This is a genomic window from Geodermatophilus sp. SYSU D01106 (assembly GCF_054049995.1).
Window position 1 is genome coordinate 115,344 of sequence record NZ_JBJGYM010000012.1, and the last position, 43,573, is coordinate 158,916.

At 75.9% G+C, this 43,573-nt stretch carries 46 protein-coding genes (1 of these 46 running past the window's edge); 36 read left to right on the top strand and 10 right to left on the bottom strand.

Annotated elements, in window-relative coordinates; genetic code table 11:
* Window positions 1-312, top strand: partial view of a glycoside hydrolase family 15 protein gene (locus tag ACI78R_RS14385; RefSeq protein WP_457041201.1) — the final stretch only. Its footprint begins 1,908 nt before the window's first position; 312 of the gene's 2,220 nt are visible here — the last part of the coding sequence; its start codon lies beyond the left edge, outside the window; the stop codon is at window positions 310-312.
* A gap of 58 nt (window positions 313-370) precedes the next feature.
* Here ACI78R_RS14385 and ACI78R_RS14390 read toward each other — a convergent pair whose 3' ends face one another.
* Window positions 371-835: an SRPBCC family protein gene (locus ACI78R_RS14390; protein WP_457041202.1), complete on the bottom strand. Its 465-nt coding sequence runs from the start codon at window positions 833-835 to the stop codon at window positions 371-373.
* Window positions 836-870: 35 nt separating this feature from the next.
* Here ACI78R_RS14390 and ACI78R_RS14395 point away from each other — a divergent pair, with 35 nt between their 5' ends.
* A complete protein-coding gene (locus ACI78R_RS14395) occupies window positions 871-2,091 on the top strand; it encodes a cysteine desulfurase-like protein (protein WP_457041203.1) in 1,221 nt (406 codons plus the stop codon).
* A gap of 67 nt (window positions 2,092-2,158) precedes the next feature.
* Here ACI78R_RS14395 and mftR read toward each other — a convergent pair whose 3' ends face one another.
* A complete protein-coding gene (gene mftR / locus ACI78R_RS14400) occupies window positions 2,159-2,749 on the bottom strand; it encodes a mycofactocin system transcriptional regulator (protein WP_457041204.1) in 591 nt (196 codons plus the stop codon).
* A gap of 131 nt (window positions 2,750-2,880) precedes the next feature.
* On the opposite strand from mftR, the gene mftA reads away from it, so the two are divergent.
* The 5 genes from mftA (at window position 2,881) to ACI78R_RS14425 (ending at window position 6,636) form a co-directional block, all read left to right on the top strand.
* The gene (gene mftA, locus ACI78R_RS14405; protein WP_073420869.1) at window positions 2,881-3,018 is read left to right on the top strand and encodes a mycofactocin precursor MftA; all 138 of its coding nucleotides are present in this window, start codon (window positions 2,881-2,883) and stop codon (window positions 3,016-3,018) included.
* A gap of 7 nt (window positions 3,019-3,025) precedes the next feature.
* Entirely contained in the window at window positions 3,026-3,337 is a 312-nt protein-coding gene (mftB, locus tag ACI78R_RS14410) for a mycofactocin biosynthesis chaperone MftB (RefSeq protein ID WP_073420870.1), read from the top strand.
* Window positions 3,334-4,590 (top strand): mycofactocin radical SAM maturase, encoded by a 1,257-nt coding sequence (gene mftC, locus ACI78R_RS14415; protein WP_457041205.1) that lies wholly within the window; start codon window positions 3,334-3,336, stop codon window positions 4,588-4,590. Before mftB ends, mftC begins: the two co-directional genes overlap by 4 nt.
* Window positions 4,591-4,966: 376 nt before the next feature.
* Entirely contained in the window at window positions 4,967-5,803 is an 837-nt protein-coding gene (locus ACI78R_RS14420) for a mycofactocin-coupled SDR family oxidoreductase (protein WP_457041206.1), read from the top strand.
* Window positions 5,803-6,636: a mycofactocin-coupled SDR family oxidoreductase gene (locus ACI78R_RS14425; RefSeq protein ID WP_457041207.1), complete on the top strand. Its 834-nt coding sequence runs from the start codon at window positions 5,803-5,805 to the stop codon at window positions 6,634-6,636. Before ACI78R_RS14420 ends, ACI78R_RS14425 begins: the two co-directional genes overlap by 1 nt.
* Window positions 6,637-6,678: 42 nt before the next feature.
* Here the strand turns inward: ACI78R_RS14425 and ACI78R_RS14430 are convergent, their stop codons facing one another.
* The gene (locus ACI78R_RS14430) at window positions 6,679-7,170 is read right to left on the bottom strand and encodes a pyridoxamine 5'-phosphate oxidase family protein (protein WP_457041208.1); all 492 of its coding nucleotides are present in this window, start codon (window positions 7,168-7,170) and stop codon (window positions 6,679-6,681) included.
* Between the two features lie 122 nt (window positions 7,171-7,292).
* Between ACI78R_RS14430 and ACI78R_RS14435 the strand changes: the two genes are divergently transcribed.
* From ACI78R_RS14435 to ACI78R_RS14445, 3 genes are all read left to right on the top strand, one after another.
* Complete coding sequence (locus tag ACI78R_RS14435) at window positions 7,293-8,558, top strand: multidrug effflux MFS transporter (protein WP_457041209.1); 1,266 nt, start codon at window positions 7,293-7,295, stop codon at window positions 8,556-8,558.
* A complete protein-coding gene (gene mftE, locus ACI78R_RS14440; RefSeq protein WP_457041210.1) occupies window positions 8,558-9,241 on the top strand; it encodes a mycofactocin biosynthesis peptidyl-dipeptidase MftE in 684 nt (227 codons plus the stop codon). Before ACI78R_RS14435 ends, mftE begins: the two co-directional genes overlap by 1 nt.
* 63 nt (window positions 9,242-9,304) lie before the next feature.
* Window positions 9,305-10,801, top strand: a complete 1,497-nt coding sequence (locus tag ACI78R_RS14445) for a purine-cytosine permease family protein (protein WP_457041211.1) — start codon at window positions 9,305-9,307, stop codon at window positions 10,799-10,801.
* A gap of 21 nt (window positions 10,802-10,822) precedes the next feature.
* Here ACI78R_RS14445 and ACI78R_RS14450 read toward each other — a convergent pair whose 3' ends face one another.
* Complete coding sequence (locus ACI78R_RS14450) at window positions 10,823-11,836, bottom strand: iron-siderophore ABC transporter substrate-binding protein (protein ID WP_457041212.1); 1,014 nt, start codon at window positions 11,834-11,836, stop codon at window positions 10,823-10,825.
* 90 nt (window positions 11,837-11,926) lie between these two features.
* Here ACI78R_RS14450 and ACI78R_RS14455 point away from each other — a divergent pair, with 90 nt between their 5' ends.
* The 8 genes from ACI78R_RS14455 (at window position 11,927) to ACI78R_RS14490 (ending at window position 21,833) form a co-directional block, all read left to right on the top strand.
* The gene (locus tag ACI78R_RS14455; protein WP_457041213.1) at window positions 11,927-12,466 is read left to right on the top strand and encodes a cysteine hydrolase family protein; all 540 of its coding nucleotides are present in this window, start codon (window positions 11,927-11,929) and stop codon (window positions 12,464-12,466) included.
* Window positions 12,463-13,911 carry a mycofactocin biosynthesis glycosyltransferase MftF gene (mftF, locus tag ACI78R_RS14460; protein ID WP_457041214.1) on the top strand — a complete coding sequence of 483 codons (1,449 nt, stop codon included), beginning with the start codon at window positions 12,463-12,465 and terminating at the stop codon, window positions 13,909-13,911. The genes ACI78R_RS14455 and mftF overlap by 4 nt, the downstream gene beginning before the upstream one ends.
* A 94-nt stretch (window positions 13,912-14,005) precedes the next feature.
* Window positions 14,006-15,319 (top strand): GAF domain-containing protein, encoded by a 1,314-nt coding sequence (locus ACI78R_RS14465; protein ID WP_457041215.1) that lies wholly within the window; start codon window positions 14,006-14,008, stop codon window positions 15,317-15,319.
* A gap of 55 nt (window positions 15,320-15,374) precedes the next feature.
* The gene (locus ACI78R_RS14470; RefSeq protein ID WP_457041216.1) at window positions 15,375-16,604 is read left to right on the top strand and encodes an MFS transporter; all 1,230 of its coding nucleotides are present in this window, start codon (window positions 15,375-15,377) and stop codon (window positions 16,602-16,604) included.
* Window positions 16,605-16,821: 217 nt separating this feature from the next.
* Window positions 16,822-17,331 carry a (2Fe-2S)-binding protein gene (locus ACI78R_RS14475; protein WP_457041217.1) on the top strand — a complete coding sequence of 170 codons (510 nt, stop codon included), beginning with the start codon at window positions 16,822-16,824 and terminating at the stop codon, window positions 17,329-17,331.
* On the top strand, window positions 17,328-19,820 hold the full coding sequence (locus ACI78R_RS14480; RefSeq protein ID WP_457041218.1) for a xanthine dehydrogenase family protein molybdopterin-binding subunit: 2,493 nt from the start codon (window positions 17,328-17,330) through the stop codon (window positions 19,818-19,820). Before ACI78R_RS14475 ends, ACI78R_RS14480 begins: the two co-directional genes overlap by 4 nt.
* Window positions 19,817-20,674, top strand: coding sequence for an FAD binding domain-containing protein (locus ACI78R_RS14485; protein ID WP_457041219.1), 858 nt, complete (start codon window positions 19,817-19,819; stop codon window positions 20,672-20,674). Before ACI78R_RS14480 ends, ACI78R_RS14485 begins: the two co-directional genes overlap by 4 nt.
* 94 nt (window positions 20,675-20,768) lie before the next feature.
* Complete coding sequence (locus ACI78R_RS14490; RefSeq protein WP_073420885.1) at window positions 20,769-21,833, top strand: SRPBCC domain-containing protein; 1,065 nt, start codon at window positions 20,769-20,771, stop codon at window positions 21,831-21,833.
* 175 nt (window positions 21,834-22,008) lie between these two features.
* Here ACI78R_RS14490 and ACI78R_RS14495 read toward each other — a convergent pair whose 3' ends face one another.
* The 3 genes from ACI78R_RS14495 to ACI78R_RS14505 are packed head-to-tail and all read right to left on the bottom strand — an operon-like array spanning window position 22,009 to window position 23,995.
* Window positions 22,009-22,641, bottom strand: a complete 633-nt coding sequence (locus ACI78R_RS14495) for an alpha/beta hydrolase family protein (protein WP_457041220.1) — start codon at window positions 22,639-22,641, stop codon at window positions 22,009-22,011.
* A complete protein-coding gene (locus tag ACI78R_RS14500; RefSeq protein ID WP_073420887.1) occupies window positions 22,638-23,297 on the bottom strand; it encodes an HAD family hydrolase in 660 nt (219 codons plus the stop codon). The genes ACI78R_RS14495 and ACI78R_RS14500 overlap by 4 nt, the downstream gene beginning before the upstream one ends.
* Window positions 23,294-23,995 carry a DedA family protein gene (locus tag ACI78R_RS14505; RefSeq protein WP_073420888.1) on the bottom strand — a complete coding sequence of 234 codons (702 nt, stop codon included), beginning with the start codon at window positions 23,993-23,995 and terminating at the stop codon, window positions 23,294-23,296. The genes ACI78R_RS14500 and ACI78R_RS14505 overlap by 4 nt, the downstream gene beginning before the upstream one ends.
* Window positions 23,996-24,074: 79 nt before the next feature.
* Between ACI78R_RS14505 and ACI78R_RS14510 the strand changes: the two genes are divergently transcribed.
* Entirely contained in the window at window positions 24,075-25,370 is a 1,296-nt protein-coding gene (locus ACI78R_RS14510; protein ID WP_457041221.1) for an amidohydrolase family protein, read from the top strand.
* 137 nt (window positions 25,371-25,507) lie between these two features.
* Here the strand turns inward: ACI78R_RS14510 and ACI78R_RS14515 are convergent, their stop codons facing one another.
* Window positions 25,508-25,969: a hypothetical protein gene (locus ACI78R_RS14515; RefSeq protein ID WP_457041222.1), complete on the bottom strand. Its 462-nt coding sequence runs from the start codon at window positions 25,967-25,969 to the stop codon at window positions 25,508-25,510.
* A gap of 189 nt (window positions 25,970-26,158) precedes the next feature.
* Between ACI78R_RS14515 and ACI78R_RS14520 the strand changes: the two genes are divergently transcribed.
* From ACI78R_RS14520 to ACI78R_RS14530, 3 genes are read left to right on the top strand one after another with little or no spacing between them, the layout of a single operon-like run.
* Window positions 26,159-27,007: an endonuclease/exonuclease/phosphatase family protein gene (locus tag ACI78R_RS14520; RefSeq protein WP_457041223.1), complete on the top strand. Its 849-nt coding sequence runs from the start codon at window positions 26,159-26,161 to the stop codon at window positions 27,005-27,007.
* 54 nt (window positions 27,008-27,061) lie between these two features.
* Entirely contained in the window at window positions 27,062-27,412 is a 351-nt protein-coding gene (locus ACI78R_RS14525) for an ArsR/SmtB family transcription factor (protein ID WP_073420892.1), read from the top strand.
* Complete coding sequence (locus ACI78R_RS14530; RefSeq protein ID WP_073420893.1) at window positions 27,409-27,888, top strand: SRPBCC family protein; 480 nt, start codon at window positions 27,409-27,411, stop codon at window positions 27,886-27,888. The genes ACI78R_RS14525 and ACI78R_RS14530 overlap by 4 nt, the downstream gene beginning before the upstream one ends.
* 24 nt (window positions 27,889-27,912) lie before the next feature.
* Here ACI78R_RS14530 and ACI78R_RS14535 read toward each other — a convergent pair whose 3' ends face one another.
* Together ACI78R_RS14535 and ACI78R_RS14540 are read right to left on the bottom strand one after the other, a co-directional pair.
* The gene (locus ACI78R_RS14535; RefSeq protein ID WP_457041224.1) at window positions 27,913-28,716 is read right to left on the bottom strand and encodes an MBL fold metallo-hydrolase; all 804 of its coding nucleotides are present in this window, start codon (window positions 28,714-28,716) and stop codon (window positions 27,913-27,915) included.
* A 16-nt stretch (window positions 28,717-28,732) separates the two neighbouring features.
* Window positions 28,733-29,236, bottom strand: coding sequence for a MarR family winged helix-turn-helix transcriptional regulator (locus ACI78R_RS14540; RefSeq protein WP_457041225.1), 504 nt, complete (start codon window positions 29,234-29,236; stop codon window positions 28,733-28,735).
* Between the two features lie 103 nt (window positions 29,237-29,339).
* Here ACI78R_RS14540 and ACI78R_RS14545 point away from each other — a divergent pair, with 103 nt between their 5' ends.
* The 14 genes from ACI78R_RS14545 to ACI78R_RS14610 all read left to right on the top strand — a co-directional run bounded on the left by ACI78R_RS14545 (window position 29,340) and on the right by ACI78R_RS14610 (window position 43,369).
* Window positions 29,340-30,305: an alpha/beta hydrolase gene (locus tag ACI78R_RS14545; RefSeq protein WP_457041226.1), complete on the top strand. Its 966-nt coding sequence runs from the start codon at window positions 29,340-29,342 to the stop codon at window positions 30,303-30,305.
* Window positions 30,305-30,658 carry a nuclear transport factor 2 family protein gene (locus tag ACI78R_RS14550; protein ID WP_457041227.1) on the top strand — a complete coding sequence of 118 codons (354 nt, stop codon included), beginning with the start codon at window positions 30,305-30,307 and terminating at the stop codon, window positions 30,656-30,658. Before ACI78R_RS14545 ends, ACI78R_RS14550 begins: the two co-directional genes overlap by 1 nt.
* 103 nt (window positions 30,659-30,761) lie before the next feature.
* Window positions 30,762-31,511 carry an SDR family NAD(P)-dependent oxidoreductase gene (locus ACI78R_RS14555; RefSeq protein WP_457041228.1) on the top strand — a complete coding sequence of 250 codons (750 nt, stop codon included), beginning with the start codon at window positions 30,762-30,764 and terminating at the stop codon, window positions 31,509-31,511.
* 24 nt (window positions 31,512-31,535) lie between these two features.
* Window positions 31,536-31,874, top strand: a complete 339-nt coding sequence (locus tag ACI78R_RS14560) for a UBP-type zinc finger domain-containing protein (protein ID WP_073420899.1) — start codon at window positions 31,536-31,538, stop codon at window positions 31,872-31,874.
* A gap of 38 nt (window positions 31,875-31,912) precedes the next feature.
* Window positions 31,913-33,424, top strand: coding sequence for a TldD/PmbA family protein (locus tag ACI78R_RS14565; RefSeq protein WP_457041229.1), 1,512 nt, complete (start codon window positions 31,913-31,915; stop codon window positions 33,422-33,424).
* Window positions 33,421-34,809, top strand: a complete 1,389-nt coding sequence (locus ACI78R_RS14570; protein WP_457041230.1) for a metallopeptidase TldD-related protein — start codon at window positions 33,421-33,423, stop codon at window positions 34,807-34,809. Before ACI78R_RS14565 ends, ACI78R_RS14570 begins: the two co-directional genes overlap by 4 nt.
* 451 nt (window positions 34,810-35,260) lie before the next feature.
* The gene (locus ACI78R_RS14575; protein WP_457041231.1) at window positions 35,261-36,103 is read left to right on the top strand and encodes an amidohydrolase family protein; all 843 of its coding nucleotides are present in this window, start codon (window positions 35,261-35,263) and stop codon (window positions 36,101-36,103) included.
* A 24-nt stretch (window positions 36,104-36,127) separates the two neighbouring features.
* On the top strand, window positions 36,128-36,685 hold the full coding sequence (locus ACI78R_RS14580) for an MSMEG_0572/Sll0783 family nitrogen starvation response protein (protein ID WP_217651267.1): 558 nt from the start codon (window positions 36,128-36,130) through the stop codon (window positions 36,683-36,685).
* A gap of 47 nt (window positions 36,686-36,732) precedes the next feature.
* Window positions 36,733-37,785 (top strand): MSMEG_0568 family radical SAM protein, encoded by a 1,053-nt coding sequence (locus tag ACI78R_RS14585; RefSeq protein WP_457041232.1) that lies wholly within the window; start codon window positions 36,733-36,735, stop codon window positions 37,783-37,785.
* A gap of 10 nt (window positions 37,786-37,795) precedes the next feature.
* Complete coding sequence (locus ACI78R_RS14590; protein ID WP_457041233.1) at window positions 37,796-39,229, top strand: MSMEG_0567/sll0787 family protein; 1,434 nt, start codon at window positions 37,796-37,798, stop codon at window positions 39,227-39,229.
* Window positions 39,226-40,059 carry a carbon-nitrogen hydrolase family protein gene (locus tag ACI78R_RS14595; RefSeq protein WP_457041234.1) on the top strand — a complete coding sequence of 278 codons (834 nt, stop codon included), beginning with the start codon at window positions 39,226-39,228 and terminating at the stop codon, window positions 40,057-40,059. The genes ACI78R_RS14590 and ACI78R_RS14595 overlap by 4 nt, the downstream gene beginning before the upstream one ends.
* Complete coding sequence (locus tag ACI78R_RS14600; protein WP_457041235.1) at window positions 40,052-41,386, top strand: MSMEG_0569 family flavin-dependent oxidoreductase; 1,335 nt, start codon at window positions 40,052-40,054, stop codon at window positions 41,384-41,386. Before ACI78R_RS14595 ends, ACI78R_RS14600 begins: the two co-directional genes overlap by 8 nt.
* A gap of 82 nt (window positions 41,387-41,468) precedes the next feature.
* On the top strand, window positions 41,469-42,284 hold the full coding sequence (locus tag ACI78R_RS14605; RefSeq protein ID WP_457041236.1) for a carbon-nitrogen hydrolase family protein: 816 nt from the start codon (window positions 41,469-41,471) through the stop codon (window positions 42,282-42,284).
* Window positions 42,281-43,369, top strand: a complete 1,089-nt coding sequence (locus ACI78R_RS14610; RefSeq protein ID WP_457041237.1) for an MSMEG_0565 family glycosyltransferase — start codon at window positions 42,281-42,283, stop codon at window positions 43,367-43,369. The genes ACI78R_RS14605 and ACI78R_RS14610 overlap by 4 nt, the downstream gene beginning before the upstream one ends.
* Window positions 43,370-43,573: the final 204 nt, after the last annotated feature.

Consider the following 43,573-nt stretch of genomic DNA (forward strand, 5'->3'; position numbering starts at 1 on the left):
ACCGGCGAGCGCGGCGAGTTCGAGCTGGCCCTCGGCGGCGACGCCGCGGCGACCGCCCAGGAACGGCTGGACACGATGGCCCGTGCGGCCGACGACGAGTCGTTCTTCATGGCCGAGCAGGTCTGGGACGACCAGCCGCCGTCCGCGGAGGGGACGGAGTACGTGCCCGGCGAGCCGACGTTCTCCGCCACGCCCCTGTCGTGGACGCACGGCGGGTTCGTCCGGCTGGCGCACGCCGTCGACGCCGGCCGCCCGGTGGACACCCCCGCCGTCGTGGCCTGCCACTTCGGCACGTCCCTCTGCCCGGACTGACCCGGGCCGTGCACGTCCGCGGAGACGCCCGGGGCGTCTCCGCGGACGTGCACGCTCCTCAGCCCTCGGCGACGCGCTTGATCGCCGCGAGCGTGGCCGGGATGCCCTCCCGCGCGGCGCGGATGCGGGCCTGCACCTGGGCCGGGGCGTCGTCGGCGCCGTAGCGCTCGGTCATGAAGGCGACGCCGTCGGGCAGGAACGCCCACGTCTCGGTGAGCCGGGTGCCGCCCCCGACGGGCTCGAGCACGTAGCCCCAGCGCGCCCGCGAGCCGCCGACCAGCCAGGCGAACTCCCGGCCGCGGTCGGCGACCGCCACCTGGCTGCGCGTCTCCCACGTGCGATCGGGCGTGACGTTGCGACCGGTGAACCAGTCGCCGGCCCGCCCGGTGGCGCCCTCGTCCCACCAGCAGGCCACGCAGACCGGGCTCCACTCGCCGGTGCGGGTCACGTCGCTGACCAGGTCGTAGAGCTCCTCCGGGCCGACGGCGACGACGACGGAGTCGGAGTGCGTCAGGTCGGACATGCCGCGGAGTCTGCCGTCCCCCATGCTCGGCGGCGATGAGCACCGTGAGCACCGCGTACAACGTCGCCGCCGTCCGTGCCGACTTCCCCGCACTGCGGGCCGGCGCCGCCCACTTCGACGGGCCGGGCGGCTCGCAGGTGCCCCGCCAGGTCGCGCACGCCGTGGCGGCCACCCTCGGCTCGCCGATCGCCAACCGCGGGCAGGTCACCGAGGCCGAGCGCAACGCCGACGCGGTGGTGGTCGCCGCCCGCGCCGCCGTCGCCGACCTCGTGGCCGGCGACCCCGGCGGCGTGGTCTTCGGCCGGTCGATGACCCAGCTGACCTACGACCTGTCCCGCACGCTGGCCGCCGGCTGGGGCCCGGTCGACGAGGTCGTGGTCACCCGGCTCGACCACGACGCCAACGTGCGGCCGTGGGTGCAGGCGGCGCAGGCGCGGGGCGCCACGGTGCGGTGGGCCGACCTCGACCCGGACACCGGCGAGCTGACGCCGGACGCGCTGGCCGCCGTCCTCTCCGACCGCACCCGCCTGGTGGCGCTGACCGGCGCCTCCAACCTCATCGGCACCCGCCCCGACGTCGCCGCCCTCACCGCGCTGGCGCACGAGGCCGGGGCGCTCACCCACGTCGACGGCGTGCACCTGACCGCGCACGCGCCGGTCGACGTCGCGGCGCTCGGCGCGGACCTCTACGCCTGCTCGCCGTACAAGTTCCTCGGCCCGCACCTGGGCTGCCTGGTCGCCGCGCCGTCGCTGCTGGAGACGCTGCACCCGGACAAGCTGCTGCCCTCCACCGACGCCGTCCCCGAGCGCTTCGAGCTGGGCACGCTGCCCTACGAGCTGCTCGCCGGGACGACGGCCGCGGTCGACTACCTGGCCGGCCTCGGCGGGGACGACGGCGACCGGCGGGCGCGGCTGGTCGCGGGGCTGACCGCCGTCGAGGAGCACGAGGACCGGCTGCGGCTGCGCATCGAGGACGCCCTCGCGGAGCTGCCCGGCGTCACGCTGTGGTCGCGGGCGGCGCGCCGCACGCCCACGCTGCTGCTCACCTTCGCCGACCGGGCCGCCGCCGACGTCACCCGCGAGCTCGCCGCCCGCGGGGTCAACGCGCCGTCGGGCAGCTTCTACGCCATCGAGGTGTCCCGGCGGCTCGGCCTCGGCGACACCGGCGGCCTGCGGGTGGGGCTCGCGCCCTACACCGACGACGCCGACGTCGACCGGCTGCTCGACGGCCTGCGCGCCGCGGTGGGCCGGGCATAGGAAGCTCTACGCACGTATCGCGGCCCAGGACGTGCGGATCGGATCCAATGCCTCGTGAAGCGCCTCGTCAGCGCAGGCCGGGGAAGCCCTCCGCGAGCTGGCCGAACGCCGTCCGCAGCGCGTCGGCGAGCGACGGCGCGTCGCCGGACAGCCAGGCCTCGAACGCCGTCGTCGCCGCCGCCCGGGTGGCCGTGGCGACCAGCCGCGGCACCAGCGCCGTCGGCTGCTCCCCGCAGCGCCGGGCCACGTAGCCGGCCACCACCCGGTCGACGTCGGCGTAGCGCAGCTGCGAGTGGGCCTGCAGCGCCGGCTCGGTGAGGATCAGCCGCATCCGCTGGCGCAGCACCGGCAGGTCCTCGGGCGCGTAGTCGTTCACCTCGACGTAGGCGCCGAGCACGGCGGTCAGCACCGGGACGTCGTCGCCGGAGTGCTCGAGCAGGGTGGCCAGGCGGTCGACGTGGCCGTCGAAGTCGCCCCAGACGGCGTCGGCCTTGCTGCCCACGGTGCGGAAGAACGTGCGCCGGCTGGTGCCCGCGGCGGCCGCGATCTCCTCGATCGTCACCTGCTCGAACCCGGCCGCGGTGAACAGCTCGAGGGCCGCCTGCTCGATCCGCGCCCGGGTGTCCTCGCGGAGGTCGGCGCGCAGCACGTCGGTCACCGGCACATCTTGGCCCGTTCCGGCCGGCCGGGAGCCGCCGGTGTGGCCCCGCTCACCCACACGGTTGCCCGTGGCACTCGGTGCCTCTAGCGTCCTCCGCATCCCCCGACCCACCTGATCCGGAGGTCCGCATGCCCGAGACGACCCAGACCGAGACCCAGGACGGAACCGCGCAGGCCACCGCCGTCGAGACGGGAGCCGAGGAGGCGCTGGTCGAGGAGTCCCTCGTCGAGGAGGTCTCCATCGACGGCATGTGCGGCGTCTACTGAGCCGATCGTGACGACCCCGACCGCTCCGGCCGCGGACCTCTTCGACCCCGATCTGCCCTGGCGTCGCGCCCGGTCGGTGGCGCTGCGGCCGGAGCCGTTCGGGGCGCTGGTCTACCACTTCGGCAACCGCAAGCTGTCGTTCCTGAAGTCGAGGACGCTGGTCACCGTCGTGGAGACGCTGGCCGACCACCCCAGCGCCACCGCGACCCTGGTCGCGTGCGGCGTCCCCGAGGCCCAGCGGCCCGCCTACGTGAAGGCGCTGGCCGACCTCGCCCGCTCCCAGATGATCGAACGCCGTCCCGAAGAGGTGCGCGCATGACCGCCGTCCTGCCGAGCCGACCCGCCGCCCCGGAGCGCCCCACCGGCGGCCGCCTGGTCGACCAGTTCGAGTACGGCCTCGACGCCCCCATCTGTCTCACCTGGGAGCTCACCTACGCCTGCAACCTCGCGTGCGTGCACTGCCTGTCCTCCTCGGGCCGGCGCGACCCCCGCGAGCTGACGACCGCCGAGGCCGAGGGCGTCATCGACGAGCTGCAGCGGATGCAGGTCTTCTACGTCAACGTCGGCGGCGGCGAGCCCACCGTGCGGCCGGACTTCTGGCACCTGCTCGACTACGCCATCGGCCACGACGTCGGCGTCAAGTTCTCCACCAACGGCGTGAAGCTGGACCGGGCGCGCGCCGAGCAGCTGGCCGCCACCGACTACGTCGACGTGCAGATCTCCCTCGACGGCGCCACCGCCGAGGTCAACGACCGCGTCCGCGGCACCGGCTCGTTCGCCACTGCCACGAAGGCCCTGGAGAACCTGGCCGAGGCCGGGATGAAGGACTTCAAGGTCTCCGTCGTCGTCACCCGGGAGAACGTCTCCCAGCTCGACGACTTCCGGGCCCTGACCGACCGCTACGGCGCCCAGCTGCGGATCACCCGCTTCCGCCCGTCGGGCCGCGGCGCCGACGTGTGGGACCAGCTGCACCCGACCCAGGCCCAGCAGCGCGAGCTCTACGCCTGGCTGCTGGCCAACGGCGACCGGGTGCTCACCGGCGACTCGTTCTTCCACCTGTCGGCCTACGGGCAGGCGCTGCCGGGCCTGAACCTGTGCGGCGCCGGGCGGGTGGTCTGCCTGATCGACCCGGTCGGCGACGTCTACGCCTGCCCCTTCGCCATCCACGAGCAGTTCCTCGCCGGCAACGTCCGCAGCGAGGGCGGCTTCCAGCGGGTCTGGCAGCAGAGCGAGCTGTTCGCCGAGCTGCGCAGCCCGCAGACCGGCGGCGCCTGCACGAGGTGCGCGCACTTCGACGCCTGCCGGGGCGGCTGCATGGCGGCCAAGTTCTTCACCGGCCTGCCGCTGGACGGCCCCGACCCGGAGTGCGTGCAGGGCTACGGCGAGACCGCGCTGGCCGCCCGCGACCTCGACCTGGTCAAGCCCAAGAGCCACCTCGACCACTCGCACACCGGCCCGGTCCGCGGCCAGCCGACGCTGCTCGGCATGCCGGCCGTCCCCGCTGCGTCCACACCCGCACCGCCCGCCCGGATCTGCGACGAGTCGCCCCTGGCGGGCCTGCAGCTCGGCTGAGGGCTCAGCGAGTCGGCGCCACCCCCGCGGGCCCCGGGCCGTCGGGCAGCAGCCCGGGGGCCAGGTCCGCGAGGGTCATGGTCAGCAGCAGGGCGACGAGCACGGCGACGGTGAGCACGGGTCCTCCTCGGGGTCCGGTGCTCCTCCGGAGCGCCCGCGACGGGGGACACGGGCGCTCCGGAGGAGGCACGACCGAGGATCGACGCGGCCGCTGACCGCCGGCCGTGCGCTGCCTGGGAGTCGGCTGGACGACCCCGGCCGAGCCCGTGCGCCGTCCGTGAGGCTGACGTCGGTGTCATTGCCCGGCCCGGCGGCCTCCGCCTAGGTTGACACCTGCGTCACGGGGGCTCAGCGCACCGCCGAGCAGGGAGTCCACATGGGAAGACTCGACGGCAAGGTCGCACTCATCACCGGTGCGGCCCGCGGCCAGGGCCGCAGCCACGCACTCCGGCTGGCACAGGAGGGCGCCGACGTCATCGCCGTCGACCGGTGCGCCGACATGCCGACCGTCGGCTATCCACTGGCCACCGAGGAGGACCTCGCCGAGACCGTCCGGCAGGTCGAGGCGCTCGACCGGCGGATCGTCGCGCGGGTCGCCGACGTCCGGGACACCGCCGCGCTGAGGGCGGCCGTCGACGAGGGCGTCGCCGAGCTCGGCCGCCTCGACATCGTACTCGCCAACGCGGGCATCGCCAGCTTCGCGCCGGTGGAGGACCTCACCGACGAGATGTGGGACGAGATGATCGACGTCAACCTCACCGGCGTGTTCAAGACGGTGCGCGCCGCCGTCCCGCACCTGCGGGCGCACGGTCAGGGCGGCGCGATCGTGCTCACCAGCTCCACCGCCGGCATCAAGGGCCTGGGCAACCTCGCCCACTACGTCGCCGCCAAGCACGGCGTCGTCGGACTGGTGAAGACGCTGGCCAACGAGCTCGCGCCGGACATGATCCGGGTCAACTCGGTGCACCCGACGTCGGTGAGCACCGACATGATCCACAACCGCAAGACCTACGGGAACTTCGTCCCCGACAAGCCCGAGGACGAGGTGACCCGGGACGACGTCGCCCCGATGTTCCAGGGACTCAACGCGCTGCCGGTGCCGTGGGTCGAGTCGGCCGACATCAGCAACGCGATCCTCTGGCTGGTCAGCGACGACGCCCGGTACGTCACCGGCGTCCAGCTCCCGGTGGACGCCGGGTCGGTGGTCAAGTAGTGGCCGGCCGCGTCGAGGGCAAGGTCGCCTTCATCACCGGAGCCGCCCGCAGCCAGGGCCGCAGCCACGCGCTGCGGCTCGCGCAGGAGGGCGCCGACGTCATCGCCGTCGACCTCTGCGGTCCGGTGGACTCGATCGGGATGTACCCGCCGGCCACCGAGGAGGACCTCGCCGAGACCGTCCGCCAGGTCGAGGCGCTCGACCGGCGGATCGTGGCGGCGAAGGCTGACGTCCGCGACCCGGCGGCGCTGCGCGCGGCGGTCGACGACGGCGTCGCCCAGCTCGGCCGGCTCGACATCGTGCTGGCCAACGCCGGCGTCTTCGAGATCAAGCCCGCGCTCGAGCTCACCGACGGCGACTGGCAGGAGATGATCGACATCAACCTGACCGGCGTCTGGAACACCTGCCGGGTCGCCCTGCCGCACCTGATTGAGGGCGGCGGCGGGTCGATCGTCATCACCAGCTCGACCGCCGGCATCAAGGGGACGCCGAACACGATCCACTACACGGCGGCCAAGCACGGCGTCGTCGGGATCATGCGGACGCTGGCCAACGAGTTCGGCAAGCAGTCCATCCGGGTCAACACGGTGCACCCCACCGGCGTGGACACCGTGATGATCCAGAACGAGAAGACGTGGGGCCTGTTCACGCCCGACGACCCGGAGCCGACGCGGGAGAAGTTCGCCGAGCTGTTCGAGACGCTGCACCCGCTGCCGGTGCCCTACGTCGACCCGGTCGACATCTCCAACGCCGTGCTGTTCCTCGTCTCCGAGGAGGCGCGTTACGTCACCGGGGCGATGCTGCCGGTCGATGCCGGCTACTCCATCCGCTGACCGCGGGTGCGGCGGCCGCCCGGCCGCCGCACCCGTCCTGCCTCAGGGCAGGTCGACGACGTCCTTCTCGCCGGTGTCGGGCTGGCTGCCCGTGGCCTTGGCCTTGACGAAGCTCAGCGCCGTCGCCAGCCGGTTGCCGGGGGAGTCCCAGTACTCGGCGGTGTCGCCGTGCACCTTCACCAGCACGACCGACGGGTCCTCGGGGCCCTGCGGCAGCCAGGCCTCGACGCCCTTGTTCCACAGCTCCTTCTTCTTCGCGACGTCCGCGGTGACCTGCGCGGTGCCGGTCAGCGAGATCCAGCTGCCGCCGGAGCCGGCGCCCACGTTGACCTGCGGCGAGGAGGCGATGTGGGTGAGCCAGGGGGCGTCCTGCTCGGCGAAGAACCAGAGGTCGCCGTCGAACTCGACCTCCTGCAGGGCCATCGGGCGGCTGGTCAGCCGGCCGTCGGGCATGGTCGTGGTGAGGAAGCCGAGTCGCTGGTCCTTGAGGATCTCGGCGACCTTGCGGATGGCGTCCGGGGAGTCGGTGGTCATGTCCCTGCCCTTCCCCGGATCCGGGCGCTGACACCGGCCCCCGGGCATGTCGGGAGGGGAACCGTTCCGTGAACACCCCGGCTCGGTGGAATGCACCGGCGCCGGGGCGCCTTCGCCTCTCCGTGACCACGACCCAGGACCGGCCCGCCGCCACCGCGGCTCCCGGCACGACGAACCGGCCCGGGACGGCACGCACCGCCCTCACGCTCGGGGCCTTCGTGGCCCTCGGCCCGCTCACGGTGGACATGTACCTGCCGGCGCTGCCGGCCGTCGCCGACGACCTGCGCACCTCCGCGGCCACCGTGCAGCTGACCCTCACCGGCACGCTCGTCGGGCTCGCGCTCGGCCAGCTCGTGCTGGGGCCGCTGTCGGACGCGCTGGGCCGCAAGCGGCCGCTGATCGCGGGCACGGCGCTGCACGTCGTCGCCTCGCTGCTGGTGCTCGTCGCGCCGTCGATCGAGGTGCTCGGCCTGCTGCGGTTCCTGCAGGGCATGGGCACGGCGGCCGGCGCGGTGATCGCCCTCGCCGTCGTGCGCGACCTGTTCCAGGGCCGGGCCGCCGCGACCATGCTCTCCCGGCTGTTCCTCGTGCTCGGGGCGGCGCCGGTGCTCGCGCCCACGGTGGGCGGGGAGGTGCTGCGCTTCACGTCCTGGCGCGGGGTCTTCCTGGTCCTCGGGCTCTACGGCGTCGGCCTGCTCGTGCTCGGCAGGTACGCCGTCCGGGAGACGCTGCCGCCGGAGCGGCGGCGCAGCAGCGGGTTCGCGGGCACCCTGCGCAGCTACCGCGGCCTGCTCCGCGACCGCGCCTACGTCGGCCTCGTGCTGGTGGCCGGCCTGACCATGGCCGGGCTGTTCAGCTACGTCTCCGGCTCCTCCTTCGTCTTCCAGGACGAGTTCGGCCTCGACGAGCAGCAGTTCGGCCTGCTCTTCGGCGCCGGCGCCTTCTGGCTGATCGCCGCCACCCAGCTCAACCCGGTGGTGCTGCGCTGGTTCTCGCCGGCGCAGGTCCTGGTCACCGGCGTTGCCGGCGGCGCCCTGGCGGGCGTCGTCCTGGTCGCGCTGGCCGCCACCGGCACCGGCGGCCTGTGGGCCATCGTGCTGCCGCTGTGGGCGGTCCTGGCCGCGTGCGGCCTCGCGCTGCCCAACGCACCCGCCCTGGCGCTCAGCCGGCACGGGGAGGCCGCCGGCACCGCCGCGGCGCTGCTCGGCGCGGTGCAGTTCGGCGTCGGCGCCGTCGTGGCCCCGCTGGTGGGCGTGCTCGGCAACGACGCCGTCGCGATGGGCGTCGTCGTGGTGGCCGCGCTGGTGCTCGCCATGGCCGTGCTGCTCGCCGTCGTCCGCCCCTGGCAGCTGCCCGTGGAGGCCGACGCCCCCGCCCAGGCCGGCTAGTGCCCGACCTGGCGGGCGCCGTGTGGCCGGAGCTCCCCGGGCGGCCGCTGCTCGTCGTCCCGCTCGGGTCGGTGGAGCAGCACGGGCACCACCTGCCGCTGGCCACCGACACCGTCGTCGCGGAGGCCGTGGCGCGGGCGGCGGGCCTCGACGGCGTGCTGGCCCCGGCCGTCCCGTACGGCGCCAGCGGCGAGCACGAGGGCTTCCCGGGCACCGTCTCGATCGGCACGGAGGCGCTGGCCGCGCTGCTCGTCGAGTACGGCCGCTCCGCCTGCCGCTGGGCCGGGCGGCTGCTCGTGGTCAACGGCCACGGCGGCAACCTCGACGCCCTGCGCCGCGCCGTCCCGCTGCTGCGCGCCGAGGGCCGCGACGCCGCCTGGTTCCCCTGCGCCGTCCCCGCCGGCGACGCGCACGCCGGGCGGACCGAGACCTCGCTGCTGTTGCACGTGGAACCGGCGGCGGTGCGGACCGACCGGTCCGTCCCGGGCGTGACGACGCCGGTCGCCGAGCTGCTGCCCCGCCTGCGGGCCGAGGGCGTGCGCGGCGTCAGCCCCACCGGCGTGCTCGGCGACCCCGCCGGCGCCACGGCGGACGAGGGGGCGCGGCTGCTCGCGGGGATGGCCGCGCGGCTGGCGGCGGCCGCCGCCCGCTGGGACGTGGGGGACGACGGCCGGCTGGGCTGAGCGGGCCGCCCCGCGCCCGGGACGTCAGGATGACCGGCGACACCGACCGGGGAGGAGAGCCGAGTGGCCCAGCGGCAGGACACGGGGACCGACACGGCGGCGCCGCGGGTCGCCGTCGAGACCAACGGCATCAACGTCATCGCCGAGGAGGAGCGCCACGGCGCCCCGCGGTCGCTGTTCTGGCCGTGGTTCGGCGCGAACGTCAGCGTCCTGGGCCTGGCCTACGGCTCGTTCCTGCTCGGCTTCGGCATCTCCGCGGCCCAGGCGCTGGTGGCCGGCGTCGTCGGCATCGTCGTGTCGTTCCTGCTCTGCGGGCTCGTGGCGATCGCCGGCAAGCGCGGCTCGGCGCCCACCCTGGTGCTCAGCCGGGCGCCGTTCGGCGTGCACGGCAACCGGGTGCCCGCGGTCCTGTCGTGGGTGCTGACCGTCGGCTGGGAGACCGTGCTGGTCTCGCTGGCGACGCTCGCCACCGCGACCGTCTTCACCGAGCTCGGCTGGAGCGGCGGGACGGCGACGCAGGCGGTGGCGCTGGTCGTCGTCGCGCTGCTCGTCGTGGCCGGCGGCGTGCTCGGCTTCGACGCGATCATGCGCATGCAGCGGGTGATCACCGTGGTCAGCGGCGTGCTCACCGTCGTCTACGTGGCCCTGGTCGCCGGCGAGGTCGACTGGTCGGCGGTGGGCGCGGCGCCCGCGGGCTCGATGGCGGCCGTCGTCGGCGCGCTGGTGCTGGCGATGACCGGCTACGGCTTCGGCTGGGTGAACGCCGCGGCCGACTACTCCCGCTACCTGCCGCGCGCGGCGTCCACCCGCGGCGTCGTCGGCTGGACGACGGTCGGCGGGGCGCTCGCGCCGGTGCTGCTGCTGGCCACCGGCCTGCTGCTCGCCGCGTCGGACCCGGAGCTCTCGGCGGCCGTCGGCGGCGACCCGATCGGCGCGCTGGCCTCGCTCCTGCCGACCTGGTTCCTCGTGCCGTTCGTCGTCGTCGCCGTCCTCGGCCTGGTCGGCGGTGCGCTGCTCGACATCTACTCGTCCGGCCTGTCGCTGCTGGCCGCCGGCGTGCGGGTGCCCCGGCCGGTCGCCGCGGGCATCGACGGCACGCTCATGGTGCTCGGCGCGATCTGGGTGGTGTTCCTCGCCGACGCGAGCTTCTCCGTCCAGTTCCAGGGCTTCCTCATCACCCTGGGCGTGCCGGTCGCGGCCTGGTGCGGCGTCTTCCTGGGCGACCTGGCGCTGCGCCGCGGCGACTACTCCGACGCCGACCTCTACGACGCCCGCGGCCGCTACGGCGCGGCGCCGGCGGTCCCGCTGCTGCTCCTGGCGGCGGGCACCGTGCTCGGCTGGGGCCTGGTGACGAACGGCGCGGCGGGGTGGCTGACCTGGCAGGGCTACCTGCTCGGCCCGCTGGGGCTCGGCGGGCGCGAGGGCGCCTGGGCCTTCGCCAACCTCGGCGTCCTGGCCGCGTTCGCCGTCGGCCTGCTCGGCGCGCTCGCGCTGCGCCGCGGGGCCGTGCGACGGCAGGAGGCCGCCCCGGCGGTGCCGGGACGGCCTCCTGCGTACTGAGCGGCTCAGCCCTGGAGGGCCTCAGTCCTGCAGCGGCTCGGCGAACAGCGGGACGGCGTTCTCGAGCGCGTACTGCTGGCCCAGGGCCGAGCCGCTGGAGAAGGCGTTGACCAGCGTCTCGTCCTCCAGGACGACGGCGTTGCCCTGCTGCACCGAACCCAGCGTCTGCCACAGCGGGTTCGACGTGATCTGCGCCGGGTCGACGAAGATCGGGAAGGCGACGGTCAGCGGCGCGTCGAGCAGCGAGACCTGCTCCTCGGACACCGGGACGAAGAAGCTCTCGGTGGCGAGGTCCTGGATGGCCTGCTTGTTGGTGAAGCCGAGCGCCTCCATGAAGTCGACGCGGGTGTCGCCGCGGACGTAGGCGCCGAAGCCCTCGGAGGTGTAGGCGCCGACGGCGACCTCGGTGCCGTCGAACTCCGGGTGCTCGGCGGCGGCGTCGGCGAACGCCTGCTCGACCTCGCCCCGCAGCTGCTCGGCCTCCTCGGTGCGGCCCAGCGCCTGGCCGACCAGCTCCAGCTGCTGCTGCCAGGTGGTCTGGTAGGCGTCGACGCCCTCGGGCGCGCCGACGGTCGGGGCGATCGCGGACAGCGAGTCGTAGCGCTCCTGCGTGCCGTCGGAGCGGGTGTCGAGGATGAGGTCGGGGTCGAGCGCCGCGATGGCCTCCAGGCTCGGCTCCAGCGTCTCGATGATCTCCGGCGCCTCGTCGTAGAGCCCCTCGGCCCACGGGCCCACGCCCTCGCCGCCGAAGCCCAGCCAGTCGCTCGCGCCGACCGGCTGCACGCCCAGGGACAGCGCGGTCTCGGCGTCGGACCAGCCCAGGGCGACGACGCGCTGCGGCTCCTCGGCGATCTCCACGTCGCCGAAGGCGGTGCTCACGGTGACGGGGAAGGCACCGGCCTCGCCCCCGCCCGACGCGGGGGCCGACGACCCCGCCGACGAGCCGCCGTCGTCGGAGCCGCACGCGGCCAGCGACGCGGCGGTGGTCAGGGCGGCCGCCAGCAGGGCGGCCCGCCGGGACAGGGCGTGGGGCATCGCGGTACTCCTCGGTAGAAAGGAAGGGCAGCCTAACCTGACCCGTCCCCGCCGGACCGGCCGGGCGGCGCGGCTGGTTAGGGTCCGGCCGTGGCAGATCTCTCCGGCTGGCTGGTCGTCGTCGACCTCCAGCGGGTCTTCGGCGACCCCGACTCCCCGTGGACGGCACCGCGCTTCGAGGAGGTCCGCCCGCGCATCCGGCGGCTGGTCGCGGCCTTCGGGGAGCGCGTCGTGTTCACCCGGTTCGTCGCGCCGGCCGAGCCGCAGGGCGCGTGGGCCGCCTATTACGACCGGTACCCCTTCGCGCTGCAGCCGCCCGACGCGCCGCTGTACGAGCTGGTCGAGGACCCGGGCCCGGCGCTCGTGCAGACGGCGACCACCTTCGGCAAGTGGGGCCCGGAGCTCGCCGAGGTCGTCGGCGGCGGGCCGCTGACCGTCGCCGGTGTGGCCACCGACTGCTGCGTGGTCTCGACCGTGCTGCCCGCCGCCGACGCCGGCGTCCCGGTGCGGGTGGTCACCGACGCGTGCGCCGGCTCCTCCGACGACGAGCACGAGCGCGCCCTGCACCTCATGGACCTCTACGCCCCGCTCGTCGAGCTCACCACCACGGCCGACCTCCTGGGCCGGTGACCCCGGTCCACCCCGCGCCGCCGGACGCCCGGCTGCCCGACGGGTACGCCGTGCGCCTCGCCCCCGGCACCCGGCGGGTGGAGGACGGGACGGCGCTGGTCGGCGGCTCGCCGCTGCGCCTGCTGCGGCTCTCCCCGGCCGCCCGCCGCCTGCTCGACGGCGACCGGCTGACCGTGGCGGACGCGCGGACCGCGGCGCTCGCGGGCCGACTGCTCGACGCCGGCGTCGCGGTGCCCGAGCCCGCCGGCCCCGCGCCCGGCCCGGACGACGTCACCGTGGTCGTCCCGGTGCGCGACCGCCCCGACGGCGTCGCCCGGCTGCTGGCCGCGCTGCGGGCCGACCCGTCGACCGCCGGGGTGCGGGTGCTCGTCGTCGACGACGGCTCGGCCGACCCCGCCGCGCTCGCCGCCGCCCTCACCGACGCCCTGGCCCCCGCGGGCGTGGAGGTGCTGCGCCACCCGAGCTCGCGGGGCCCGGCCGCGGCCCGCGACACCGGCCTGCGCGCCGCGACCACCGAGGCCGTGGCGTTCCTCGACTCCGACGTCGTCCCGGTCCCCGGCTGGCTCGACGTGCTGCTGCCGCACCTCGCCGACCCGCGGCTGGCCGTCGTCGCCCCCCGCGTCACCGCCCTGCCGCCGGAGCGCCCCGGCTGGCTCTGCGCCTACGAGACCGCGGTCAGCGCCCTCGACATGGGCCCGGCGCCCGGCCCGGTCGCGCCGCTGACCGGCCTGTCCTACCTGCCGAGCGCGGCGCTGCTGGCCCGGCGGGCGGCGCTCGGCGACGGCTTCGACGAGCGGATGCGCGTGGCCGAGGACGTCGACCTCGTGTGGCGGCTGGCCGCGGCCGGGTGGCGGGTGCGCTACGAGCCGGCCGCGCGGGTGGCCCACGAGCACCCGTCCGCGACGGCTGCGTGGCTGCGCCGCCGCGCGCTCTACGGCACCGGGGCCGCGCCGCTGGCCGCCCGGCACGGCGCGCTCGTGGCCCCGGTGGTCATCAGCCCGTGGTCGGCGGCGGCGCTCGGGCTGGCCCTGGCCGGGCGCGGCGGCCGGGTCGCCGCGGCCGGCGTCCTCGGCGTCGCCGCGGCGCGCCTGGCGCACCGGCTGGCGCCGGCCGGCGGGCGTCCGCCGTACGGCCGGGCCGCCGGGCTGGTGCTGCGCGGCGCCGCCGCCGGCGCCCGCACGCTCGCCCGCTCGGCCACCCGCCACCACTGGCCGCTCACCGTCGCGGCCGCCGCCGTCTCCCGCCGCGCCCGCCGGGCGGCCGTCGCCGTCGCCGCGGCCGACGCCGTCCTGGGGTGGTGGCCGCACCGCGGGCAGGTGGACCTGCCGCGCTTCGCCGCGGCCCGCCGGCTGGAGGACCTCGCCTACGGCGCGGGGCTGTGGGCCGGCGCGCTGCGGGCCCGCAACCCCCGGTGCCTGCTGCCCGTCCGCCCACCGGCCGCCTGACCTGCGGCGGGACCCCCGCGGCGGTCCCCTGGCGCCGGGGGTGCGATCCGGGTCACCATGGGCGCACCATGTCCCTCAGCCCCGGGAGCGTGCCGTGACCGCCGTCAGCCCGTGGCTCGCGTTGCCCGGGGGACGGCCGTCGCCGGCGCACACCCGCCGGCTGCGGGCCGCGCACGAGACGCTGGTGACCCGCGGCTCCCCGCCGCCCCGGTCGGCCGTGCGCGAGGTGGTGTGGGACTCCTGGCGGCGCAGCCTGGGCAGCGGCGTCGACCCCGATGGCCAGCACCCGCCGGTCGACCTGCTCGACGACGACCTGGTCGCCTACCGCGCCGCCCACCCGCTCGCGCCGGTGCTGCCGGTGATCCGCCGGCTGCTCGTCGAGGACGCCGAGGCCGACCGCATGATCGTCGCGGTCACCGACGCCGAGGGCCGGATGCTGTGGGTCGAGGGGGACCGGCGGCTGCGCACCCTGGCCGAGGGCATGCACTTCGTCGCCGGCGCCCGCTGGTCGGAGGAGGTGGCCGGCACCAACGCCCCCGGGACGGCGCTGGCGCTGGACCACCCGGTGCAGATCTACGGCAGCGAGCACTACCGCCGTCCCGTGCAGCCGTGGAGCTGCTCGGCCGCGCCCGTGCACCACCCGGTCACCGGCGTCCTGCTCGGCGCCATCGACGTCACCGGCGGCGACCACGTGGCCAGCCCGCACGTGCTCACCCTCGTGCGCGCCACGGTGGCCGCCGTCGAGTCCGAGCTGCGCTGGCTGCACCGCGAGGAGGAGGCCCGCGGCCCGGCCCGGCCGGCGCCCGTCCGGGCCGCCGCGCCGCTGCTGGAGGTGCTCGGCCGCGAGCGTGCCCGGCTGACGACGCCGCGCGGGCCGCTGGAGCTCTCGCTGCGCCACTCCGAGCTGCTCCTGCTGCTCGCCGAGGCCGCCGCCGCGGGGGAGGGGCGCACCACCGAGCAGCTGGCCGCCGAGTGCCACGCCGCCGACACCGCCGCCGTCACCGTCCGCGCCGAGCTGTCCCGGCTGCGCCGCCTCGTGGGCGCCGACCTCGTCGGGTCCCGCCCCTACCGGCTGCTCGGGCCGCTGGAGACCGACCTCGACCGGGTGCGCGCTCTGCTCGACCGGGGCGCGGTGGGCGCCGCCCTCGACCGCTACCCCGGGCCGGTGCTGCCGCGCTCGTGCGCACCCGGCGTCGTCGCGGCCCGCCGCCGCACGGCCGCCGCGCTGCGGTCCGCGGTGCTGCGCAGCCGCCGTCCCGAGCTGCTGCTGCGGTGGACGGCGCTGCCCGAGGCCCGCGACGACGTCGCCGTCTGGCAGGCCTGCCTCGAGGCGCTGCCGGCCGGCTCGCCCCGCCGCGGCGCCGTCGCCGGCCACCTCCTCTCCCTGCGGCGCGGCGCCCGGGCCTGATCCGGACGCGCCGGTTCGGGAATGCCGCCCGGCGACGCGGACTTGGCACGGCTACGTGAGTGCCCGCGCCGCCGCCCCGCCCGCCCCCGTCCGTCCCGTCACGCTGGCCACCCCGCGGGTGGCCGTGGCGCTGGTCGCCCTGGCGCTCGGCGGTTTCGCCATCGGCACCACCGAGTTCGTCACGATGGGCCTGCTGCCCGACATCGCCTCCGGCGTCGGCGTGAGCATCCCGGCCGCCGGGCACGTCATCTCCGCCTACGCCCTCGGCGTCGTCGTCGGCGCCCCGGTGCTGGCCGCGCTCGGCGCCCGCCTGCCCCGCCGGGCGCTGCTCGTGGGGCTCATGGCCGCCTTCCTCGTCGGCAACGCGCTCAGCGCCCTCGCCCCCGGCAACACCACGCTGCTGCTCGCCCGCTTCGTCAGCGGCCTGCCGCACGGCGCGTACTTCGGCGTCGCCTCGCTCGTCGCCGCCTCGCTGGTCGGCGCCGAGCTGCGGGGCCGCGCGGTGAGCACCGTGATGCTCGGCCTCGCGGTGGCCAACGTGGCCGGCGTGCCCGCCGCCACCTGGCTCGGCCAGACGCTGGGCTGGCGCGCGGCGTACTGGGCCGTCGTCGTCCTCGCCGTGCTGACCGTGGCCGCCGTGCTCGCCGTCGTCCCCTCCCGCCCCGGCGACCGCGACGCCACCGTGCGCGCCGAGCTGGGCGCGCTGCGCCGGCCGCAGGTGCTGCTCACCCTCGCGGTCGGCACCGTCGGGTTCGGCGGCATGTTCGCCGTCTACAGCTACGTCGCGCCGCTGGCCACCGAGGTCACCGGGCTGTCCCGCGGCACCGTGCCGTGGGTCCTGTTCGCCTTCGGCGTCGGCGGCGTCATCGGCACCGCGCTCGGCGGGCGGCTCGCCGACCTGGCGCTGTTCCGGTCGCTGGTGGGCACGCTGGTCGCCCTCGCCGTGCTGCTCCTGCTGGTCGGCCCGGCCGCCGGCTCCGGCCCCACCCTGCTGACCGGCATCTTCCTGCTCGCCGTCGCCGCCTCCACGCTGGTCGTCTGCCTGCAGCTGCGGCTCATGGAGGTCGCCGGCGAGGCGCAGATGCTCGGCGCCGCGCTGAACCACTCCGCGCTCAACGCGGCGAACGCCCTCGGCGCGTGGCTCGGCGGCGTCGTCATCGCCGCCGGGTACGGCTACACCGCGCCGAGCCTGGTGGGGGCGGGCCTGGCGGTCCTCGGCCTGGCCGCGCTGGCGGCCAGCGCCGTGCTCCGCCGCCGCGAGCTGCGGGCCCTCGTCGCCGCCTGAGGCGCTGCAACAGCGCTGCAACCTCTCTCCTGCGGGCGCGCGTCCCGCAGGGCCTCCGCGGATGCGGGTCTCGCCCCCAGGAGAGCCCGCATCCGCGGCTCGGCTGTTCCCTCCGCCGCAGGTAAGCGTGGCCTAAGTCACTCTCCCGTTGCCAGACTCCGCCGGAGAGCGCCCGGCGGGCCGGGCGCCACGCGCCCTGCAACGGAGCGGAGGATCCATGACACGGGTGAGCATGCGGGTCGACGGCGTCACGTACACGGACGAGGTCGAACCCCGGACGCTGCTGGTCCACCACCTGCGCGAGGCCCTGGGCAAGGTCGGGACGGTCGTCGGCTGCGACACCAGCAACTGCGGCGCCTGCACCGTCCACCTCGACGGGCAGGCGGTGAAGTCCTGCACCGTCCTCGCGGTCCAGGCCGACGGCGCCGAGGTCACCACCATCGAGGGCATCGCGGAGCCCGGAGGCGCCCTGCACCCGGTGCAGAAGGCGTTCCACGAGATGCACGGTCTCCAGTGCGGCTACTGCACGCCCGGGATGATCATGGCCTCGATCGACCTGCTGAAGGAGAACCCGGACCCGAGCGACGCCGAGGTCCGCGAGGGCATCGAGGGCAACCTCTGCCGCTGCACCGGCTACCAGAACATCGTCCGCGCGGTGCAGCAGGCCGCGGGCGAGATGACGTCCACCTCCTCCGCCGCCCCTGAGACCACCGGAGCGCAGGCATGACCCTCACCGAGGACCCGGCGACCACCGCCGTCGAGAAGGAGGTCGGCAAGGCGCGCCGCCGCAAGGAGGACGCGCGCCTGATCACCGGGCGCACGACCTGGACCGACAACATGGTCCTGCCCGGGATGCTGCACATGTCCGTGGTCCGCAGCCCCGTGGCCCACGGGAAGATCAGCAGCATCGACGTCAGCGCCGCGAAGGCCGCGCCCGGCGTCGTCGCCGTCTTCACCGGCCGCGACATCGCCGACGAGCAGGGCTCCATCCCCTGCGCCTGGCCGGTCACCCCGGACATGGTCAACCCCGGGCACCCCTCGCTCGCCGTCGACGAGGTCAACCACGTCGGCGAGGGCGTCGCGGTGATCATCGCCCGCTCGCGGGCCGCGGCCGCCGACGCGATCGAGCTGGTCGACGTCGACTACGAGCCGCTGCCGCCGGTCCTCGACATGGAGGAGGCGGTCAAGGCCGACGCCGACCTCTGTCACGACCACACTCAGTCCAACACCAGCTACCACTTCGTCTTCGACGCCGGCGAGGCCGGCACGGGCACCGACACCGAGCAGGCGTTCGCCGACGCCGAGGTCGTCGTCAGCCGCCGGTTCGTCAACCAGCGGCTGATCCCGGCCTTCATGGAGCCCCGCTCGGTCGTCGTCCAGCCCCAGGGCGACAACTACACGATGTGGTCAGCCACCCAGGTGCCGCACATCCTGCGCGTCATGCTCGCCTCGGTCACCGGCGTGCCCGAGCACAAGCTGCGCGTCATCGCCCCCGACGTCGGCGGCGGCTTCGGCGGCAAGCTGCAGGTCAACCCGGAGGAGGTCATCGCGCTGCTCGTGGCGCGGCGGCTCGGCAAGCCGGTGAAGTGGACCGAGACGCGCAGCGAGTCGCTGATGACCGCCCACCACGGCCGCGACCAGATCCAGTACGTCGACATCGCCAGCGACCGCGAGGGCAACGTCAAGGCCCTGCGGGTGCGGCTGCTCGCCGACATGGGCGCCTACCTGCGGCTGATCACCCCCGGCGTGCCGGCGCTCGGCGCCTTCATGTTCCCGGCGATCTACAAGTTCCCGGCCTACCGCTTCGAGTGCGACGGCGTCTTCACCAACAAGGTGCCCACCGACGCCTACCGCGGCGCCGGCCGGCCCGAGGCGACCTTCGCCATCGAGCGGATCATGGACGAGCTCGCCGTCGAGCTCGGCATGGACCCGCTGGAGCTGCGCCGGAAGAACTGGATCCAGGCCCAGGAGTTCCCGTTCACCACGGTGGCGGGCCTCGAGTACGACAGCGGCGACTACGAGACCGCCACCCAGCAGGCGCTCGAGCTGATCGGCTACGACGAGCTGCGCGAGGAGCAGCGCCGCCGCCGGGAGTCGAACGACCCGGTGCAGCTCGGCATCGGCTTCTCCACCTTCACCGAGATGTGCGGCCTCGCGCCCAGCCGGGTGCTCGGGTCGCTGTCCTTCGGTGCCGGCGGCTGGGAGCACGCGGCCATCCGGATGCTGCCGACGGGCAAGGTCGAGGTGGTCACCGGCTCGACCCCGCACGGGCAGGGCCACGAGACGGCGTGGAGCCAGCTGGTCGCCGACGCCCTCGGGGTGCCCTTCGAGGACGTCGAGGTGCTGCACGGCGACACCGCGATCGCCACCAAGGGCCTCGACACCTACGGCTCGCGCTCGCTCGTCGTCGGCGGGACCGCCGTGGTGAAGGCCGCGGAGAAGGTGGTCGCCAAGGCCCGGAAGGTCGCCGCGCACCTGCTCGAGGCCAACGAGGACGACCTGGAGTTCGCGGACGGGAGGTTCTCCGTCCGCGGCACGCCGGGCGCCTCGCTCGCCATCCAGGAGATCGCGCTCGCCGTCTTCGCCGCGCACGACTACCCGGAGGGCATCGAGCCCTCGATCGACGCCGACGCGACCTTCGACCCGGTCAACTTCTCCTTCCCCCACGGCACGCACATCTGCGCCATGGAGGTCGACACCGACACCGGGTTCGTCAAGATCCGCAAGTACGCGTGCGTCGACGACGTCGGCACGATCGTCAACCCGCTGATCGTCGAGGGGCAGGTGCACGGCGGGCTGGCCCAGGGCATCGCGCAGGCGCTGTACGAGGAGGCCGTCTACGACGCCGACGGCAACCTCACCACCGGCACCTTCGTCGACTACCTGGTCCCCTCGGCCGCCGACCTGCCGCACTTCGACACCGGCAACACGGTGCACGAGGCGCCGGGCAACCCGATCGGCGCCAAGGGCGTGGGCGAGGCCGGCTGCATCGCCAGCACCCCGGCGGTGGTCAACGCCGCGCTCGACGCCGTCCGGCACCTCGGCGTGAGCGACATCCGCATGCCGCTGACCCCCGAGCGGGTCTGGCGGGCCATCCACCAGGGCGGCGACGGCGGCGACCGGGCCGCGGCCGGCACCAACGCCTACGGCGGCGCCTCCACCGAGTCCACGACCGGTGTCTCGACCCCTGCTTCGTCCCTCGGAGGTGACCGGTGATCCCCGCCGCGTTCGAGTACGTCCGGCCGACCACCGTCGACGAGGCCGTCCAGGCGGTCGCGGAGGGCGGTGAGGACGTCAAGATCATGGCCGGCGGGCAGTCGCTCATCCCGGTCATGCGGCTGCGGCTGGCGGCGCCCGAGACCGTCGTCGACCTCGGCCGGGTGGCGGAGATGCGCGGCGTCCGCGACGAGGGCGACGCGCTGGTGATCGGCGCCATGACCACGCACGCGGAGGTGGTCACCGACCCGCTGATCGCCCAGCACGCGAAGCTGATCGCCGAGGCGACCGAGACGGTGGCCGACCGGCAGACCCGCCGGCGCGGGACCTTCGGCGGCGCGCTGGCGCACGCCGACCCGGCCGGCGACCTGCCCGCCGTGGCGCTCGCCCTCGATGCGCAGATGGTGATCGCCGGGCCCTCGGGACGGCGGACGGTGCCGGCGTCGGAGTTCTTCGTCGACTACCTCACCACCACCCTCGACGAGGGCGAGGTGCTCGTGGAGATCCGGGTACCGAAGCTCGCCGGGGACTGGGGCGCGCGGTACGAGAAGTTCAACCGGGTGGCGCAGGCCTGGTCGATCGTCGCGGTCGCCGCGGCGGTCCGGCGGGAGAACGGGCACATCGCCGAGGCGCGGATCGGGCTGACGAACATGGGCCCGACCCCGCTGCGGGCGTCGGCCACCGAGGCCGCCCTCGCCGGTGCCGCGGCGTCGCCGGACGCGGTCGCGCAGGCGGCCCGCTCGGCGGCCGAGGGCACCAGCCCGAGCAGCGACCTCAACGCCCAGGCCGACTACCGCGAGCACCTCGCGCAGGTGCTCACTCGCCGGGCGGTCGCCACCGCCGCCGGGTTGTAGTTTCGCCCCAACCCCGGCTCCGCCCGTCCCCTCGGCCGGCCCGCCCACCCGGGCGGACCGGCCGAGGTCCGTTCCCACCCCCGGAGGTCGCACCGTGCAGCTGGAGAACTCCTTCACCGTCCCCGTCCCCGTCGACGAGGCCTGGCGGGTGCTCCTCGACATCGAGCGGATCGCCCCGTGCATGCCCGGCGCCGCCCTCGACTCGGTCACCGGTGACGACTTCACCGGCCGGGTGAAGGTCAAGCTGGGCCCGATCAACCTGACCTACCAGGGCAAGGCGTCGTTCGTGGAGAAGGACGAGGCCGCGCACCGGGCGGTCATCGACGCCCGCGGCAAGGACCAGCGCGGCAACGGCACCGCGGCGGCCACCATCACCGCGAAGCTGCTCGCCGAGGGCCAGGTCACCCGCGTCGACGTGCTCACCGACCTCAACATCACCGGCCGGCCCGCCCAGTTCGGCCGCGGGGTCATGACCGACGTCGGCAACAAGCTGCTCGGCCAGTTCGCCGACAAGCTCGCCGCCCAGCTCGGCGAGGGCGACGCCCAGGGCGACGCCGACCGGGCCGGGAGCGCCGCCACGGGGGCCGTCGCGGGGGCCGCCGCGACCGCCACCGGCGTCGCGGAGGAGGTCGCCCAGTCGGTCGAGCAGACCCCGGGGGACAACGCCGTGGCCGAGGCCGTGCGCTCGGCCGGCACGAAGGCCCGCGAGGCCGCCGCGTCGGCCACCGACTCGCTGACGGCCGACGCCGACACCGCGGCGGCCAACCCGCCCACCCGGCCGATCACCCCGGTGGGCGCCACGGACACCGCGCCGGTGCCCGCGGTCGCCGACACCGCGCCGGCGACGTCGGACACCGCCCCGGCGTCGTCGGACACCGCCCCGTCCTCGGGCGGGACGCCCGCCGCGCCGTCCGCCGGCCGGGCGCCCAGCGCGCCGCCGTCGGGCAACACGGCTCCTCCCGGCCGCCCGGCCACCGGCGCCCCGCCGCGGAGCACCCCGTCCGCCGCGCCCCGGCCGCAGCCGGCCGCCGAGCCCGAGCCGATCGACCTGCTGGAGGTCGCCGGCGGGGCCGCGATGGCGCGCTACGCGGCGCCCGGGGCCGCGGTGGCGGCGGTGCTGCTGCTCGTGGTGCTGGCGTTCCGGCGGCGCCGCCGCTGAGGCCGCTGCGCGACCGTGATCATCGGATGCGTGCACGGCCGGCCGGCGTGCCGGCGCGTGTCCCGTGCACGCATCCGATGATCGACTCGAGGAGGGGCGCCCGCTCGAGTTGATCATCGGCTCGTTGCCGCCGACACGCGCGGACACGCCGCGGCGAGCGGCGACCGTCCGATGGTCAACACCTGAGGGGCAGCTGCTCCAGCCAGGCGAGCGCCGCTGCGGCCACCGCGTCGGGGTCCTTCCCGAGCGAGTGGTCGCCCGGCACCGGGTGCACCGACGCCGCCGGCACGCCCGCCAGCGCGGCGGCGACCTCCTCCGGCCGGCCCATCGCGTCGGTCCCGCCCTGCACCACGGCGAGCGGCACGCCGGCCGCCCGCAGCTCATCGGCCCGGCTGCGCTCGGGCCGGCCCGGCGGGTGCAGCGGGAACGCCAGCGCCAGCACGCCGTCGGCACCGAGCGTCGCCGCGGTCCGGCAAGCCACCCGCGCCCCCGCGCTGCGGCCGCCGACCACCAGGGGCCCGGTCAGCACGCCCCCGCTGCGCAGCGCCTCGAGCACCGCGGTCCAGGCGACGTCGAGCTGCGGGGGTGCCGGCGCGATCCGCTTGCCGGCCACCCGCCACGGCTGGTCCACCCGCAGCACCCGCCAGCCGGCCGCGGCCGCCGCGGCCGTGACGGCGAGCAGGTCGGGCCCGTCCGTCGCGCCGCCCGCACCGTGCCCCAGCACCAGCGTGCCGACGGCGGAGCCCGGACCGGCGGCGCGCACCGCGGCCGGGCCGAGCGGGGTGTCGACGAGGACCGGCGGGCTCACCGCGCGAGCAGCGCGTCGACCGCCCCGGCGAGGTCGGCGGCCACCACCGACGGGGCGGGCAGCGCTGGCGCCCAGACGCGCTCGGCGCGCGGGAACCAGGCGCCGGTCAGGCCCGCCCGCTCCGCGCCGTGGACGTCCCACGCGTGCGCGGCCACCAGCGCCATGCGCGCGGGCGCCACCCCGCAGACGCCGGCCGCCCACACGTACGCCTCCCGGGAGGGCTTCCACGCCTGCACCGTCTCGCTGGTCAGCGTGCGCTCCACCAGCGGCGTGATCCCGCCGCGCTCCAGCCCGGCCTCGGCCACGCCCGGCGACCCGTGCGACAGCGTCACCACCCGCACGCCGGCCTCCGCCAGCCGCCGCAGCGCGGGCTCGACGTCGGGGTGCGGCGAGAGCTCCAGGAAGCTGTCGGCGACGCGGCCGCGGTCGCGCTCGGAGAGGTCGGTCAGCTGCGCCAGCGCCGACTCGAAGGCCGCGCGGAAGGGCACCCGGAGCCCGGCGACCGTGGCCGCCGTGCCGGTGTGCAGCGTGCGGGCGAAGACCGTGGGCAGCAGGCCCTCGGGCTGCCCGTGCTCGACCAGCGCGGCGGCGACCGGCGCGAGGTCGAGCAGCGTCTCGTTGACGTCGAACGCGACGACGTCGGGCCGGGAGGTCACGCCGTCGTGCTGTCGCCGGTGTCCCCGGGGCGGCCGGGTTCGGTGCGGCCGGCGGTGGTCTGCCGGCGGCGGTGGTGGCGGATGTCCTTGACCCGCTTGTAGACCAGCCAGCCCACGCCCAGGACGACCACGGCCGCGACCAGGTAGTCGAAGTACTTGAGGTTGTCCTGGATGAAGTCGCCCGCGACGACGCCGAGGGTCACCAGCAGGCTGTTCCAGATCAGGCTGCCCGCGGCGGAGTAGAGGACGAACTGGAGGAACGGCATCCGGACGACGCCGGCCGGCACGGAGATGAAGCTGCGCACGATCGGGACCATGCGGCCGAAGAACACCGCCGAGCGGCCGTGCCGCTCGAACCAGGCGAAGGTCCGGTCGACGTCGGCGGTCTCCACCAGCGGCAGCCGGTCGAGGAAGGCGTGCGAGCGGCGAGGGCCGAGCGCCCGGCCGACGTAGTAGAAGAAGATCGCCCCCAGGATCGAGCCCAGGGTGGCGAAGAGGATGACCGGCACGATCGACATCTCGCCGCTGTTGATCAGCACGCCGGCCAGGCCGAGCACGGCCTCGCTGGGGATCGGCGGGATGACCGTCTCCAGCAGGATGGAGAACCCGACGCCGAGGGGCCCGAGGGTCTCGACCAGCTGGAGCAGCCAGCCGGTGATCCCGCCCTGGTCGGAGGACGCGGCGGCGAGGAACGACATGCGACCACGGTAGAGGGGCCTCCGGGGGGTCGCCCGGACGCTGCCGGACCACGGGGGCCGGTGGGGCTAGCGTTCCGCCATGCGCCAGCGACTCACCGCCCGGGCCGTGATCGTGGGGGACCGGGCCGGCACCGTCGTCCCGGACGCCGTCGTCGACGTCGAGGACGGCCGGATCGCGTGGGCCGGACCGGCCGCCGACGCCCCGCCGGCCGGCGACGCCCAGGTGGTCGCGCTGCCCGGCCTGCTCGTGCCCGGGCTGGTCAACAGCCACTCGCACGCGCCGATGGTGCTGTTCCGCGGGCAGGGCGAGGGGCTGCCGCTGGACCGCTGGCTGCGCGAGGTGATGTGGCCGCGCGAGGCCCGGCTGACCCCCGACGACGTCGAGGTGGCGATGACCGCCGCATCGGCGGAGATGCTGCGCGGCGGGGTGACCACCAGCGTCGAGATGTACTTCGAGCCCGCGCGGATCGCCGCGGCGGTCGGCGCCACCGGCGCCCGGGCGGTGATCGCCGCGCCGATGGTTCCGCTGCCCGGCATGCCGCCGCTGGAGGAGCAGCTGGCCGCCGCGGTGGAGCTCGCGCGGGGGGTGCCCGACGACGGCAGCGTCGAGTACGGCCTCGGCCCGCACGCGGCCTACACCGTGCCGCTGCCCCTGCTGCGCCGCGCGGCCGAGCTGGCCCGTGAGCACGGGATGCTGCTGCACCTGCACGTGGCCGAGACCGCGACCGAGGGCGCCGACCTGCTCGCCGAGCACGGGCTGTCGGTGCCGGCGCTGCTGGCCGCCCACGACGTCCTCGGCGGCCGGGTGCTCGCCGCGCACTGCGTGCACATGGACGACGGCGACCTCGAGCTGTGGCGCGAGTACGACGTCGCCGTCGCGCACTGCCCGGCCAGCAACGCCAAGCTCGCCAGCGGCGTCGCGCGGCTGCGGGACATGCTCGACCGCGGCCTCCGGGTGGGCCTGGGCACCGACGGGCCGGCGTCCAACGACGGGCTGGACCTGCTCGCCGAGGTGCGGCTGGCGGCCTCGCTGGCGCGGCTGCGCGAGCGGTCGGCCCTCGCGCTGACCGCGGCCGAGGCGTTCTGGCTGGCCACCGGCGGGGCCGCCGACGCGATCGGCCGGCCCGACCTCGGGCAGGTGGAGGCCGGGCGGCGCGCGGACCTGGTGCACGTCGACACCGGCGACCTCGGCTTCGAGCCCGTCGGCGACCCGGCCGACCTGCTCACCCACCTGGTCTGGTCGGGCGTCTCGCGGCAGGTGCGCGACGTGTGGGTGGGCGGGCGCCAGGTGGTCGCCGAGGGGGCGGTCACCACCGTCGACGCCGGCGCGCTGCGCGCCGAGGTGGCCGTCCGGGCGGCGCGCCTGGCCGGCTGACCTCGCACGATCAGGCCGCCTGATCGTGCTGCGTCCTGGCTCACCGCCGGAGGTGAGCCAGGAGGCGCTGCGGTGAGCCAGGAGGCGCTGCGGTGAGCCAGGACCCGCGCAGGTGGGCCAGGACCGGAGGACGCAGGTCAGGCCTGCGGGGCGGGTCCCGTCCAGGCGTAGAGGTGGCCGTCGACGACGACGGTGACCCAGCCGTCGCACAGCAGCGCCTGCTCGCCGGTCAGGTCGGGCCAGGAGCCGCCGCCGTCCCACGGCATGCCGGGGTGCGCCAGCGGGGTGCACGACCCGGGCGCCGTCGTCCCGGCCGCGAGCGCCATGTCCGCGCGCACGCTGCCGTCGTCCTCGCCGTACGCCTCGCCCGGCCGGACGACGGTCACGTCGGTCCCGACCGAGCGGGTCCAGAACGGCACCGAGCCCTCGGGGGCGCGCGCCGCGTCGTCGCGGGAGGTCGTCTCCGTGTGCCCCTGCAGCTCGGCGAGCACCGCCCCGGCGCCGTGCACGCCCGCCGGCATCGCCACCAGCACCCCGGCCACCGCCGTCGCCGCCACCGCGACCGCCCCGCCGAGCACCGCGCCGACCGTCCCGCGCACCGCGGACCTCCTCCCGTTCGGCCACCGTCGTGGTGGCGGGACGAGCGTCGTCCGCGCCGGTCGCTGCGCGCGTCGGCCGCCGGGACGATCCGCGGGGCCGCCCGCCGTCCGACCGGGGGAGGACCCGGGGAGCGCCGGCGTGCGACGGCGGCTGGAGGACGGGCGCCCGCTCGGGTTGACTGCGCGGGCATGGCGGCGTCCCTGCGGGTCCTGACCATGAACGTCCTCGGCCCGGCCAACCCGGACTGGCGACGGCGCAGCGCGCTGACCGGGGAGACGCTGCGCCGGCTGGACGCCGACGTCGTCGCCCTGCAGGAGGTGCCGGTCGCGGGCGGCACGGTGGAGGAGCTCCTCGGGTCCGGCTACACCGTCACCCCGTTCTCGCGGGCGGCGGATGACGGCGTCGGCGGGGTGCTGGCCACCCGCGCGCCGCACCGGGTGGTCGAGGAGGTCGACCAGCGCTGCACCGAGCGGGCCCGCGACTTCGCCTGGTGCGCCACGCTCGTCGTCGAGGTGGACACCGCGGTGGGCCGCACCCTGGTCGCCCACCACAAGCCGAGCTGGCAGTTCGGCTACGAGGGCGAGCGGGAGCGGCAGGCCCTCGCCGCCGCGCGCACGCTGGAGAGGCTCACCGGCACCGCCGACCACGTGGTGGTGCTCGGCGACTGCGACGCCACCCCCGACGCCGCGAGCATGCAGTTCTGGCGCGGCCGCCGGTCGCTCGACGGCACGAGCGTCTGCTACCAGGACGCCTGGGAGACGCTGCACCCCGGCGACCCCGGGCCCACCTTCGACGCGCGCAACCCGCTGGTGCGGGCCGGCGAGGTGGCCACCGCCGTGAGCCGGCGGATCGACTGGGTGCTGGTGCGCGCCGGCGTCCACGGGCCGACGCTGCAGGTCACCGCGTGCGCCCGGGTGCTCGACGAGCCCGTCGGCGGCGTGTGGGCGAGCGACCACTGCGGCGTCGTCGCCGACCTCGCGCTCCCGGACCACCCGCCGGGCACCTGGGCCTCCTCAACCGGATGGTTGACAACGTGAGCGGACGGTCCTACCGTCGTCTGCAACCACTTGGTTGAACGAGGAGGTCGAGAGGTGGCGGCAGATCCGCTCTCCCGGGTGTTCGCGGCGCTGGCCGACCCGACGCGGCGCGACATGGTCGCCCGGCTCGCGGTCGGCGACGCGACGGTCGGCGAGCTCGCCGCCCCCTACGACGTCACCGTGCAGGCGGTCTCCAAGCACCTGCGGGTGCTCGAGGACGCCGGCCTGGTGAGCCGGAGCCGGGAGGCGCAGCGCCGCCCGGTGCACCTGGAGGCGGAGGTGTTCGACCTGATGACGAAGTGGATCGAGCGCTACCGGCGGCAGGCCGAGGAGCGCTACCGCCGCCTCGACGACGTCCTCGCGGGCATGCCGGAGGACCCACCCCAGGAGAGGAACCCGTCATGACCACGAGCACGCGCGAGACCCGGATCGCCGCCGACCCCGACGTCCCGCTCATCCGCATCACCCGCGAGTTCGACGCCCCGCCGGCCAAGGTGTTCCGGGCGCACACCGACCCGGAGCTGGTCGTGCAGTGGCTCGGTCCGCGCGGGCTGGAGATGCGCATCGACCACTACGACTGCCGCACCGGCGGCTCCTACCGCTACGTGCACAGCGACGCGAACGGCGAGTACGCCTTCCACGGTTCCTTCCACGAGGTCCGCCCCGACGAGCGGATCGTGCAGACCTTCACCTTCGAGGGCATGCCCGACGGCGTCGCGCTGGAGAAGCTCGTGCTGGAGGACCTCGGCGACGGCCGCACCCGGCTGACCTCGACGTCGCTGTGCGACTCCTTCGCCGACCGCGACGCGATGCTGGCCAGCGGCATGGAGGTCGGCGTCGTCCAGGGCTACGAGCGCCTCGACGAGGTGCTGGCGCGCTGAGCGGCCGGGCGCGGGGGCGCCGCGTCAGGCGCGCAGCGAGATCGTCTCCCCGCGCTGCACCACCCGCACCTCCCCGGGCGCCCGCCGCTCGGCGACCTCCCGCACGAAGTCGCCGAGCGGCGAGGCGAACCGGTCGTAGTCGTCGTAGTGCACCGGCACCGTGACCGGCGGCCGCAACAGCTCCACCAGGTCGGCGCCCTGCCGGCCGTCCATCGTCACCGTGAAGCCCAGCGCCTTCGTCCCGCCGAGGTGGGGGACGACGACGTCGAGCGGCCCGCAGCGCTGCAGCACCTCCGCCAGGTACGGGCGGTAGAGCGTGTCCCCGGTGACGTAGCCCCGCCAGGTCACCTCGCCGCCGCGCAGCAGCTCCAGCACGCTGCCCATGACCGGCGGCAGCACCCGAGCGAGCACTCCCGGGCCGTGCTCGCCGGGCACCGAGGTGATCCGGAGCGTCTCCTCGCCGCGGGTGAGCTCGTGCACCTGCCAGGGGCGCAGGTCCGCCGTGGCGGAGAAGCCCCGCGAGGCGAGCGTCCGGGCGGCGGCCTGCGTGGTGACGACCGGCGTGGCCGTGTCGAGGCTCGCGTAGGCGATCCGGTCCCAGTGGTCGCCGTGCAGGTGGGAGAGCAGGACGGCGTCGAGGTCGGGCAGGTCGCCGGGCAGCAGCGCCGGGTCGGTCAGCCGCTTGGCGAACAGGCCCTTGCCGAGGTAGACGCGCTGCCCGCGGCCGATGAAGTTCGGGTCGGTGAGCAGCGTGAAGCCGCCGAGCCGCAGCAGCGTCGTCGCGTTGCCGCCGAAGGTCAGCGTGACGTCGTCCGCGGGGCCGGCCATGGCTCCCCGCTACCCGTCACCCGCCGGTCTGCAACCCGGGCAGCCGGTGCTGGTGCGCCGGCGGCCGGGGCAGGGTGCCGTGCTCGACCACCTGCTCGTGCACGGCCTCCAGGGCCGCGCGCAGCGCCGGGAGCTGGGCCGGGTCCAGCCCGTCGAAGAACAGCCGGCGGACGAGCGCGGCGTGGCCCGGCGTGGCGGCGCGCAGCGCGGCGAGCCCGGCGTCGGTGAGGACGGCGTCGGTGGCCCGCCGGTCCTGCGCCGAGGGGGCCTGCTCCACCAGGCCGCGCCCGCCCATCCGCTTGAGGTGGTGGGACAGCCGGCTGCGTTCCCAGGAGATGCGGGTGGCCAGGGCGCTGGTCTGCAGCCGCCGGCCGGGGGAGTCGGCGAGGGCGTTGAGGACGTCGTAGTCGGCGAGGGACAGGCCGCTGTCGGTCTGCAGCTGGTGGTTCATCTCGTAGGCCAGCCGCAGCGACACCCGCATGTAGGCGAACCAGGTCTCCTGCTGCTCGTCGGTGAGCACCGGCCCTCCCCATTGCGTGACATGTCATGTAACTTTCCGGACGGCGGCCCCGTCAGCGTCGACCCCGGACCGCGATCCGTCGTCCTCGAGCCGAGAGGCAACCATGTCCGAGCCCGTCCCGCCCGTCCTCGAGACCGCCGCGCAGGCGTTCGCCGACGCCAACTCGACCCCGCCGTTCCTCTACCAGCTGGCCCCGGAGAAGGGTCGCGAGATCGCCGTCGCGGTGCAGACCGACCCGCCGCCGGTCCTCGCGCCCGCCGACGTCGAGGACCTCACCGTCCCCGGCGGCCCGACCGGCGAGGTGCGGGTGCGCATCGTCCGGCCGCGGGGCGCCACCGGGCCGCTGCCCGTCGTCCTCTACGTGCACGGCCTGGGCTGGGTCTTCGGCGGCCCCGTCACCCACGACCGGCTGGTGCGCGAGCTCGCCGTCGGCGTGCAGGCCGCCGTCGTGTTCCCCGACTACGACCTGGCGCCCGAGCACCGCTACCCGACGCAGATCGAGCAGGTCTGGGCCGTCGCCGACTGGATCGCCATGAACGGCCCGGAGCACGGGCTCGACGCCTCCCGCCTCGCCGTCGCCGGCGACTCGGTGGGCGGCAACATGGCCACGGTCGCCACGATCCTCGCCAAGCAGCGCGGCGGGGTGGAGTTCCGGGGGCAGCTCCTCTACTACCCGGTCACCGACGCGTCGTTCGACACCGGCTCCTACGAGCAGTTCGCCGAGGGGTACTTCCTCGCCCGCGAGGGCATGCGCTGGTTCTGGGACCAGTACACGACCGACGAGGCGCAGCGCGCGGAGATCACCGCCTCGCCGCTGCGCGCCTCGACCGAGGACCTCGCCGGGCTGCCCCAGGCGCTGGTGATCGTGGCCGAGGCCGACGTGCTGCGCGACGAGGGCGAGGCCTACGCCGCCAGGTTGCGGGCGGCCGGCGTCCCGGTCACCGCCGTCCGCTACGGCGGGATCATCCACGACTTCGTCGGCCTCAACCCGCTGCGGCACACGTTCGCCGCGCAGGCGGCGATCGAGCAGGGCATCGCGTTCCTGCGCGGCGTCCTCGGCACCGACTGATGGCCGGGGCGGAGGAGCTCCTGGAGCGGATGCTGCAGGAGGTCTTCAACGAGCCGGACCCGCAGCGACGGGCGGCGGCGATCGCCGACGTGTTCACCGACGACGTCGTCTTCACCGACGACGGCCGCACGGTGCGCGGGCGCGAGGACCTGGCGGCCACGGTCACCGGGCTGCTGGCGCAGGGGCCGGGCCTGGTCTTCACCCCGGCCGGGCCCTTCCGCGGGGTCGGTGACCTGGGGATGCGGCCGTGGCGCCTCGGCCCGCCGGGCGCGGAGCCGGTGCTCGGCGGTCTCGACGTCGCCCAGGTCGCGGACGGCCGCATCGCCCGGCTCTGGACCGTGCTCGACGCCTGACGCAGGGCGGGGGCGTCGGCCGGCGTCCCCGCCCGCCGGCGGAATGCGTGACATGTCATGCGAGTTCTCCCGGGCGCACATGACGACACGGGAGGGACCCACGATGGGACAGCTGGACGGCAGGACGGCGCTGGTCACCGGCGCCACCTCGGGCATCGGACTGGCCGCGGCGCGGCGGTTCGCGGCGGAGGGTGCGCAGGTCTTCGTGACGGGGCGCCGCAAGGACGCGCTCGACGAGGCGGTGGAGGGCATCGGGCACGGCGCGGTGGGCGTGCCGGGGGACGTCGCCGAGCAGGCAGACCTCGACCGGCTCTTCGAGACGATCGCCGCGGCCGGGCGCGGCCTCGACGTCGTCCTCGCCAACGCCGGCGGCGGCGAGTTCGCCGCGCTCGGCGAGATCACCCCGCAGCACTACGCGGACACCTTTGACCGCAACGTCCGCGGCACGGTCTTCACCGTGCAGGGCGCGCTGCCGCTGCTCAACGACGGCGCGTCGGTCGTGCTCACCGGCTCGACGGCGACCCTGCACGGCACCCCGGCGTTCGGCCTCTACGCGGCGTCGAAGGCGGCGATCCACCAGCTCGCCCGCACCTGGGCGGTCGAGCTGGCCGGCCGCGGCATCCGGGTGAACACCCTGGTGCCCGGGTCGACGGCGACGCCGGGCCTGCGCGGCCTGGCCCCGGACGAGGCCGCCGCCGACGCGATGGTCGAGGGGATGGCGGCGGGCATCCCGCTGCGCCGGCTGGCCCGGCCCGAGGAGATCGCCGCCGGGGCCTTGTTCCTGGCGTCGGACCAGAGCAGCTTCATGACCGGCAGCGAGCTCGTTCTCGACGGCGGCCAGGACCAGGTCTGAGCCGCACCCCGACAGGAGGACCCGATGGAGCAGATCGACCCGGACGTCCCGCCGAGCGGCACCGGCTGCGTGGAGTGCGACGCGACCGGCGGCTGGTGGTTCCACCTGCGCCGGTGCGCCGCCTGCGGCCATGTGGGCTGCTGCGACTCCTCGCCGTCGCAGCACGCGTCGGCCCACGCGGCGGCCACCGGGCACCGGGTCGTGCAGAGCTTCGAGCCCGGTGAGGACTGGGCGTGGGACTACGTCGACGAGCGCTACGCCCGCGGCGTGCGGCTCGCGCCGCCGACCGAGCACCCGGCCGACCAGCCGGCCCCCGGGCCGGCCGGGCGGGTCCCCGCGGACTGGCAGCGGCTCCTGCACTGAGGGCGGGGCGGGGGCGGCCCGGCTGGTAGACAGGGGCGGTGGTGCAGCCCCGGGACGTCGACGAGTCCTTCCTCGCCCTGCCCCTGTCCGCGCTCGCCGAGGCGGCGCTCACCCGCGCGGTCGACCTCGGCTGCGAGCACGCCGACCTGCGCGTCGAGCGGATCCGCACGCAGTCGCTGAACCTGCGCGACGCCCGCCTCGAGTCGCTGGCCGACGGCGAGGACCTCGGCCTCGCCGTGCGCGTCGTCCACGAGGGCACCTGGGGCTTCGCCGCCGGCGTCGTGCTCACCGCCGCGGAGGCGGTGCGGCTGGCCGAGCAGGCGGTCGCCGTCGCGCAGGTGTCCGCGGCGCTGGTCACCGACCGGGTCGAGCTCGCCCCGGAGCCGCCGCACGAGGGCGCGTGGGTGTCCGCCTACGACGTCGACCCGTTCGAGGTGCCCGACGCCGACAAGACCGCGCTGCTCACCGAGTGGTCCGAGCGGCTGCTGGCCGCCGACGGCGTCGAGCACGTGACGTCGGGCTGCATGCACGTCAAGGAGCAGAAGTTCTACGCCGACACGTCCGGCACCCGGACGCGGCAGCAGCGGGTGCGCATCGCGCCGGAGTTCACGGCGCTGACCGTCGACCGCGCCACCGGCGCCTTCGAGAGCATGCGCACGATCGCCCCGCCGGTCGGCCGCGGCTGGGAGTACCTCACCGACGGCCGCTACGACTGGGCCGCGGAGCTCGCGGAGATCCCCGAGCTGCTGCGCGAGAAGACCAAGGCGCCGTCGGTGGAGCCGGGCCGCCACGACCTCGTCGTCGACCCCTCCAACCTGTGGCTGACCATCCACGAGTCGGTCGGCCACGCCACCGAGCTGGACCGGGCGCTGGGCTACGAGGCCGCCTACGCCGGCACCTCGTTCGCCACCCCCGACGGGCTGGGCAGCCTGCGCTACGGCTCCGAGCTCATGCACGTCACCGGCGACCGCACGGCCGAGCACGGGCTGTCGACGATCGGCTGGGACGACGAGGGCGTCGAGGCCCAGCGCTGGGACATCGTCCGCGGCGGCGTGCTCGTCGGCTACCAGGTCGACCGCAACACCGCGCGGATGGGCGGGATGGACCGCTCCAACGGCTGCGCGTTCGCCGACTCGCCGCGGCACGTGCCGGTGCAGCGGATGGCCAACGTGTCGCTGCAGCCGGCCGACGACGGGCCGGACCTCGACGGCCTCATCGGCGGGGTCGAGCGCGGCATCTACGTCGTCGGCGACAAGAGCTGGTCGATCGACATGCAGCGCTACAACTTCCAGTTCACCGGCCAGCGCTTCTACCGCATCGAGGGCGGCCGGCTGGCCGGGCAGCTGCGCGACGTCGCCTACCAGGCCACGACGACGGACTTCTGGGGCTCGATGCGCGCCGTCGGCGGCCCCTCGACCTACCGCCTCGGCGGCGCGTTCAACTGCGGCAAGGCCCAGCCCGGGCAGGTCGCGCCGGTGAGCCACGGCTGCCCGGCGGCGCTCTTCGAGGGCGTCACCATCCTCAACACGGTCCAGGAGGGCGGGCGATGAGCCGGCTGAGCGCGCAGGAGCTCGTCGAGCAGGCGCTGGCCGCCTCCACCGCCGACGGGTGCGTGGCCTACGTCGTCGAGAGCACCGAGGCGAACCTGCGGTGGGCGTCGAACAGCCTGACGACGAACGGGGCGATGCGCTCGCGCCAGGTCGTCGTCGTCTCCTTCGTCGACGGCGGCGCCGGGATGGCCACCGGCACGGTGGCGCGCACCGGCACGCCCGACGTCGCCGAGCTGGTGGCCGCCAGCGAGCAGGCCGCGCGCGACGCCGGTCCCGCCGAGGACGCGGTGCCGCTGGTGTCGGAGGCGCCGGCGGGCGCGGGGGACTGGGACGCCGACCCGGCGGAGACCTCGATCGAGGTGTTCACCGAGTTCGCGCCGGCGCTGGGGGAGGCCTTCGGCGCCGCCCGCTCCCGCGGTGACCTGCTGTTCGGCTACGCCGAGCACTCGCTGACCACCACGTACGTGGGCACCTCGACCGGCCTGCGGCTGCGGCACGACCAGCCCACCGGCCGGGTGGAGCTCAACGGCAAGAGCACCGACTTCTCGCGCTCGGTGTGGGCCGGCGTGGGCACCCGCGACTTCCGCGACGTGTCGGTGCCCGACCTCGCCGCCGACGTCGAGCGCAAGCTCGGCTGGGCGCAGCGCCGCGTCGACCTGCCGGCGGGGCGGTACGAGACGGTGCTGCCGCCGTCGGCCGTGAGCGACCTGATGCTCTACGCCTACTGGACGATGGAGGCGCGGGACGCCGACGAGGGCCGCAACGTCTTCGCCCGCGCCGGCGGCGGCAACCGGATCGGCGACCGGCTGGCCCAGCTCCCGCTGACCCTGCGCAGCGACCCGCACGCGCCCGGCCTGGAGGCCGCGCCGTTCCAGGTGGTCAGCGCGTCGTCGGGGTCGGCGAGCGTGTTCGACAACGGGATGGCGACGCCGGCGGTCGACTGGATCCGCGACGGCGTGCTCACCAACCTGGTGCGGCCGCGGGCCTGGGCGCTCAAGACCACCGCGCCGGCCGTGGCCGCCGTCGACAACCTGGTGCTCGAGGCCCCCGGGGCGACGGCGTCGCTGGACGACATGGTGGGCGCCACCGACCGCGGCCTGCTGCTCACCACGCTCTGGTACATCCGCGAGGTCGACCCGCAGACGCTGCTGCTGACCGGGCTCACCCGCGACGGCGTGTTCCTCGTCGAGGGCGGCGAGGTGACCGGTGCGGTGAACAACTTCCGGTGGAACGAGTCGCCGGTGGACCTGCTGGGGCGGATCTCCGAGGCGGGGCGCACCGAGCGGACGCTGCCGCGCGAGTGGAACGACTGGTTCACCCGCGCCGCGATGCCGCCGGTCCGGGTGCCGGACTTCAACATGAGCTCGGTGTCCCCGGCCAGCTGAGGGCCTTCGTAGCGCTCTTGGCCCCTGCCTTCCGCGCGCGAACGGCGGATGGGGCCGCACTGCCGGTGTTCCTCCTGCGTTGACGGCGCTGCAGGACCGGCAGTGCGCGAGGAACCCTGGCAACCCGCCCCAGCACGGGCTCGTGCGGTGCTCGACGCGCTCGTGCGCTGTTGCGACGCCGCAGGAGCAGCGGCAGCACCGCAGGAGCGCGGCCTCAGGAGTGACGTCCGCGCTCCCGGGGTCCTGCAGCGCCCCGGGACGCCGGACGACACCCCAGGAGCCGGACCCGTGACGACGGCGGTCCGACCTCCGCGCGCGGGAGGCGGGACGGGGGCCCGTGCGGGTCCGGCAACAGACCCGGAACAGCAGGTCAGCGGCGCGCCCGATCCGGAAACGAGAACTCGTTCCGGACGTCACCAGGGGGCAACGGGAGCCCGCCAGGGTCATCGTCATGACGACGCCGACCCGCTGGCGGGTGCACGACGCGCACCGCCACCTCGGCGTCCTCCCCGCGCACCCGTTCTACGGCGGCCCGCCGGTCAACCCCGACACCACCGCCCGCGCCACGATCGACGAGCTGCTCGCCGACCTCGACCGCGAGGGCACCGAGCGCGCGCTCGTCATCCCGAACTACGGCGTCCCCGACCCGAGCACCTCCTTCGCGCTCAACGACCTCGTCGTCGAGGCGGCCCAGCGCGACGACCGCGTCGTCGCGGGGCTCTGGACCAGCCCCCGCCCGCAGGACGCCGCCGCCACCGGGAAGGCGCTGGCGCTGGCCGGCGAGCCGGGCGTCCGGGCCCTCAAGCTCTCCTTCCTGCTCGGCGGCCGGGCCGGCGACGACGCCTGCCGCCCGCAGCTCGACGCGGTCTTCGGCGCGGCCCGCGAGCACGGCCTCGTCGTCCACGTGCACACCAGCCCCGGCGCGGCCAGCGACCTCGACGAGGTCGGCACGCTGGTCGACCGCTACGCCGACGACGTCGCCGTCCACCTCGTGCACATGGGCGGCGGGATGAGCGGCCACGTCAAGCTCATCGGGCAGCGCTTCTTCGCCTGGGTGGCCGAGGGCAAGCGCGTCTACACCGACACCAGCTGGGCCATCGGCTTCGCCCCGCGCTGGTTCGCCCGGGAGATCGAGCGCCACGGCACCGGCGCCGACCGCGTCCTGTTCGCCTCCGACCAGCCCTGGGGCGACTTCGAGGGCGAGTCCGCCCGGCTGGCCGCCGCCACCGGCGACGGCGAGCTCGCCGACCTCTTCTTCCGCCGCAACTTCGAGGCCCTCCACGGCCTCGGCTGATCCCCTCGAGAAGGAAGGCCCACCGTGACCCAGACCCTGCCCGCCACCACCGGCACGCCGCTCATCTCCGACGAGGACCTGAAGGCCGCCCAGCAGGCCAGCCTCGCCGAGGTCCCGCACCCCTCGCTCCCGCCGGGCAGCAACCTCTACGGCTCGACCAAGATCTTCCCGGATTACCAGGCCGGCGAGGGCGAGTCCTACTTCACGCTCGTGCACGGCATCGCGCACGAGTCCTCGGTCAGCTTCGTCGCGTGCCTGCAGGCGCTGCGGGCGCTGCGCAAGGGCTACGAGTCGGTCCTCTACTTCTACGGCCCGGCCGCGATGAACGCGATGGCCACCCGCGGCTTCCCCACCACCGGCGACTCCGCCTTCCCGGGCGAGCACAACATCAACACCCAGATCGAGCGGTTCATCGAGGAGGGCGGCACGGTCTACGTCTGCCGCTTCGGGCTCTCGCTGCACGGCCTGCGCGAGGAGGACCTCATCGCCGGCTGCATCCCCTGCCACCCGCTCGACGTGCAGGACGCGCTGATCCACTACGCGCGCAAGGGCGCGATCATCAACTCCACCTACAACCTCTGATGACGGCGGCCCCGGGGACCGCGGCTCCCGGACGCGCTCCGACGCGGGTGGGCACCCGCGTGGACGTCGCCGTCCTCGGGGTCCGCGTCGACGCCCCCGTCTCGCGCCGCGCCGGCGCCGGGCCCAGCGACGACGGGCACGTGCTCCTCGACGGCGTCCCGACGGCGCTGCCGGTCAACCCGGACAGCCCGTACTCGATCAGCGGCGGCCGGCTGCTGCTCGACGGCGCCGACCTGGGCCTGGAGGCGACGCCGGTGCGCCGGCCCGCCTTCTACGACCTCACCACCGCCGACGGCGTCCCCTACGAGCGGATCGCCCGGCTGCACGGCCGCGACGTCCTCGCCACCACCGTGGTGCAGACCTGCGTCCGCTACGCCGAGGACCAGCGCTGCCGGTTCTGCGCGATCGAGGCGTCGCTCGCGGCGGGCTCCACCACCGCGGTCAAGTCGCCGGCGCAGCTCGCGGAGGTCGCGGAGGCCGCCGTCCGGCTCGACGGCGTCCGGCAGGTGGTGATGACCACCGGCACCACCAACGGCCGCGACCGCGGCGCTCGCCACCTCGCCCGCTGCGTGCGGGCGGTGACCGCCGCCGTCCCCGGCCTGCCCGTCCAGGTGCAGTGCGAGCCGCCCGCACCCGGGGACCTCGACGCCATCCAGGAGCTCCGGGACGCCGGCGCCACCGCCATCGGCATCCACGTCGAGAGCCTCGACGACGACGTCCGGCGCCGCTGGATGCCCGGCAAGGCCACCGTGCCGATGGCCCAGTACGACGCCGCGTGGGACGAGGCGGTGCGCGTCTTCGGCCGCAACCGGGTCTCCACCTACCTGCTCGTCGGCCTCGGCGAGGACCCCGACGAGCTGGTCGCGGGCGCGCTGCAGCTCGCCGACCGCGGCGTCTACCCGTTCGTCGTCCCCTACCGGCCGCTCGCCGGGACGCTCGCCGTGGCCGACGGCGTCGGCGCGCCCGACCCGCTCGTCCTCGACGACGTCACCCGCCGGGTGGCCGCCGGCCTGCGCGCCCGCTCGATGCGCGGCGCCGACCAGGGCGCCGGCTGCGCGGCCTGCGGCGCCTGCTCCGCGCTGTCGGCGGCCGGCGCGTGAGGACGGCGGCATGAGGACCGCGCTGAGCCCACAGGAGCTCGCCAGCCTCGAGCGCAGCGTGCTGCTCGTCGACCACCGGCTCGCCGCGCCCGCGCCGCCGTGGCGGGTGGAGGAGGCAGGGCCCGACGGCGTCGCCGCGCACCGGGCGCTGCGCCACGCGGCCTTCGTCGAGGAGCAGGGCCTGTTCGTGGGCACCGACCTCGACGGCGCCGACGACGACCCGCGCGCGGTCACCCTGGTTGCACGTGGAACCGACGGGACGGTGCTCGGCGGCGTCCGGCTCGGCCCTGCGGATCCCGGCGCCCCCGACGTCGGCTGGTGGACCGGCTCCCGGCTCGTCGTCCGGCCGGGCGCGCCGCACGGCACGGGCGCCGCGCTGGTCGCCGCCGCCTGCGCGCACGCCGAGGCCGCCGGGGCGCTGCGCTTCGACGCCACCGTGCAGGACCGGTACCTGCGGCTGTTCACCCGGCTCGGCTGGCGGGTCACCGGGGCGGCGGAGGTCGGCGGGGCGCCGCACACCACGGTGACCTGGCCGGTCGGCCGGCTGACGGCGCTGGTGCAGGCGACCAAGGCGCCGCTCGGCGGCCTGCTGGCCGGCCTGCACCTGGGCGGGTCCGGCTTCGTCGGCGACGACGGCGCCCCGGTGCCCGGCACCGACGTCGTCGCCGCGTGCGACGCGATCCTGCCGTCGATGGTCGAGCGCGACCCCGCGTGGGCCGGCTGGTGCGGCGTGCTGGTCAACGTCAACGACCTCTCCGCCATGGGCGCAGCACCCCTCGGGCTGCTCGACGCCGTCGCCGGGCGGGACGCCTCCTTCGTCGCCCGGGTGCTCGCCGGGCTCCGCGCGGCCGCCGAGGCGTGGGGCGTGCCGGTGCTCGGCGGGCACACCCAGGTCGGCGTCCCGGCGGCGCTGGGCGTCACCGCGCTCGGCCGCACCGACCGCCCCGTGCCCGCCGGTGGCGGGCGTCCCGGGCAGGCGGTCTCGCTCACCGCCGACCTCGGCGGCGGCTGGCGGCGGGGGCACACCGGCCGGCAGTGGGACTCCACCAGCGGCCGCACCCGCGCGGAGCTGCAGCTCATGGGGTCGGTCGTCGCCCGCACCGCCCCCGCGGCCGCCAAGGACGTGAGCATGGCCGGGCTGGTCGGCACCCTCGGCATGCTCGCCGAGGCCAGCGGCTGCGGCGCCGTGCTCGACGTCGCCGCCGTCCCCCGGCCGGACGGCGCTGCCGCCGGCGACTGGGCCACCTGCTTCCCCGGCACCGCCTTCCTCACCGCCGACGCCCCCGGCCGCCGGGTCGCCCCGGCCGGGCCCGCCACCACCGCCGTCTGCGGGGAGCTCGTCCCCGGCTCGGGCGTGCGGCTGCGCTGGCCCGACGGCTCCCTCACCCCCGCCCTCCCCGGGTCCGTCACCGGACTCGGCCCAGCCACAGGAGAAGCAGCGTGACCACCCTCGCCGCGGTCGCCGCGCCCTTCGGGCGCGACCTGGAGGCCGCCTTCGCCCGCATCGGGCGGCTCATCGAGGACGCCCGCGCCCGCGGTGTCGGGCTGCTCGCCCTGCCCGAGGCCACCCTCGGCGGCTACCTCGCCGACCTGAGCGGCGGCGGGACGCCGGACCTCCCGCCGGCGCTGGAGGTCGACGGCCCCGAGGTGGCGCTGCTCGCCCAGCTCGCCGGCGACATGGTGGTCACCGCCGGGTTCTGCGAGTCCGACGGCACCTCCCGCTACAACACCGCCGTCGCGGTCACCGGCGACGGCGTCCTCGGCGTGCACCGCAAGGTCCACCAGCCGCTGGGCGAGAACGCCAGCTACGCGGCGGGCGAGGGGTTCCGCGCCTTCGACTCGCCGGTCGGCCGGATCGGCATGCTCATCTGCTACGACAAGGCCTTCCCCGAGGCCGCCCGCACCCTCGCGCTCGACGGCGCCGAGGTCGTCGTCTGCATGTCCGCCTGGCCGGCCGCGCGCACCGCGACCAGCCCCGACCTCGCCGCCGACCGCTGGACCCGCCGCTTCGACCTGTTCGACCAGGCCCGCGCGCTGGAGAACCAGGTGGTGTGGGTGTCGGCCAACCAGTCCGGCACCTTCGGCTCGCTGCGCTTCGTGGCCAGCGCGAAGGTGGTCGGCCCCGGCGGCGACGTGCTGGCCACCACCGGCGTCGGCGAGGGCACCGCCGTGGCCGACGTCGACGTCCGCGCGCTGCTCGACGGCGCCCGCCGGTCGATGGGCCACCTCCGCGACCGCCGTCCCGACGCCTACGGGGTGCTCGCCGGTGTCTGAGCGCACCAGCTGGGGGACGGCCCGCGTCCCGTTCCCGTCGTCGGTGCCGGTCGCCGTCGTCGGCGGGGGACAGGCCGGGCTGTCGATGTCGTGGCACCTGCGGCGGCGCGGGATCGAGCACGTCGTCCTGGAGCGGGACACCGTCGCGCACGAGTGGTCCGACGCCCGCTGGGACACGTTCTGCCTGGTCACGCCCAACTGGCAGTGCCGGCTGCCCGGCTGGCCCTACCGCGGCGAGGACCCCGACGGGTTCATGGTCAGGGACGAGATCGTCGCCTACGTCCGCGGCTACGCCGCGTCCTTCGACCCGCCGGTGCTCGAGTCCACCGCCGTCGAGCGGCTCGACGCCGCAGCCGGCGGCGGCTTCACCCTGACGACGACGGCCGGCCCGCTCACCGCGGAGCACGTCGTGCTGGCCACCGGCGGCTACCACCGGCCCGTCGTCCCCGGCTGGGCCTCCCAGCTGCCGGGGCACGTCGTCCAGGTGCACTCGGCGGAGTACCGCTCCCCGGACCGGCTGCCCGACGGCGAGGTGCTCGTGGTGGGCACCGGGCAGTCGGGCGCCCAGATCGCCGAGGACCTGCACCTGGCCGGGCGCCGGGTGCACCTGGCGGTGGGCCGTGCGCCGCGGGTCGCCCGCTCCTACCGGGGCCGCGACGTCGTCGCGTGGCTGTCGGACATGGGCCACTACGACATGCCGATGACCGAGCACCGCGACGGCGAGGCCGCCCGGCTGGGCACCAACCACTACGTCACCGGCCGCGACGGCGGGCGCGACATCGACCTGCGCGCCTTCGCCCGCGACGGGATGCGGCTCTACGGCGTGCTGCGAGGGCTCGCCGGCGCCACGCTCACCTTCGCCGACGACCTCGCGGCCAACCTGGACTCCGCGGACCGGGTGAACCAGAACGTGCTCGACGCCGTCGACCGGTTCATCGCCGCGGAGGGCATCGACGCGCCCGAGGAGGCCCGGTACACGCCGGTGTGGGCGCCCGGGCCGGACGCGCCGACGACGCTGGACGCCTCGCGGATCGCCGCCGTCGTCTGGTGCATCGGCTTCACCAGCGACTGGAGCTGGGTGCGGCTGCCGGCCTTCGACGGGCGCGGGTACCCGACCCACGTGCGCGGGGTGACCAGCGTGCCCGGGCTGTCGGTGCTGGGGCTGCCGTGGCTGCACACCTGGGGGTCGGGACGGTTCTCCGGGGTGGGGCGGGACGCGGAGCACCTGGCCGACCACGTCGCCGCCCGGCTGGCCGGCGCGCCCCGGGCCGGCCTGGACCGCGAGCTCGCGCTGGCCGCCGCCGGCCCCGCGCCGACCATGGGCTGATCCCGTTGAGGCATGGGAAGCTCTACGCACGTCCCGGTTCCCGATACGTGCGTAGAGCTTCCTGTGCCTGGAGGCGACGGTCGTGAGGGTGGCGGCGGTGGCGGCGCACTTCGGCCGCGACCTCGAGCAGTGCCTGGCCAAGGTGGAGACGATCGTGGCCGCGGCCCGCTCCCGCGACGTCGAGCTGCTCGTCTTCCCCGACGCCACGCTCGGCGGCTACCTGGGCGACCTGTCCGGCACCGACGCCGGCGAGCTGCCGCCCGCCCTGCCCGAGGACGCGCCCGAGCTCAAGCGCGTGGCGGCCACCGCGGAGGACATGGTCGTCTGCGTCGGCTACCGGGAGGTCGCCGACGGCGTGCACCACAACACCGCCGTGTGCCTGACCGGCGACGGCGTGCTCGGCCGGCACCGCAAGGTGCACCAGCCGGCCGGCGAGCGCACGGCCTACCGGGCCGGCGACCGGTTCGCCGCGTTCGACACCCCGCTCGGCCGGATCGGCATGCTCGTCGACTACGACAAGACCTTCCCGGAGTCCGCCCGCACGCTGGCCGCCGACGGCGCGCTGCTGGTGGCCTGTCTGTCGGCGTGGCCCGCCAGCCTCACCGACCGTGCGCCGCGGCTGGTGCAGGACCGCCAGTCGCGGCTGTTCGACCTCTACGACTGCGCCCGCGCCGCGGAGAACCAGGTGGTGTGGGTGTCGGCGAACCAGACGGCGTCGATGGGCCGGCTGCGGTTCCTCGGGCAGGCGAAGGTGGTCGGCCCGGGCGGCGACGTGCTGGCCCGCACCTGGGCCAAGGCGGGGCTGGCGCTGGCCGAGCTCGACGTCGCCGCCGAGGTGGCCCGGGCCCGCACCGTCCTGTCCCACCTGCGCGAGCGACGACCGGAGGCCTACCGGTGAGGGTGGCACTGCTGACCTACTCGACCCGCCCGCGCGGCGGCGTCGTGCACACGCTCGCCCTGGCCGAGGCGCTGGCCCGCGCCGGGTGCGACGTCACCGTGTGGTCGCTCGGCCGTGGCGGCGACGGCGGCTTCTTCCGCGCCGTCGACCCCGCCGTCCGGGTGTGCCTGGTGCCGTTCCCCGACCGGCCGGGGGAGGACGTCGGCGCGCGGATCCTGCGCTCGATCGAGGAGCTCGGCGCCGCCTTCGCGACCGCGGGCGGGCGCCACGACGTCGTGCACGCCCAGGACTGCATCAGCGCCAACGCCGTCGCCGACTGCGTGCGCACCGTGCACCACCTCGACGCGTTCACCACGCCGGAGCTGGTCGCCTGCCACGACCGCGCGGTGCGCCGGCCCTCCGCGCTCGTGTGCGTGAGCGCCGCCGTCGCCGCCGAGGTGGCGGCCGGGTACGGGCGGACGGCGACGGTCATCCCCAACGGCGTCGACGCCGCCCGGTTCGCCGCGGCCGCCGGCCCGGGCGGCGCCGCATCGCGCAACCGCTGGCGGGCGCGGCTGGGCCCGTACGTGCTGGCCGTGGGCGGGATCGAGCCGCGCAAGGGGACGCTCGACCTGGTCGAGGCGATGGCGGCGGTGCAGCGGGCGCGGCCGGAGCTGTCGCTGGTGGTGGCCGGTGGGGAGACCCTGTTCGACCACCGCGGCTACCGGGAGCGGGTGGAGGCGCGGGCGCAGGAACTCGGCGTCTACCCGGTGGTGCTCGGGCCGGTGGCGCACGACCAGCTGCCCTCGCTGGTGGCCGCGGCCGACGTCTTCGCCTTCCCCTCGACCAAGGAGGGCTTCGGGCTGGCCGCCATGGAGGCGCTGGCGGCCGGGGTGCCGCTGGTGACCCGAGACCTGCCGGTGCTGCGCGAGGTGTTCGGCGGCGCGGCGCGCTTCGCCGGCGACCCCGCGGAGCTGGCCGCGGAGATCCTGGCCGCCGGCGGGGAGCGCGACCCGGCGGTGCGGACGGCGGGGGAGGAGCTCGCCGCCCGGCACACCTGGGACGCCGCCGCCGAGGCCCACCTGCGCTTCTACGCGTCCCTGTAGAGGGCACTTGTCGCGTTATTGGCCCTCCGGGGAGCCGGCTCCTGGGGTCGATCCCGCGCTCCCGGGGTCCTGCAGGACCCCCGGAGGCCGGGGAACGCCCCAGGAGCGGGGGCGGGTCCGCCCCCCCCCCGGGGGCGGGTCCGCGGGGCGGGCGGGGGCGGCGGACCCGCCGCGGGAGACGATATTCAGGTATGTGTGGTTTTG

Excerpts from the sequence above, each read along its gene's own strand:
- ACI78R_RS14390 (WP_457041202.1), bottom strand. The coding sequence starts at position 835 with ATGTCCGACCTGACGCACTCCGACTCCGTCGTCGTCGCCGTCGGCCCG.
- ACI78R_RS14395 (WP_457041203.1), top strand. The coding sequence starts at position 871 with ATGAGCACCGTGAGCACCGCGTACAACGTCGCCGCCGTCCGTGCCGAC.
- mftA (WP_073420869.1), top strand. The coding sequence starts at position 2,881 with ATGCCCGAGACGACCCAGACCGAGACCCAGGACGGAACCGCGCAGGCC.
- mftC (WP_457041205.1), top strand. The coding sequence starts at position 3,334 with ATGACCGCCGTCCTGCCGAGCCGACCCGCCGCCCCGGAGCGCCCCACC.
- ACI78R_RS14420 (WP_457041206.1), top strand. The coding sequence starts at position 4,967 with ATGGGAAGACTCGACGGCAAGGTCGCACTCATCACCGGTGCGGCCCGC.
- ACI78R_RS14430 (WP_457041208.1), bottom strand. The coding sequence starts at position 7,170 with ATGACCACCGACTCCCCGGACGCCATCCGCAAGGTCGCCGAGATCCTC.
- ACI78R_RS14450 (WP_457041212.1), bottom strand. The coding sequence starts at position 11,836 with ATGCCCCACGCCCTGTCCCGGCGGGCCGCCCTGCTGGCGGCCGCCCTG.
- ACI78R_RS14475 (WP_457041217.1), top strand. The coding sequence starts at position 16,822 with ATGACACGGGTGAGCATGCGGGTCGACGGCGTCACGTACACGGACGAG.
- ACI78R_RS14480 (WP_457041218.1), top strand. The coding sequence starts at position 17,328 with ATGACCCTCACCGAGGACCCGGCGACCACCGCCGTCGAGAAGGAGGTC.
- ACI78R_RS14505 (WP_073420888.1), bottom strand. The coding sequence starts at position 23,995 with ATGTCGTTCCTCGCCGCCGCGTCCTCCGACCAGGGCGGGATCACCGGC.
- ACI78R_RS14510 (WP_457041221.1), top strand. The coding sequence starts at position 24,075 with ATGCGCCAGCGACTCACCGCCCGGGCCGTGATCGTGGGGGACCGGGCC.
- ACI78R_RS14520 (WP_457041223.1), top strand. The coding sequence starts at position 26,159 with ATGGCGGCGTCCCTGCGGGTCCTGACCATGAACGTCCTCGGCCCGGCC.
- ACI78R_RS14530 (WP_073420893.1), top strand. The coding sequence starts at position 27,409 with ATGACCACGAGCACGCGCGAGACCCGGATCGCCGCCGACCCCGACGTC.
- ACI78R_RS14535 (WP_457041224.1), bottom strand. The coding sequence starts at position 28,716 with ATGGCCGGCCCCGCGGACGACGTCACGCTGACCTTCGGCGGCAACGCG.
- ACI78R_RS14545 (WP_457041226.1), top strand. The coding sequence starts at position 29,340 with ATGTCCGAGCCCGTCCCGCCCGTCCTCGAGACCGCCGCGCAGGCGTTC.
- ACI78R_RS14550 (WP_457041227.1), top strand. The coding sequence starts at position 30,305 with ATGGCCGGGGCGGAGGAGCTCCTGGAGCGGATGCTGCAGGAGGTCTTC.
- ACI78R_RS14555 (WP_457041228.1), top strand. The coding sequence starts at position 30,762 with ATGGGACAGCTGGACGGCAGGACGGCGCTGGTCACCGGCGCCACCTCG.
- ACI78R_RS14560 (WP_073420899.1), top strand. The coding sequence starts at position 31,536 with ATGGAGCAGATCGACCCGGACGTCCCGCCGAGCGGCACCGGCTGCGTG.
- ACI78R_RS14570 (WP_457041230.1), top strand. The coding sequence starts at position 33,421 with ATGAGCCGGCTGAGCGCGCAGGAGCTCGTCGAGCAGGCGCTGGCCGCC.
- ACI78R_RS14575 (WP_457041231.1), top strand. The coding sequence starts at position 35,261 with ATGACGACGCCGACCCGCTGGCGGGTGCACGACGCGCACCGCCACCTC.
- ACI78R_RS14590 (WP_457041233.1), top strand. The coding sequence starts at position 37,796 with ATGAGGACCGCGCTGAGCCCACAGGAGCTCGCCAGCCTCGAGCGCAGC.